The organism is Aquimarina ulvae, assembly GCF_053613295.3.
This window is the reverse complement of the sequence record NZ_JBSIBP030000001.1, coordinates 346,030-403,700: the sequence shown is the minus strand read 5'-3', so window position 1 is coordinate 403,700 and position 57,671 is coordinate 346,030. Positions and strand designations below refer to the sequence as shown.

At 34.0% G+C, this 57,671-nt stretch carries 48 protein-coding genes and 1 tRNA gene (2 of these 49 only partly in view); 29 read left to right on the top strand and 20 right to left on the bottom strand.

Translation table 11 applies throughout. The annotated features are described in order from the left end of the window. The 7 genes from ACWGOQ_RS01750 to ACWGOQ_RS01720 form a co-directional block, all read right to left on the bottom strand. Window positions 1-31, bottom strand: partial view of a phosphoethanolamine transferase domain-containing protein gene (locus ACWGOQ_RS01750; protein ID WP_452056831.1) — the 5' portion only. It extends 464 nt beyond the left edge of the window; the window shows 31 of its 495 coding nt (coding positions 1-31); it begins with the start codon at window positions 29-31; the stop codon falls past the left edge of the window. 112 nt (window positions 32-143) lie between these two features. After that, window positions 144-938, bottom strand: a complete 795-nt coding sequence (locus ACWGOQ_RS01745) for a MotA/TolQ/ExbB proton channel family protein (RefSeq protein ID WP_452056830.1) — start codon at window positions 936-938, stop codon at window positions 144-146. An 82-nt stretch (window positions 939-1,020) separates the two neighbouring features. Further along, window positions 1,021-1,108: transfer RNA gene (locus ACWGOQ_RS01740), tRNA-Ser, on the bottom strand. A gap of 69 nt (window positions 1,109-1,177) precedes the next feature. Beyond that, window positions 1,178-2,212 carry an asparaginase gene (locus ACWGOQ_RS01735; protein ID WP_452056829.1) on the bottom strand — a complete coding sequence of 345 codons (1,035 nt, stop codon included), beginning with the start codon at window positions 2,210-2,212 and terminating at the stop codon, window positions 1,178-1,180. A gap of 59 nt (window positions 2,213-2,271) precedes the next feature. Further along, window positions 2,272-3,060, bottom strand: a complete 789-nt coding sequence (locus tag ACWGOQ_RS01730) for a TatD family hydrolase (RefSeq protein WP_452056828.1) — start codon at window positions 3,058-3,060, stop codon at window positions 2,272-2,274. 497 nt (window positions 3,061-3,557) lie between these two features. Continuing rightward, the gene (locus ACWGOQ_RS01725) at window positions 3,558-4,295 is read right to left on the bottom strand and encodes a tetratricopeptide repeat protein (RefSeq protein ID WP_452056827.1); all 738 of its coding nucleotides are present in this window, start codon (window positions 4,293-4,295) and stop codon (window positions 3,558-3,560) included. Beyond that, on the bottom strand, window positions 4,292-4,879 hold the full coding sequence (locus tag ACWGOQ_RS01720) for an RNA polymerase sigma factor (protein WP_452056826.1): 588 nt from the start codon (window positions 4,877-4,879) through the stop codon (window positions 4,292-4,294). The genes ACWGOQ_RS01725 and ACWGOQ_RS01720 overlap by 4 nt, the downstream gene beginning before the upstream one ends. A gap of 132 nt (window positions 4,880-5,011) precedes the next feature. Between ACWGOQ_RS01720 and ACWGOQ_RS01715 the strand changes: the two genes are divergently transcribed. From ACWGOQ_RS01715 to ACWGOQ_RS01675, 9 genes are all read left to right on the top strand, one after another. Next, window positions 5,012-6,049: a hypothetical protein gene (locus ACWGOQ_RS01715; RefSeq protein ID WP_452056825.1), complete on the top strand. Its 1,038-nt coding sequence runs from the start codon at window positions 5,012-5,014 to the stop codon at window positions 6,047-6,049. Window positions 6,050-6,208: 159 nt separating this feature from the next. Continuing rightward, a complete protein-coding gene (locus ACWGOQ_RS01710; protein WP_452056824.1) occupies window positions 6,209-8,188 on the top strand; it encodes a DUF7849 domain-containing protein in 1,980 nt (659 codons plus the stop codon). After that, window positions 8,169-10,772: a CHAT domain-containing protein gene (locus ACWGOQ_RS01705; protein WP_452056823.1), complete on the top strand. Its 2,604-nt coding sequence runs from the start codon at window positions 8,169-8,171 to the stop codon at window positions 10,770-10,772. Before ACWGOQ_RS01710 ends, ACWGOQ_RS01705 begins: the two co-directional genes overlap by 20 nt. After that, window positions 10,769-11,206, top strand: coding sequence for a retropepsin-like aspartic protease (locus ACWGOQ_RS01700; RefSeq protein WP_452056822.1), 438 nt, complete (start codon window positions 10,769-10,771; stop codon window positions 11,204-11,206). Before ACWGOQ_RS01705 ends, ACWGOQ_RS01700 begins: the two co-directional genes overlap by 4 nt. Window positions 11,207-11,463: 257 nt before the next feature. Beyond that, window positions 11,464-12,426 (top strand): methionyl-tRNA formyltransferase, encoded by a 963-nt coding sequence (locus ACWGOQ_RS01695; RefSeq protein WP_452056821.1) that lies wholly within the window; start codon window positions 11,464-11,466, stop codon window positions 12,424-12,426. A gap of 52 nt (window positions 12,427-12,478) precedes the next feature. After that, a complete protein-coding gene (locus ACWGOQ_RS01690; protein WP_452056820.1) occupies window positions 12,479-13,033 on the top strand; it encodes a phage tail protein in 555 nt (184 codons plus the stop codon). Between the two features lie 35 nt (window positions 13,034-13,068). Continuing rightward, on the top strand, window positions 13,069-13,623 hold the full coding sequence (locus ACWGOQ_RS01685) for a phage tail protein (protein ID WP_452056819.1): 555 nt from the start codon (window positions 13,069-13,071) through the stop codon (window positions 13,621-13,623). Window positions 13,624-13,683: 60 nt separating this feature from the next. Then, entirely contained in the window at window positions 13,684-14,700 is a 1,017-nt protein-coding gene (locus tag ACWGOQ_RS01680) for an SAM-dependent methyltransferase (protein WP_452056818.1), read from the top strand. A 32-nt stretch (window positions 14,701-14,732) separates the two neighbouring features. Continuing rightward, complete coding sequence (locus ACWGOQ_RS01675; RefSeq protein ID WP_452056817.1) at window positions 14,733-17,591, top strand: T9SS type A sorting domain-containing protein; 2,859 nt, start codon at window positions 14,733-14,735, stop codon at window positions 17,589-17,591. A gap of 334 nt (window positions 17,592-17,925) precedes the next feature. On the opposite strand, the gene ACWGOQ_RS01670 is transcribed toward ACWGOQ_RS01675, so the two are convergent. After that, complete coding sequence (locus tag ACWGOQ_RS01670) at window positions 17,926-19,179, bottom strand: ABC transporter permease (RefSeq protein WP_452056816.1); 1,254 nt, start codon at window positions 19,177-19,179, stop codon at window positions 17,926-17,928. 138 nt (window positions 19,180-19,317) lie between these two features. On the opposite strand from ACWGOQ_RS01670, the gene purH reads away from it, so the two are divergent. From purH to rodA, 6 genes are all read left to right on the top strand, one after another. Continuing rightward, entirely contained in the window at window positions 19,318-20,850 is a 1,533-nt protein-coding gene (gene purH / locus ACWGOQ_RS01665; protein ID WP_452056815.1) for a bifunctional phosphoribosylaminoimidazolecarboxamide formyltransferase/IMP cyclohydrolase, read from the top strand. 43 nt (window positions 20,851-20,893) lie between these two features. Then, a complete protein-coding gene (locus tag ACWGOQ_RS01660; protein WP_452056814.1) occupies window positions 20,894-21,922 on the top strand; it encodes a rod shape-determining protein in 1,029 nt (342 codons plus the stop codon). Between the two features lie 97 nt (window positions 21,923-22,019). Further along, the gene (mreC, locus tag ACWGOQ_RS01655) at window positions 22,020-22,847 is read left to right on the top strand and encodes a rod shape-determining protein MreC (protein ID WP_452056813.1); all 828 of its coding nucleotides are present in this window, start codon (window positions 22,020-22,022) and stop codon (window positions 22,845-22,847) included. Next, window positions 22,840-23,346, top strand: coding sequence for a rod shape-determining protein MreD (locus ACWGOQ_RS01650; RefSeq protein ID WP_452056812.1), 507 nt, complete (start codon window positions 22,840-22,842; stop codon window positions 23,344-23,346). The genes mreC and ACWGOQ_RS01650 overlap by 8 nt, the downstream gene beginning before the upstream one ends. Further along, window positions 23,343-25,211, top strand: a complete 1,869-nt coding sequence (gene mrdA / locus ACWGOQ_RS01645; RefSeq protein ID WP_452056811.1) for a penicillin-binding protein 2 — start codon at window positions 23,343-23,345, stop codon at window positions 25,209-25,211. Before ACWGOQ_RS01650 ends, mrdA begins: the two co-directional genes overlap by 4 nt. After that, on the top strand, window positions 25,211-26,464 hold the full coding sequence (gene rodA, locus ACWGOQ_RS01640) for a rod shape-determining protein RodA (protein ID WP_452056810.1): 1,254 nt from the start codon (window positions 25,211-25,213) through the stop codon (window positions 26,462-26,464). Before mrdA ends, rodA begins: the two co-directional genes overlap by 1 nt. Window positions 26,465-26,468: 4 nt before the next feature. Here the strand turns inward: rodA and ACWGOQ_RS01635 are convergent, their stop codons facing one another. Next, window positions 26,469-27,269: a DNA/RNA non-specific endonuclease gene (locus ACWGOQ_RS01635; RefSeq protein WP_452056809.1), complete on the bottom strand. Its 801-nt coding sequence runs from the start codon at window positions 27,267-27,269 to the stop codon at window positions 26,469-26,471. Window positions 27,270-27,724: 455 nt separating this feature from the next. Here ACWGOQ_RS01635 and ACWGOQ_RS01630 point away from each other — a divergent pair, with 455 nt between their 5' ends. From ACWGOQ_RS01630 to ACWGOQ_RS01620, 3 genes are all read left to right on the top strand, one after another. Further along, a complete protein-coding gene (locus tag ACWGOQ_RS01630; protein WP_452056808.1) occupies window positions 27,725-29,320 on the top strand; it encodes a vitamin K epoxide reductase family protein in 1,596 nt (531 codons plus the stop codon). A 354-nt stretch (window positions 29,321-29,674) separates the two neighbouring features. Further along, a complete protein-coding gene (locus ACWGOQ_RS01625; protein WP_452056807.1) occupies window positions 29,675-29,869 on the top strand; it encodes a hypothetical protein in 195 nt (64 codons plus the stop codon). A 30-nt stretch (window positions 29,870-29,899) separates the two neighbouring features. Then, a complete protein-coding gene (locus tag ACWGOQ_RS01620) occupies window positions 29,900-30,079 on the top strand; it encodes a hypothetical protein (RefSeq protein WP_452056806.1) in 180 nt (59 codons plus the stop codon). Window positions 30,080-30,095: 16 nt separating this feature from the next. On the opposite strand, the gene ACWGOQ_RS01615 is transcribed toward ACWGOQ_RS01620, so the two are convergent. The 5 genes from ACWGOQ_RS01615 to ACWGOQ_RS01595 all read right to left on the bottom strand — a co-directional run bounded on the left by ACWGOQ_RS01615 (window position 30,096) and on the right by ACWGOQ_RS01595 (window position 39,165). Beyond that, window positions 30,096-32,570 (bottom strand): DUF2135 domain-containing protein, encoded by a 2,475-nt coding sequence (locus ACWGOQ_RS01615; protein ID WP_452056805.1) that lies wholly within the window; start codon window positions 32,568-32,570, stop codon window positions 30,096-30,098. A gap of 416 nt (window positions 32,571-32,986) precedes the next feature. Next, window positions 32,987-34,321, bottom strand: a complete 1,335-nt coding sequence (locus tag ACWGOQ_RS01610) for a DUF2135 domain-containing protein (protein ID WP_452056804.1) — start codon at window positions 34,319-34,321, stop codon at window positions 32,987-32,989. Window positions 34,322-34,351: 30 nt separating this feature from the next. After that, window positions 34,352-35,518, bottom strand: a complete 1,167-nt coding sequence (locus ACWGOQ_RS01605) for a peptidase associated/transthyretin-like domain-containing protein (RefSeq protein ID WP_452056803.1) — start codon at window positions 35,516-35,518, stop codon at window positions 34,352-34,354. Window positions 35,519-35,907: 389 nt separating this feature from the next. Beyond that, entirely contained in the window at window positions 35,908-37,020 is a 1,113-nt protein-coding gene (locus ACWGOQ_RS01600; RefSeq protein WP_452056802.1) for an ABC transporter permease, read from the bottom strand. Between the two features lie 9 nt (window positions 37,021-37,029). Beyond that, window positions 37,030-39,165 (bottom strand): carboxy terminal-processing peptidase, encoded by a 2,136-nt coding sequence (locus ACWGOQ_RS01595; protein WP_452056801.1) that lies wholly within the window; start codon window positions 39,163-39,165, stop codon window positions 37,030-37,032. A gap of 172 nt (window positions 39,166-39,337) precedes the next feature. Between ACWGOQ_RS01595 and surE the strand changes: the two genes are divergently transcribed. The 6 genes from surE to ACWGOQ_RS01565 all read left to right on the top strand — a co-directional run bounded on the left by surE (window position 39,338) and on the right by ACWGOQ_RS01565 (window position 45,083). Continuing rightward, on the top strand, window positions 39,338-40,120 hold the full coding sequence (gene surE, locus ACWGOQ_RS01590; protein ID WP_452056800.1) for a 5'/3'-nucleotidase SurE: 783 nt from the start codon (window positions 39,338-39,340) through the stop codon (window positions 40,118-40,120). Beyond that, window positions 40,113-40,394: a hypothetical protein gene (locus ACWGOQ_RS01585; RefSeq protein ID WP_452056799.1), complete on the top strand. Its 282-nt coding sequence runs from the start codon at window positions 40,113-40,115 to the stop codon at window positions 40,392-40,394. Before surE ends, ACWGOQ_RS01585 begins: the two co-directional genes overlap by 8 nt. Window positions 40,395-40,418: 24 nt before the next feature. Continuing rightward, window positions 40,419-41,531, top strand: a complete 1,113-nt coding sequence (gene lpxB / locus ACWGOQ_RS01580) for a lipid-A-disaccharide synthase (protein WP_452056798.1) — start codon at window positions 40,419-40,421, stop codon at window positions 41,529-41,531. Between the two features lie 17 nt (window positions 41,532-41,548). Further along, the gene (locus ACWGOQ_RS01575) at window positions 41,549-42,064 is read left to right on the top strand and encodes a C40 family peptidase (RefSeq protein ID WP_452056797.1); all 516 of its coding nucleotides are present in this window, start codon (window positions 41,549-41,551) and stop codon (window positions 42,062-42,064) included. A gap of 81 nt (window positions 42,065-42,145) precedes the next feature. Further along, window positions 42,146-42,706, top strand: coding sequence for a hypothetical protein (locus ACWGOQ_RS01570; protein ID WP_452056796.1), 561 nt, complete (start codon window positions 42,146-42,148; stop codon window positions 42,704-42,706). Window positions 42,707-43,037: 331 nt separating this feature from the next. Then, a complete protein-coding gene (locus tag ACWGOQ_RS01565) occupies window positions 43,038-45,083 on the top strand; it encodes a ComEC/Rec2 family competence protein (protein WP_452056795.1) in 2,046 nt (681 codons plus the stop codon). Between the two features lie 19 nt (window positions 45,084-45,102). Here ACWGOQ_RS01565 and ACWGOQ_RS01560 read toward each other — a convergent pair whose 3' ends face one another. From ACWGOQ_RS01560 to ACWGOQ_RS01540, 5 genes are all read right to left on the bottom strand, one after another. After that, window positions 45,103-46,380, bottom strand: coding sequence for a serine hydrolase domain-containing protein (locus ACWGOQ_RS01560; protein ID WP_452056794.1), 1,278 nt, complete (start codon window positions 46,378-46,380; stop codon window positions 45,103-45,105). Between the two features lie 252 nt (window positions 46,381-46,632). Further along, on the bottom strand, window positions 46,633-46,971 hold the full coding sequence (locus ACWGOQ_RS01555; RefSeq protein WP_452056793.1) for a hypothetical protein: 339 nt from the start codon (window positions 46,969-46,971) through the stop codon (window positions 46,633-46,635). 302 nt (window positions 46,972-47,273) lie between these two features. Further along, window positions 47,274-47,813, bottom strand: coding sequence for a thioredoxin family protein (locus ACWGOQ_RS01550; RefSeq protein WP_452056792.1), 540 nt, complete (start codon window positions 47,811-47,813; stop codon window positions 47,274-47,276). A gap of 102 nt (window positions 47,814-47,915) precedes the next feature. Then, complete coding sequence (locus ACWGOQ_RS01545) at window positions 47,916-49,505, bottom strand: peptide MFS transporter (protein WP_452056791.1); 1,590 nt, start codon at window positions 49,503-49,505, stop codon at window positions 47,916-47,918. A gap of 42 nt (window positions 49,506-49,547) precedes the next feature. Next, entirely contained in the window at window positions 49,548-51,719 is a 2,172-nt protein-coding gene (locus tag ACWGOQ_RS01540; RefSeq protein ID WP_452056790.1) for a S9 family peptidase, read from the bottom strand. Window positions 51,720-51,967: 248 nt separating this feature from the next. Between ACWGOQ_RS01540 and ACWGOQ_RS01535 the strand changes: the two genes are divergently transcribed. From ACWGOQ_RS01535 to ACWGOQ_RS01520, 4 genes are all read left to right on the top strand, one after another. After that, window positions 51,968-53,284 carry a hydroxymethylglutaryl-CoA reductase, degradative gene (locus ACWGOQ_RS01535; RefSeq protein WP_452056789.1) on the top strand — a complete coding sequence of 439 codons (1,317 nt, stop codon included), beginning with the start codon at window positions 51,968-51,970 and terminating at the stop codon, window positions 53,282-53,284. A gap of 11 nt (window positions 53,285-53,295) precedes the next feature. Beyond that, a complete protein-coding gene (locus tag ACWGOQ_RS01530; protein ID WP_452056788.1) occupies window positions 53,296-54,240 on the top strand; it encodes a GYDIA family GHMP kinase in 945 nt (314 codons plus the stop codon). A gap of 200 nt (window positions 54,241-54,440) precedes the next feature. After that, complete coding sequence (locus ACWGOQ_RS01525; protein WP_452056787.1) at window positions 54,441-54,662, top strand: hypothetical protein; 222 nt, start codon at window positions 54,441-54,443, stop codon at window positions 54,660-54,662. 298 nt (window positions 54,663-54,960) lie between these two features. After that, a complete protein-coding gene (locus ACWGOQ_RS01520; RefSeq protein ID WP_452056786.1) occupies window positions 54,961-55,119 on the top strand; it encodes a hypothetical protein in 159 nt (52 codons plus the stop codon). Between the two features lie 5 nt (window positions 55,120-55,124). Here the strand turns inward: ACWGOQ_RS01520 and ACWGOQ_RS01515 are convergent, their stop codons facing one another. Then, window positions 55,125-55,304: a hypothetical protein gene (locus tag ACWGOQ_RS01515; protein WP_452056785.1), complete on the bottom strand. Its 180-nt coding sequence runs from the start codon at window positions 55,302-55,304 to the stop codon at window positions 55,125-55,127. Window positions 55,305-55,808: 504 nt separating this feature from the next. Between ACWGOQ_RS01515 and ACWGOQ_RS01510 the strand changes: the two genes are divergently transcribed. Beyond that, window positions 55,809-57,671: the 5' portion of a glycoside hydrolase family 9 protein gene (locus tag ACWGOQ_RS01510; RefSeq protein WP_452056784.1), read on the top strand. It continues 648 nt past the right edge of the window; 1,863 of the gene's 2,511 nt are visible here — the first part of the coding sequence; its start codon is at window positions 55,809-55,811; its stop codon lies beyond the right edge, outside the window.

Below are 57,671 nucleotides of genomic sequence, written 5' to 3'. Positions count from 1 at the left end.
CAACGTATGATAAAATTTTTGAAATTTTCATGTGACTAATTTTTATTAGGTTGTTAACACAGTACAACCTGTATTTAATAATAAATGATTTTACTTTATTTATATAAGTTCTGCATCCATACGAAACTTATATTAAATCATTATTATTTTTTGTTTTTGTAAGCTACCAACATATCGATTAAAGTAATCGATGCATCTTCCATATCATTTACTATACTATCAATCTTAGCAATGATGTAATTATAAAAAACCTGTAATATAATTGCAACGATAAGTCCGAATACTGTAGTAAGAAGTGCTACTTTAATACCACCTGCTACAAGCGATGGCTGCATATCTCCTGCCGCTTCAATTTTATCAAATGCATCAATCATCCCGATTACCGTACCCATAAATCCAAGCATTGGTGCAAGTGCTATAAATAAAGATACCCAAGATACATTTTTCTCTAGCTGCCCCATCTGAACACCTCCGTAAGCAACTACTGCTTTTTCTGCGGCGTCAATACTTTCATCGGCTCTGTCGAGACCTTGATAGTATATAGAAGCAACTGGTCCTTTTGTATTTCTACAAACTTCTTTTGCAGCTTCAACTCCACCACTGTTTAAAGCATCTTCCACATTTTGTTGTAGTTTCTTACTATTTGTAGTAGATAAATTTAAAAAGATAATTCTTTCAATTGCTATCGCAAGACCAAGAATCAAACATAAAAGAACGATTCCCATAAAGCTAGGACCTCCTTCTATAAAACGTTTTTTCAGATTTTGGTGAAAGGATTCATCTGCTGCTGCAGGCTCATCTGCATCCTGAATAGTTGTTGTTATTGGAGCAATTAATAATTGCACGTTTGCCGTTAACTGGGCCGGAGCAGTGGCTGCTTGTAAATTTCCAAAAGCCATTACTGTTGCGATTGCCAGAATAGAAAATAGTCTTTTCATTGCGCTGATTCTTAATTTTAATTAGTTAAAGGGTTAAAGATAAAAAAATATTATAAAATCCATTAATAATTTAATAATAATGCAGAGAGGAAGGGATTCGAACCCTCGATACGCTTTTGACGTATACACACTTTCCAGGCGTGCGCCTTCGACCACTCGGCCACCTCTCTATTAAAATTTTTGCTCAAAAATGGTTGAGCAAATAACAAAAAAAATGTTAAGTACTAAAATTTGAGGCGTTAATTTTCTGACATTTCACCTCGCAACGAAGTTTCATAAATGGTTTTGAGGACATTAAGCGGTAATTTTTCTCCTAATAAATACATCAATTTAGCCACAGCTGCTTCTGTAGTGATGTCTTTTCCGGATATAACACCTGCTTTCTTTAGCGCAACACTAGTACTATATTTTCCCATTTCTACACTTCCGCCAGAACATTGTGTTACATTCACGATAGGTATTTCTTTTTTAATTTGATCAGAAATAATATCTACAAACCACTTTTTGGTGGTTGTATTACCAGATCCATAAGTTTCGATAATTACACCTTTTATAGTTTTTGAAGAAAAAATATTTCTTAAAATCATCTCATTAATACCAGGAAACATCTTAATAAGAACAATATTATTATCAAAATGTGTATGATAAACCATTTTCTTTCGGTGACGCACAGCATGTAAAAAAGATGTATTTACCTTAAGATGAACTCCGGATTCGACTAAAGTAGGATAATTTAATGATTGAAACGCCTTAAAATGCTCAGCATTGATCTTCGTAGTCCTATTTGCTCTAAGTAATTTATACTCAAAATATAAACCTACTTCTGTTACTACAGGCTTTCCTTTTTTTTGTAAAGCAGCTATCTGCACTGCAGTAATTAAATTCTCTTTAGCATCTGTTCGAAGATCACCAATTGGTAATTGTGATCCTGTGAATATAATTGGTTTTCCTAGATTTTCGAACATAAAACTTATAGCAGAAGCTGTGTAAGACATCGTATCACTACCATGTAATACTACAAAGCCGTCATAATTTTCATAATTACTATTTATAATACCTCCTAATTCTTTCCAACGCTCTACATCCATATCAGAAGAATCTATAGGCTCTTTAAAACTTGTCGTATCAATATTACAATCTAATTGTTTTAGCTCTGGAATTTGGAGCAATAATTGATTAAAATCAAAAGCAACTAAAGCTCCTGTTTCGAAATTTTTAACCATACCAATAGTACCTCCGGTATAAATCAATAAAATATTTGGTGAATTCTTCATCGCAAAACCTCCATTTGTTGGTCTGACAAATGAACAAAAATAAAATTAAAACACATTCACTATATACCGAATATATACTTGGAGTTTTTGGTTGTTATGCTTGCTATTTCTTCTGGTGACTTTTTATAAACATCACACAATTTTTCTAAAACTTGGACCAAATAAGAACTCTCATTTCGTTTACCGCGATAAGGAACTGGGGCTAGATACGGAGCATCTGTTTCTAAAACAATATGTTCTAAAGAAAATTCATTTAAGAATTTATCAATTTTCCCATTTTTAAAAGTCACAACACCTCCAATACCTAATTTCATGTTATATCCTATTGCTTTCTTAGCATCATCTACAGTTCCGGTAAAGCAATGAAATATGCCGAACAAATCCTCTCCTTTTTCAAGTTCCAAAACCTCGAATACTTCTTCAAAAGCGTCTCGGCAGTGTATCACGATAGGTAATTTATACTTTTTAGCCAGACGGATTTGATGTCTAAACGCTTGTTGTTGTTGTTTCAGGAATGTTTTATCCCAGTATAAGTCTACACCTATCTCCCCTACTGCATAAAACTTTTTATTACTATTTTGGTTAAAACGTTTTTCCAACTCTTCTTCTACATGCTGTAGCTCCTCTTTGTAACTTTCTTTTACGTGAGTGGGATGTAAACCCATCATCAAAAACACATTATCAGGGTATCTACTTTCAATATCATACATGGATTTCGTATATCCAGAATCAATTGCCGGAACAAAAAAACGCTCTATCCCATTGGCAATTGCCCGCTGCATCATTTCATCCTGATCTTCTGCAAAAGATTCGCTATAAATATGTGTATGTGTATCTGTTAGTATCATGCTGCAAAAATAGCCAAAATTTGCGCATAGAATTTAACCTTTTTTGGGATAATTAAGTTTGCAATATGAATCAGTAGTTTGCTAATTGACACTAATGATCCTTTTCACTGGAATAATTGTAGACTGTTTTTAGAATTACTGATTTATCAGTTATACCCCAAATGGTAGTTTCTACTTTTTTAGATCCCTTATCATCTGCAAAAACAATCTTAACCTTTAGGTGCCCTAAATTACCCAGGTTCAATCCTCTTGCCTATTTTTCATATCTATCTTGTTTGCGTTTTTGTCGCTTAACACCTTCTTTTTCGGAAAATGAGGTTTTTTCTATTTACTCCTTTTCTATTAATTGTATTTGATCGTTTATACCCATAATTTTGGCACATAAAACTATTAAGAAAGCATTACTATTCAGAGATTATAAGTTATTTATTACAACGCAGTTAATAAAGAAAATATTGTTAATTAAAAATATGACAATCAATTAATTATGAGTTTTTTTAAAGTTTTTTGAGTAATTTTTGTGCCTTCTTGTAATCCTCTGCCTCTGGTGGTAATGATCTTAATAATTCAGCACATTGCTCTTTATTTTTCTGCTTCAGTTGATTTAAGGCTTCAAACCAAACTGCCCTATATTTGTAAATAGATGTTCCTTCTCTAAGTTTTTTAAAAACCTCAGATGCCTTTTTGTGTTTATCTTGCTCGATTAATGTGATTCCTAAATAAAAAAGATATTCTGAATTATCCTTATTATCTTGCAGTAACTGTAGTAAATGTTGCTCGGCTTCACCATATTTCCCAGAATTAAAAGAGGTTTCAGCTTTCTTAAAAACCTCATCTTTGCTTCCTCTTTCGGTAATATATAATTCTGGGGTTGTCATAAAATCTCTATAGTCAGCACCATTTTTGGTGAACGTATAGACCCCTAAAATAATAGCAATACTTGCTGCAATGGCATACCCCCAAGAAGGTATTTTTATTATTTTGGTTTCTTTTTTAGCTGATTCTTTTTCAAAAAATGAATTCCCAATATTTTTTAAATTCTGTTCTAAATCAGATTGCTCCTTTTCTAAATTGAGACTAGAAGCAAGATGAGAGTTCCATTCTTTGTATATTCTAAACTCTTCTGCAACAGTCGCATCTTCCTCTAACATCAGGGATAGGGATTTTTCTTCTTCAGCAGAAAGTTCTTTACTAACTTTTCGTTCAAAAAGCTCATATTTTTCTTCTGGGGTCATAACAAGTTTCTTATTTGATTATACTTAGGAGAGTTCTGAACCATTTTTGTCAATTGACCAATACACAATGATTTTTTTTTACGGACATATCCATATGATTGTCCTAGTTTTGAAGCAACTTCTTCCATAGATTTTATAGTAAAACTAGCTTTTAGTAGCTCTTTGCACGCATTGCCTAACTGTTCAAACACTTCAGCAAAAAGTTTATTTTTAGCTTCAAAAATTAATGTTTCGTCTGCATAACGTTCGCTCTCATCATTTATAGATACAACCTCTTCATTAATTGTTACCTCTTTTGTGGTATTCTTTTTTAACTGATTAAGCCATTTTCTTTTACATAGTAAAAAGAAATACGCATCGAATGGGCAGGTAAGTATGAGTTCCTTTTCTTTTGCCTGTTTATAGATAGTAATCAATGTTTCCTGAATTATATCTTGTGCATTGGACTCATCCCCGCTATTCTTTTTTACATACCCTACAACTTTTGGTGCAAATTTCTTGTAGATCTCTTTAAGGAGTATACTGTCATTCTTTAAGAGAGCTTCAATATATTTCTGATCAGCATGTACTTCGTTATTTCCCATAAATGATTGGTCTGGACAACTAAATTAAAAAAGTTTTTAAGAAAAAGGGTAACAAAAAATTAGTGTTGTTGATATGAAGGTGTAAATAATAAAATTTAGAATGTCCACAACGGACAATTAAAATTAAAAAACATGAAAACAAATAGTACAACAATTACATTACTGAATAGTAGTAAGAATGTAAAACACCTAATGGTTCATTTTTTATTTTTAGGTTTTGCAATACTTTTTTTTGCAAGCTGTAGCAGCAATGATGATAATGATATTATTATTGAACAGGTTCTTGATGGGATAGCATTAGAAACCGAGATTCAAGAAAACCGAGAAGAAGCTTTACAAGCTTTCACATTAAATGACGGAACCGGAGAAGTATATGGAGAAGAGGGTACGATACTTTACTTTCCTCCAGGGAGCATTGTAGATCAAAATGGAGACCCGGTAACTGGTAATGTCAATATAGAACTTATAGAAATCTATGATAAAGCCAAGATGTTACTTACGAAAATGCCAACTAATGGAAAACGTCCCAACGGCGATGTCGAAACATTAGTATCTGCCGGTGAGTTTTTCATCAATGCTACACAAAATGGAGAACAATTAGCATTAGCTAACGCCTTCCAACTTTTTGCTCCTTCGGATGAGTTTGATGAAGATATGAGGTTATTTAATGGTCAGGATAATGATTGTGATGGTGATGATTTAGCATGTGATATTGTATGGGAAGAAGATGAACAAGGAGGTTTAGAGCCTATGCAAAGAGAAGGACCAAACGGAGAAGGAGTAAGCGGATACGGAGGTTTCCTGAGCAACTTTGGTTGGACAAATTTAGACCGTTGGTATAACTATGAAGGTCCTAAAACAATTTTGTATGTAGATGTTCCAGAAGGTTTTGACAACACAAACAGTAATGTGTATGTGTCTTATGACGGAGAACCTACAGCACTAGCATTATTAGATATTTACAATCCAGACACCGGTCTATTCTCTGAGCACTACGGATTGATTCCAATTGGATTAGAAGTGCATATCATTTTTGTATCTGTGCAAGATGATCAATATGTATATGCAATCCAGGGAACAACCATAGAAGAAGATCATGTAGAGGTAATTAGTGCTATTACAACTGGAACAGAAGCAGCTTTGGTTGCATTAATAAATGATCTCCCGTAAATAAACTTCACACTGAAATATGCATATTAGGTAATGGGGGTTACAGCAAATTTCAGCAAAAATTCCGGAGGGTTTACCTTCCGGAATTTTAATTCACTAAAGATTGAAATGCATACGACTTAACTTTTTGTTTATCTTTATTAACACTAACAACAAATCATGAATAGATTTTCGGCTTTACTGATACTTATTTTATTCCCTTTTTTCTGTACTGGACAAATAGAAACCAATGACACCATACCCAGAATAGCGCCGATATCCTATGAAATCCAAGGCAATCAAGTAGCATATGAAGCAGAAATGCCTCCTTTAAATCAAATTGCCGGTGCCCCTAAGGCTTTTTACACCTATTATTGGGAGTTTGGAGATGGAAATTATAGTTTTAAGAAAAAACCTGTACATACATATACTAAGAATAAAAGCTATGAAACCAAACTTTGGGCAACAAACAACTATGACAACGGAAAACCTCCTGCATCCAGACCAACATCTGTAACTATTAGTGATGTCTCTGATGAAGCCTCTGCAACAAACAACGTCATTTTTATAGAAGATGAAGTTTTAATCTTAAAAAGAAATCGTGAACCCGTTCCAGATCAGGAAATGGTGTTTATCACTAGCTACAAGAATACTAACAATTATGTCTCTAGCGGAAAGCTGTATTTATTCTATAATGACCAACAATTTAAAAATGATAACTTCACAATTGAAGATACCCGATTATATAACGGCGAAAGGATAACTCCCTTAGAAGTAATTTCCCTATTACAACCAGAGAATGATGACCATACTTTAGTAGCTTCTAACAGTTGTTCTTTCTACAAGACTAAAAGGCAGTTTGAACAAGACTCCACAAAAAGAAAAAACCTTCCGCTTACGTTAGAAGAATCAAAAGCTTTATACCGAAGTTATCAGATCATAGAATTTGACGATATGCAACCTGGAGAGGAACGTAATATATTCAGGACATTGAAAACCACTCCGGAAATGATCAAGGATACTAGTGCTATCGTAACATTAAGAAGTATCTACGTGCCTGATAATAATTTTGATAATCATACAGTAAAAGATACTGAGATGGAGATTGTAACTTCTCATGACCCAAACAAAATGTCTTCTAATGCATGGTTAATGAATTACCGCTTAGTAAGATTCAAGCGGTTAAAATTCAAAGTACGATTTCAAAATAATGGTGAAGGTCCTGCCAATACGATTAAATTGGAGGTGGATACTCCTGAAATGTTTGATCGATCTACTTTAAAAATTGATGGAATGTATCCAGAATGCCCGATATGTCCAAAAGAGCGAGAAGTAAATTACAGTTGCTTAGACACTATTCTGCAAAAAGATAAAATCATATTTCAATTTAACAGAATTTATCTTCCTGGAAGTGAACAAAAAAATGTGGAGGAAATTGATTCTACCAAAGGATTTGTGAGATACTCTATGAAATTTGGCAAAAACTTCCATAAAAAACAGACCCGAAGCAGAACTGCTATCTATTTTGATAAAAACGAACCGATTATTACCAATTATGCTACTACTCGTTTCTTACCCGGGATTTCGTTAGGCGCAAAAGCAGGTTATATTACAGTTCCAAAATTAGAGGACCAACAAGAATATTTTGTAGGAGCTACCGTATCACCTTTCAAATCATATAGGGGATATTATCAGGCAGAACTTTTCTTTTCTACTTCTTCTTTTGAGGAAACCAGAAATTTTGAATCTCGAAATATTAACCCAAACGGAGCAGTAGATTTGATTCGTTTTTCTGAAGTTAACAAATACGATAATATTAGGATATATGCCATACCGGGATCTTTTCGATATAACTTTACTAATTATTTTGCCGTGGGTACCGGTCTACAGTTACAATTAGATCTTACCAGTAGAAACGATCAAGAAACCACCGGAGAAGGTTTTTTTATAGATGCTGATGGAACTGAATTCCCTAATCCAGATTTAAGTACTTTTTCAGCTCAAGAAATAGATGACAGCTTTGCCAACTTACAAACTGGTGTTTTTATAGGCATGAATTTAGGTGCCGTTAGAATTGGACCAAGTATCGGGGTGCGGTACGTATATAACTTTGATGCTCCTAATTCTCAAATTCAGCTCTATGGGATTTGGAAGTTTTAAGTCAATTTTATTGTTATTTGGATTTCTGTGTTTGGTGCATCCGGTCTTGTTTTCGCAACAACAAGAAATGACTTCAGAGTACTTATACCATCAGCTAGACTATTTTTTAAAGGAACCAACGAACTCAAAACTACATCGATTAAGCAAACTCATCGCTTCTAAAGAGAATAGACTATTAACCAAAGAAGACAAACTAGCCTGGGTCATTGTCAACAGTAATATGGGCTATTACCATCATCAATTCGAGAATCTTCCTACAGCAATCATGTATTATGAAAAAGCTTGGAAAACATTTCATAAAAACAAGCTCGAAGACTACGATATTATCGAAAACTGCTTACAACCTTTAGGAAACCTCTATCTTAAAATTGGGGATCTCCAAAAAGCAGAAAACACGATTACCAATTATTTATATTTGGCAGAGCAATCACAAAATACTCTAAAAATACTTTCTGCAATCACCAATGTATCCATTGCGTATCATAACCAAGGTAAGTATCAAAAAGCAATCGAAATCCTTAAAAAAGGTGAGAGATTATCTCCAGAAAACCCACATATCCTCACTAATTTAGCCACCAACTACTTAGACTATGGGTTCACCGAAGAAGCAAAGAAGTATGCTTCCAAAGTAATTTCTACAGACCCTTCGCAGGTAAATGCTTATCAAATTTTAGCGGCAATCGCACTTAAAAACACAGATTTACAAAACGCACAACGTTATATCCAAAAAACCAAAAATCAATTATTAAAAAAACCAAATACCTCATCGCGTGATCTTGCAAAATGGCAATTGGCTTATATTGATATTTTACTTTCGAAATCAGCATACACTGAGGCACTTTTTAACTTAAAAGAAATATATGTGTCTTTACTACCTGGATATGTAATTGAAGCCCATATTCCTGAAAAAGAAATTCTTATTGCAGATAAAATTTTGCTCATGGCACTGGATACCCAAGCATACATCTATCAACAATTAGGCAAACCTACAGTTGCAATAAAAACCTATGAGGCGGCTTTTGAGGTAAACTCAAAATTAAATCAGGCATATCCATTGCAGGCGACAAAGATTATACAGCATAGTCAAAACCGAAATCGAACTGAAAGCTATATCGATTTATTATATACCTTATATAGTACAACGAAAGATCTTAAATATGTTAAAAAAGCATTTGAAGCTGCAGAAGCATCTAAAGCGCCTTTTGTAAACGAGGCATTCGTATCTAAACAAATCTTATCACAGTATAAAAACGATCCGTTGGTCATCAAAAATGAGCAACTCGCTAATAACTTAGCTATATATGACACCAATATCCTCAAAGAGCGACAAAAAGGGGATACCGCAGACATCTCGCAAATTCAACAATGGACTGCAGGCTATGGTAATACATCTATTGAATTAAAAGAATTAACCAAAGAATTACAGAAAAAATATCCAAATCTTCTTACAAGTCAGGATAAAATACCAGTTAAAGAACTTCAGGATACATTAAAACAAGATGACATCGTATTGATCGAGTACTTTTTCGGAAAGAATACCGTGTATCAGTTTATAATTGAAAACGATTCTATAGTGATCAAAGCACTAAAGAACATTGAACAAATAAGAGAATCGATCAAAAATTACATCAATTATTTTAATAGTGCTCAAGCGATCAACAACAATATAAAAGGTTTTTCTGAAAGTAGTTTCGACTTGTATCACCTTTTAGAGGTTCCTAAGGCTACAAAGATGATCATCATCCCAGACGGTCTTCTGTATTTTGTTCCTTTTGAAACATTATTGGCTAAAAAAAGTGATGCAATACGCTTTAAAAAGATGCCATTTTTAGTTAAATCAAGCATCGTCAATTATGAAATTTCTGCAGGAAAATATCTAAGAAATAATGACACTAATACCAAAGAAAATAAAATTTTAGGCGTATTTCCTGTTTTTGAAAGTACCAATTTAGAATTGCCCTTTTCCCTAGAAGAGCAAAAGTATATACAACAGGAGTATGATGGTGTATTCTTAGAAAAAGAAGAAGCCACATACGGTCATTTTCTTAAGGAAGCAAAAAATCATACGATTATACATCTATCGACTCACGCAGAAGCAGGTAGTTTTTCACGACCAGCTTCTATCCACTTCAGAGATCAAAATATTCTCGTAAATCAGTTATACGGGTTACAACTAGAAACAGAATTAGTTGTGCTAAGCGCTTGTGAAACAGGTATTGGAACTTTAGCAAAAGGAGAAGGACCACTTAGTATCGGCAGAGGGTTTCAATATGCCGGAGTAAAAAACGTGTTATTTTCTTTATGGAAAGTAAATGACAAAACTACTTCTCAACTGATGCAGCGTTTCTACCAAAATTTACATAAATCTAGTTCATACGTACACGGATTACATCAAGCGAAATTGGATTTTCTGGAAGCTAAAGAAATCCCAAATACTCAAAAATCACCTTACTACTGGGCTTCATTTGTATATTATGGAAGTTACCAACCTGTAACCGAAACAAAATTCAATTGGATACTGATTATCTTAGGATTCTTATTAATTATACTATTTTTGTTCGCGATCCGACAAAAATTAAAATGACTACACTTCGCCAATTTCTTATCAAGAAAGAATATCATCGTATCAAACTGGTTACTACTAAAACTAATCATTTCGAAGTCAGCGCTATCCTTAATGGTGTAGCGGGTAGTTTTATTGTTGATACAGGAGCTTCTAATTCGTGTGTTGGTTTTGATGCTGTTAAAAAATTTAATCTTTTAGCTCAGGATAGCGATGTAAGAGCTGCCGGTGCCGGAGCTACCGACATGCTGACTCAACTTTCTAAAAAAAACGTACTACAACTGGGCACATGGTCAAAAAAAAATGTTTCACTTGTTTTATTTGATCTAACCCATGTTAATACTGCGCTTATAGCACATCACGCAGAACCTGTAGACGGCATTATAGGTGCGGACATTTTAAAAAAAGGAAAAGCAATTATAGACTATGAACGAAAATGCCTTTATTTAAAATAACTATTTCGATAACACCGTATTCCTGAAAATAGCTTTTATTAAAACTATGCCTTACAACAAAATATTGGTAATTATCTATTGGGCACTCTAAATAAGCGATAACCTTTCATTAATTTTTAATGTGAAATTATTGCACTTTGACTTAGAATTCTTCAAAATTCACGTAGTTATACCTATTGATTTTACCATAAACTCCTCTTAGTTTTGAAAGAAACGAATTATTAAAAAAACACCTATTTTTTTATAAACTGAGACTCATGAAAATAATACTCATCGGAAGCTTTCCTGTTTGTATATCTGTATATCATTATCTGTCAAAAGCTAATTATTTGGATGGAGTATGCTTTCAAGAATCAGAAGTGCCTAATCCTAAAAACAATTTCTGGCACACTGCTGTCCAAAAAGAAGGTTTGAACACCTATATCATCAATAAACGAAACATCCACACGAACTTTAAATCTTGGTTGGAAGAAATGGCTCCTGATGTAGTGTTGGTTTGTGGTTTTTCTATAAAGATTCCCAAGCATGTATTATCGATACCAACTTATGGTTTTTTAAATATCCATTTTGGAAAGTTACCGGAGAACAGAGGGCCAGATCCGCTATTCTGGTCTATCAAACACGGAAAAAAGCAAACAGCTATTACCATTCACGAAATGGATGAAGAATGGGATACGGGTAAAATTCTGTTGGAACAACCGGTTCCTTTAATTCCTGGAGAAACCTTGGGAATGGCCAATTCTAAAATGAGTTACATGCTTACGGATCTTACTAAAAAAGCGATGGAGTTGGTAACAAAGGCACAAAATTTTAAATCACAGCCTACAAAAAAAGCAACATATTACAGAAAACCAAAAGACCAAGATACCACCATAAATTGGGAAACACAGACGGCAGATGAAATTGAACAATTGATTAATGCGTGCAATCCGAAATATAGTGGAGCGACCACCTACTATCAAGGATCTCCTTTAAAAATAGTAGAAGTTTCTCCAGTAGATAGTCAACCACTATTAGGGAAAACAGCTGGTGAAATTATACACGCACATCCGCAAGAAGGGTTGTATGTATATTGTAAACATGGTCAACTATTAAAAATAAATACTATTAGTTCTGACGCAGGAATTTTGTCTGGAACCAAATATGTGCATCTTGGTGTACGGCAAGGACATTGTTTTACTACTTGTCTACAGAATAAACAACAGACGGTCATATCATAATTGACCGATATTATTAAATAACTAATTTATTACTATCTAAAATCAACTCAATATGGAAGGAACAATAGGAGAAGTACGCATATTTGCGGGCAATTTTGCACCAAGAACTTGGGCATTTTGTGAAGGTCAATTGCTACCAATTTCACAAAATACCGCATTGTTTTCAATTATAGGAACCATCTATGGCGGTGATGGCAGAACTACATTTGCATTACCTGACCTTAGAGGACGTGTGTCGATTGGTCCCGGAACCGGACCTGGATTGAGCTCCTACCGCGAAGGACAAAGAGGAGGTATAGAAACAAATACATTAAACGTTACTCAAATACCATCTCATACCCACGCTAATGCATTAAAAGTAAGCTCAGCGGATTCTACCCAGAGTGTTGCAACTTCAGGGGCTTCCATAGCAACTCCAGGGGCCATATCTGGAAGAGCTTTTCAAGCAAGTCTTGGCTATAACGTTGCATCTCCGGATAGTACACTTAATCAACAATCTCTATCAATTGGAGATACTGGGGGAAATCAACCTGTAGACAATATGCAACCTTGGTTAGCGTGCTATTACATCATTTGTTTACAAGGAATTTTTCCTTCAAGAAACTAAAAAAACTATTAATAAAATCTTAAAATAAAAATACTATGGAAGGAACTATAGGGGAGGTCCGCATGTTTGCAGGTAATTTTGCGCCAAGAAACTGGGCATTATGTGAGGGACAACTATTGTCAATAAATTCAAATCAGGCATTATTTTCAATATTAGGAACCACTTACGGAGGGGATGGGCGAACTTCCTTTGCTTTGCCAGACCTAAGAGGCCGTGTACCTATTGGACCAGGACACGGGCCTGGGTTATCAGACAGAAGACTAGGCCAACGAAGTGGAACAGAATATAATATATTAAATATTACACAACTACCATCTCACAATCATTCAGGGTCAATAAAAGTAAATTCAACTGATGCAACACAATCTGCCGCCACAAACGGAGCATCTATTGCAACTCCGGGTGCCATATCTGGACGAGCCTTTGAGGGAACACTCGGTTATAATACTTCGACCCCTGATATTACACTTAATCAACAATCTGTTACTATTGGAAATACTGGCGGAAACCAATCTGTTAATAATATGCAGCCTTGGCTTTCGATATATTACATTATTTGTCTACAAGGCATATTCCCATCTAGAAATTAATTTTTTTAATTAAACACAAAAGAATTATTGAATAACTCTTTTGTGTTTAATTCTATAGCAATGACGAATAAGATTAAAGAGTTTCAGTATATAGGTAATCAGATACTTTCATCTATAAAAATAGATGAAGAATTGAACAGTATCTTATTACTAAATGAGTTTTACATTAAAAACTGGAAAAGGAACCATACTACAGAGGACATATATCTTAAAAATGGAATAGCGCTATCGCAAAAATATGCTGCAGATTGTATTAAAGATTACAAAAGAACTGCTCGTTTTTCGAAAGGAGTATATAGAGCAATTGTCTCCTTATTAAAAAAATACCCGAACGAGAGAATAAACATTCTTTATGCAGGTTGTGGTCCATACGCACCATTAATTTTACCTATTCTTCATCATTTTAAACCTGATCAAATTAGTATCACTTTAATTGATATAAACCAAGATTCGATTGATTCAATTAAAAAAATAATTGCTGATTTAGACTATGAGTCTTATTTTTCTAGCGTAACGGTTAAAGATGCAACTAAGTATAAACGTAGTTCACCAAACTCATTACATCTAATTATAACCGAGACCATGTTTAGAGCTCTAACCAGGGAGCCACAAGTTGCAATTACACAAAACTTAGCGCCTCAACTTGTTGAAAATGGTATTTTGATCCCTGAAGAAATTTATATTTATGTTGGATATTCTTCTTTTTCTGGAGAACCTAACTTACACCAATCGAAAAATGGATACATTATAAAAAAAGCATCTAATCAAAAGATACAAAGAGAAGAGTTCAAAACCTTATTCGTGGTTAACAAAGAAGAAAATAAAACTATAAAAAACTCTCACTCTTATTATTACGAAAGCGATTGGTACACAGTCCCTGAAAAAATCAAAAAAAATCCAGATATATGTATCTATACTAAGGTTAAGATTTTTGGCTCTCTAGAGTTACAAAATGAAGATTCTCTTATAACTAACCCACTTTGTGTAGGCTCATTGTATAATCTAAGGCAAAATTCAAAATTCAAAATTCAATATAACATTAAAGGAATCCCTGAATGGGAAATCTGCGAAAAATAGCGTATTTTAAACAAAAACTAAATTAATAAACCATGAAACAATCTTACTTTAAATTTTTACTTATAATAATAAGTGTCTTTTTAGGGGTCGAAGTACTTTATTCTCAAACTACAGAGGATTTTGAAACCGAGACCATTGGTACTACCTCATTTACAGATAATGGTCAAAATTTCACAATAGCTAATGGCTCTGGCGAAACTACCTATGATATAGAATTTGCTGGCAGTGCAGGTTGGAACGGATCTTCTGCCGATAACCAATTTATAGATAATTCTTCAGGTACACCCACTCAAAGTGACGGAAGTTCTTTTACCGTTACAACAACAGATGGAACAGATATTGACGTTAAAAGTCTTTATTTATTTATATCTACCAGAGCTTTAGCAAACCCAACGACTACGTTGACTATTACGGGAAGAGTAGATGGAGGTACAGTTTATACGATTACAAAAAACTCTGGGTTTTCTAATGTACAAACATTAACTCCCAATAACGGATTTACATTTATTGATTTTTCTGTCGAAGGAGGAGCTGACAACTCAAATACTGGTGTAGATGAAATAATTATTGCAACAACTAATAATGCCGATTATATTGCACTTGACGCATTTCGTTGGGATATTGCTCCAGTTTGCACTGAACCAGATGTACCCACAGTAACATTTACACCCGCTACGATATGTGATGGAGATAATGCTACTTTAACTATTAGTGGTAATCTCAACGATGCTACCCAATGGGCTATTTATACAGGTTCTTGTGGCGGATCCCAAATAGGGACTACAGCGACTTCTACTTTTGTTGTTACCCCTACAGCACCATCAACAACTTATTTTGTAAGAGGTGAAGGTGGCTGTATAACACCAAGTTCTTGCGGTACTGTAACCGTAAATGTAACCCCTAATGAAGATGCTTCATTTACTTATAGTGCAGCAGCTTATTGTGTAAATAATGCAGATCCAACACCTACGATTACTGGACTAGCAGGAGGAACTTTCTCCTCTGGTGCGGGGTTAAGCTTAAACGCATCCTCAGGACAAATTGATCTATCCGCATCGACTCCAGGAACATATACCGTTACTTATACTACATCAGGAACTTGTTCTAATAGCTCTAATGTTAGTGTAACTATCAATGCATCAGATGACGCGTCATTTAGCTATTCGGCATCCACGTATTGTGTGTCTGATAGTGATCCAACACCTACGATTACTGGGCTAGCAGGAGGAGCTTTCTCTTCTGGTGCGGGGTTAAGCTTAAACGCATCCTCAGGACAAATTGATCTATCCGCATCGACTCCAGGAACATATACCGTTACTTATACTACATCAGGAACTTGTCCTAATAGCTCTAATGTTAGTGTAACTATCAATGCATCAGATGACGCATCCTTTAGCTATTCGGCATCCTCTTATGAGACAGTTGATGCAGATCCAACACCTACCATAACTGGACTTTCAGGAGGAACGTTCACGGCTTCGCCTGCTGGATTAAGTATTAATAGTGGTACTGGAACGATTGATGTATCTGCATCCACACCGAATACATATACTGTAACGTATACCACAGCAGGCACTTGTCCTAATAGTTCTAATGCAAGTGTAGCCATAGTTGACCCAGCACCAACAGTAACCAGCGTTTCGGTTCCTGCAAATGCAACCTATGTAGCTGGACAAAATTTAGATTTTAACGTCGTTTTTGACGAAAACGTTAATGTTAATACTACTGGAGGAACTCCGCAGTTAGCCATTACTCTGGGTAGTACTATTCGTCAAGCAGTGTATATTATAGGAAGCGGAAATACACTTTTAGGGTTTAGATATGTTGTGCAAGCTGGAGATATAGATACCGATGGGATAACCGTGGGAACTCTTGATGCTAATGGAGGATCCATTCAGGATACTGCTGGTAACAATGCTGATCTTACACTTAACAATGTAGGGGACACATCAAATGTACTGGTAAATGGTACACCTTCTGTGATCACTAACGTTGCTGTACCAACTAATGGAACTTATGGAACAGGACAAAATCTGGATTTCAATATTACATTTGATAAAGCTGTCAACGTAAATACCACTGGAGGAACTCCACAATTAGCCATAACTGTGGGTAGTACTGTTCGTCAAGCTGTTTATGTAATTGGAAGTGGAAGTACTTCTATAGCATTTAGATATACCATTCAGGTTGGAGATGAAGATGCAGATGGGATTACCGTGGGAACTCTTGATACAAATGGAGGATCCATTCAGGGCGCTGGAGGAAGTGATGCCGATTTGACTCTTAATAATGTAGGGAATACATCAAATGTTTTCGTAGACGCTATTGCACCAACAGTAACAATAACCTCTACGGAAAGCCCCGGACCTACCGGCGCTAATCCAATTCCTGTAACCGTTACGTTTTCTGAAAGTGTTACTGGATTTGAAATAGGTGACCTTATCGTTTCTAATGGAATTCCAGGTAATTTTTTAGGATCAGGTGATACCTATACTGCGGATATTACACCATCTGGAGCCGGGCCTTTAACCATTACAGTAGATATTAATGCAGATGTTGCATTAGATGGCGGAGGTAATGGAAATATTGCAGCTACTCAATTTAGCATCGATTATGAAAATTTATTGAACATTAATGATGAAGAATTGGCAAGTGGTCTCACTATTTACCCTGTCCCATCTAGCAATACCATTAATATCTCTGGAGCAACAAGCTTAGCAATACAGCGCGCCCATATTTTTGATATACATGGAAAATTGATCATTTCTCAGAAACTAAACTCGAGTAGTATCCTAAATGCTATTGACATCACGTCAATTCGTTCTGGCTTATACCTAATGACTATATATTCTGAAACAGAATCAACTACTAAAAGAGTTATTAAACAATAAAACGCTACTAATTATATGAAAAAAGCTGAGATAAAAATCTCGGCTTTTTTTTCTAAAAATTTTTATATCTAAGACTACAATCAAATCTAATATAGCTAGAAGTATTAAAAAACACGACTACCTCACCTCCAGGTATATAAACAAGTATTTTTACCTATTTGGTTCATCCCTGATTCATAGTACTTTTAGATAATGATATTAGCAATAATGACCCCAAATAAAAAAAGAAATATACTAATGAAAGTAATTCCCCTTGTCGTGTTGATCATCATATTGATCGCATTAGGCATGAATATGTACTTATTATATAGGTTTGTATAATTTAGCGGCTTTTTTACATCCCAGTTCTAATGGCTTCAACAGGATCTAATCTTGCTGCCATCCAGGCTGGAAAAATACCAGCAATTAAACCGATCAAAGTAGACCAGAACATGCCCCAAAACATATTAGAGGTTGAAAGTACAAATTCAAAATCACCAGTTAATTGAGAAGCTCCTTTGGAAATTAACCACACCAACACTAAGCCTATTAATCCTCCAAAAACAGCAAGAATAACTGCTTCAAACAAAAATTGAAGTAATATAAATTTCCTTTTCGCTCCTAAAGCCTTTTGAATTCCAATTAAATTTGTTCGTTCTTTTACACTAACGAACATAATATTTGCTATTCCAAAACCTCCTACCAACAAAGAAAACATCCCTATAAAACCTCCAATTTTGGACATAGTTCCGGTAATATTGTCTATAAAATCAGTAAATCCCTGTAATTGATTTACGAAAAAATTATCAATTTCATCTGGTTTTAAACCTCTAAAAGATCGTATCTTTTGAGTTAAAAAAGCTACAAATTCAGGAACATCACTGCCTGATTCGGGTTTAATAATGATCATAGGAAATGTAGATTTATTATTATCCCCATAAAGTCTACGCACTATATTAACAGGCAAAATAGCAGCAGTATCTTTAGAATTTCCAAAAAGACCACTCCCCTCTTTCTTTAAAACACCGATAACTGTAAACTTTCTTCCGTACACACGGATTTTTTCCCCGATTGGATCGATTGATCCAAAAAGACTATTTGCTACTTCGTCGCCAATAACAATTACCGGCGCACCACCAACCGACTCCTGCTCGTTATAAAACCTTCCATTAACTATCTGTAGTTCCTCTATATCATAATAATCACTAGTAACCGGAACCATCTCCACATTACTAATACTTTTATCATTATACTTTAAGGTTTCTTGGCCAACGTTTAATAAAAAGCTGGCAGCTTTTATGTCTGGCATAGCTCTTTTTATATATTGATATTCTTCGAAAGTTACATCAGGAAACTGTTTTCTTTTCCAGTCCGGTACCTGAGTAGGACCAAAAGAAATCCGGGTAAGATATATGGTACTATTGTCCAGGGAGCTTATACTTCCTTTTATTTCTTTCTCCAAAGAATCGACAGCTGCAAGCACACCAATAATTGAGAAAATACCAATAGTAACTCCTAACAAAGAAAGAAAAGTTCTTAATTTATTGTTTCTAAGCGCATTAATTGCAAAATTAAAACTCTCTTTTAGTACTCTAAGATAGATAAGCATATACTATTTTTTGAACAATCTAAAGATAGGACGTTTTCCTTACTAATTTGTTACAAAATATCTAAAACAATTACATACAATGGGTTGTCTAATTGGCAACTAAATTGCTACTTTTGCGCTTTACTAACTAAAAATGTTATGAGCAATACAAAAACAGCTAAATCTGCATTAATTTCTGTGTTCAGTAAAGAAGGATTAGCACCTATCATAAAAAAATTAGAGGAACTTGGTATCACTATTTATTCGACAGGTGGTACTGAAAAATTTATCAAAGATCAAGGAGTCGATGTAATTCCTGTTGAAGATGTTACGTCATACCCTTCAATTCTTGGGGGAAGAGTAAAAACTCTTCATCCAAAGGTATTTGGCGGTATCCTAAATCGCCAAGACAACGACAGTGATGTTGCAGAGCTTGAGCAATATGAAATTCCACAGATTGACATTGTGATTGTAGACTTATATCCTTTTGAAAAGACCGTTGCCTCAGGAGCTTCCGAACAAGATATTATCGAAAAAATTGATATTGGGGGAATTTCTTTAATTAGAGCAGCTGCAAAGAATTTTGCTGATGTTACTTGTGTTGCTTCTGTTGACGACTACGCAGAATTTTTAGAAATTATAGCTGAAGGCAATGGAAGTATCTCTCTAGAAGATCGAAAACGTTTTGCTGCCAAAGCTTTTAATGTTTCCTCACACTACGACAGTGCAATTTTCAATTATTTTAATAGTGATCATGAAATTGCTTCACTTAAAATCAGTGAAACCAAAGGAAAAACATTACGTTATGGAGAAAACCCACACCAAAAAGGATTTTTCTTTGGAGATTTTGACGCCATGTTCGAAAAATTACATGGAAAAGAATTATCATACAACAATCTTCTTGATGTAGATGCTGCTGTAAACTTAATGAATGAATTTAAAGAAGAAGATCCAACATTTGCTATTCTAAAACACAATAATGCTTGTGGATTAGCACAACGTTCAACAATCCATCAAGCCTATATTGATGCACTGGCAGGCGATCCGGTTTCTGCTTTTGGAGGCATCCTAATTAGTAATACGGAAATCGATGCTCCTACTGCCGAAGAAATTCACAAACTATTCTGCGAAGTAGTCATTGCGCCTTCATACAATGATGAAGCCTTGGAAATATTAAAAGGAAAGAAAAACAGAATCATGTTAATTCAAAAAAATATTGAATTACCAAAAACGCAAGTTCGTTCTTGTCTTAACGGTGCATTAGTTCAGGATAAAGATATAAAGACTGATACTCAGGATGATTTAAACACGGTTACTAAAATTGCTCCAACCGACACGCAGATAGCTGATTTGTTATTTGCTTCCAAAATTTGCAAGCACACCAAATCTAATACGATCGTGTTTACTAAAGGAAAACAATTGTTAGCTAGCGGAACCGGGCAGACATCTAGAGTAGATGCTCTAAAACAATCCATAGAAAAAGCTGTGTCATTTAATTTTGACCTTAACGGTGCGGTGATGGCCAGTGATGCGTTCTTTCCATTTCCTGATTGTGTGGAGCTTGCGGACAATGCCGGAATCAAAGCGGTAATACAACCTGGCGGCTCTATAAAAGATCAATTAAGTATAGATTATTGTGATGCTAATGGAATTGCCATGGTAATGACAGGAACACGTCATTTTAAACATTAATTTTAGTACATTTACTCAATTCTAACCCTTTTTATTGTTTTATATGGGATTTTTCGACTTCTTTACTGAAGAAATTGCTATAGATTTAGGTACAGCGAACACCTTGGTTATTCATAATGACAAAGTGGTGGTAGACAGTCCATCTATCGTTGCTCGTGATATCGTCACTGGAAAAATAATTGCCGCTGGTAAAGAGGCTGCAATGATGCAAGGAAAAACGCATGAAAATATCAAAACTATCAGACCGCTTAAAGACGGAGTAATTGCAGATTTTGATGCTAGTGAAAAAATGATAAGTATGTTTATCAAAGATATTCCGGCACTGAAGAAAAAGATCTTTACTCCTGCGCTGCGTATGGTCATCTGTATCCCTTCAGGAATTACAGAAGTAGAAATGCGAGCAGTAAAAGAAAGCGCAGAACGTGTGAACGGTAAGGAAGTATACCTTATTCACGAACCTATGGCTGCCGCTATAGGTATAGGAGTCGACATTATGCAGCCAAAAGGAAACATGATTGTGGATATTGGTGGGGGAACTACAGAAATTGCTGTAATTGCCTTAGGAGGAATTGTATGTGATAAATCTGTAAAAATTGCAGGAGATGTTTTTACCAATGACATTATTTATTATATGCGTACTCAACATAATTTGTATGTTGGAGAGCGTACCGCTGAAAAGATTAAAATCCAGATCGGTGCTGCAACAGAAGATTTAGAATTGCCACCAGAAGAAATGAATGTTCAAGGGCGTGATCTTTTGACAGGAAAACCAAAACAAGTTCAGATTTCATTTCGTGAAATTGCAAAAGCATTAGACAAATCAATTCTTAGGATTGAAGATGCAGTAATGGAAACATTATCACAAACTCCACCAGAACTAGCTGCAGATATTTACAATACAGGTATTTACCTTGCAGGTGGAGGTTCTATGTTAAGAGGGCTTGATAAAAGGCTATCTCAAAAAACGGATTTACCCGTTTATATTGCTGAAGACCCATTGAGAGCAGTGGTAAGAGGAACAGGAATCACCCTGAAGAACTTGAATCGATACAAAAGTGTACTGATTAAGTAATTATTTTTTCAGAAACCATAAGTAGAATATACCTAAGATGTATTTTTTACGTTATTCTGCTTTGATTATTTTTTAGAATTTAGTACCCCCGTAAAACATGCAGCAGATCATTAATTTTTTACTACGCAATAAAAACTTTCTGCTGTTTCTGCTTCTATTATTTTTTTCACTCATATTAACTATACAATCTCATAGTTACCACAAAAGTAAATTCATAAGTTCCACAAATTTCTTAACTGGTGGAGTGTATAGTTGGAGATATGCTATAAGTAATTATTTTGGACTTAAAAATAAAAATAAACGGTTACTACAAGAAAATGAAGATCTTCGAAATCAGCTAAGCTGGTTGACGTCAGATACGATCACTACTAAGTTTATAGACACTACCTCATTTAATAAGCCATTTACTTATATAAAAGGAAATGTATTTAAAAATGACTATAGTAAAATGGACAATTACGTTTTGATCAACAAAGGAGAAAAAGATGGAATTAAGCCAGATATGGGAGTCATTACTGACAAAGGTATTGTAGGCATTGTCGAAAACACTTCTGCTAATTATAGTCGGGTTATCTCTATCTTAAACAGTAACTCTAAAATTAATGCAGGTTTAAAAAAGTCCAATCAATATGGGTCATTGGTTTGGAATGGCAAAGACCCTAATATTGTTCAACTGGAAACCGTTCCGAGACAAGCAATCTTAAAAAAAGGCGATACGATCATCACCAATGGTCGTTCTACTATATTTCCGCGTGGGATAGGTATTGGTACGATACTAAATTATAAACTAGATCAAAATCAGAGCTATTTTTTGATCGATGTGAAACTATTTAATGACATGACTGATATTGGATTCGTATATGTAATAAAAAGTAATGATGCTTCGGAAATTGAGTCTCTGGAAAACCCAAAAATAGATGAATAATAGTGTTCTACTATATATAGTTAGGTTCATAAGCTTGGTTTTGGTTCAGGTATTCATTCTCAACCATATTAATTTCTTAGGTGATTTGAACCCTTATATATATATCATTTTTATTTTATTGACCCCTATCAATATAAATAAAAGTTTATTTCTATTTCTTAGTTTTATTTTGGGATTGACCATAGATATATTTGGTGATTCAGGTGGTGTACACGCAACAGCATGTCTTGTAATTACATATTCGCGCTCCGTCGTTCTACGATCGGTTTTTGGTTTAAGTTATGAGTTTCAAACGGTAAAATTGAGCAAAGTGGGTTTTGGACAACTATTGGCATATGTTACTGTGATGGTTCTCATACATCATATAATACTTTTTTCCTTAGAAATATTTAACTTTTCTCATATACTATTAATTGCAAAAAAAGCGTTATTTTCTAGTCTATTCTCTATCATAGTGATTATGTTGGTTTTAGTATTGTTTAGAAGGAAAGATTCATGAGAAAACTACTACTTTATCTTATTATAATTAGCACTGGAATTGTATTTGTTTCCAGGCTTTTTTACTTACAAATATATGATACTTCTTACGCTGCTTTGTCAGAAGACAATGCTATCAAAGTATTATACGATTACCCTCAACGTGGAGCAATTTATGATAGAAATGGCAAGCTTTTAGTAACTAATCAACCGTCGTATGATGTCATGGTTATACCAAGAGAACTAAAACCATTTGACACTTTAGAATTTTGCTCCATCCTCAAAATAACCAAAGAAAAGCTTATCAGGCAATTAAGCAAAGCCAGAGTGTACTCTCCCAGAGTCCCCTCGGTAGTGATTCCTCAATTGACTAAGGATGAATACGCGTATCTACAAGAAAAAATGAGAAAATTTGATGGGTTTTATATTCAAAAACGTTCTCTAAGAGATTATCATACAGAAAATGCTGCGAACGTTCTTGGTTATATTGCAGAAGTAAATGATGGGTTAATTAAGAAAGATCCTTATTACCTTTCTGGAGACCTGATTGGTATGCAAGGTGTTGAAAAACAATATGAAAAGGAACTTAGAGGAATAAAAGGAATAAAGAGGATACAAAAAGATAGGTTTAATCGTGATATTGGTCCATATAAAGAGGGTAAATATGATACCCTACCAGTTAACGGAAAAGATCTTACCATTACTATAGATGAGGAATTACAAAATTATGGACAAAAGCTAATGGAGAATAAACGTGGTGGTATCGTAGCGATAGATCCTAGTACCGGAGAAATTCTTACGTTAATTACCGCTCCTAGCTATAAACCTGAATTATTGGTGGGGCGTAAAAGATCTCCTAACTACACTAAGTTACATTATGACTCTATTTCCAGGCCTTTATTTGATCGAGGGGTTAAAGGAGAATACCCACCTGGTTCTCCATTTAAAGCGATAACCGCACTAATTGGGTTACAAGAAGGAATTGTGGATACCAAAGAAACGTTCTCTTGTAATCATGGGTTTAGATATGGAAGAAAAGCTAAACTTCGTTGCCATGCTCACAGAAGTCCTCTTAGTATGATCCCAGGAATTGCACAATCTTGTAATGCATATTTTGCAAATGTATACCTTAGAAGTATCAATAAATATGATACTCCACAGGAAGGTATTGACAACTGGGAAAAACATGTAGAAAGTTTTGGATTAGGCAACTACTTGGGTAATGATTTATCAAGTGGAAGTAAGGGTCTAGTTCCTGATTCTAAATTTTATAATAAACAATATAACTATCCAAAATACAAGTGGTATGCGACCGCTACCATATCAAACGCAATTGGGCAAGGAGAAGTATTAGCTACCCCAATACAATTAGCCAATATGACTGCCGCCATTGCTAATAGAGGACATTTTTACACCCCACATATTATCAAAGCTATTGATGGTCAACCCATAGAAATAGAAGACTTCACAAAACCAAAATATACCACTATAAACAAAGAACATTTTGAACCAGTAGTTGAAGGAATGCATCAAGTATATGTGCAAGGTACTGCAGCTTCTCTACAAGTAGAAGGTATAGATATTTGTGGTAAAACAGGAACAGCAGAAAATTATACTGTAATCAATGGAGAGCGTATGCAACTAACAGATCACTCTGTATTTGTTGCATTTGCACCAAAAAATAATCCAAAAATAGCCATTACCGTATTTATTGAAAATGGATATTGGGGATCAAGATATGCTGGTAAAATAGCTAGTTTAATGATCGAAAAGCATATAAAAGGAACTATCACCAGAACTGATCTAGAGGATTGGATTTTAACTCATAGCCTAGAGGACGAATATGCAAAACCCTACAGTGGAGAACCATTTAAAATTAATCAATAATGGCTAAATCAACTATTGTTGCCATAGATTGGTTAACCGTTTTTTTATTTTTATTATTAGTTGGTTTTGGATGGGGCAATATATACTCGGCATCCTATAGTGATGAATCTTTCTCTTTAACCGATTTTTCACAACCTTATATTAAACAATTGTATTGGATAATTTTAAGCATTATTATTATTATCATTACTCAAGCTGTAGAGACCAAGTTTTATGAAAGATTTGCCGGGCTGATTTACGTTATCTCTCTAGTTTCGCTTCTTGGTCTTTTTATATTTGGCAAAAATATAAATGGTGCAACATCTTGGTATGCATTCGGCCCCGTTGGATTACAACCTTCAGAATTTGCAAAAGCTGCTACCGCATTAGCGCTAGCAAAATTTTTGAGTGACATGCAAACAAATATTAAGTTAGTTAATCATCAATTAAAAGCATTTTTGATTATAGTCCTACCCGCGTTGTTCATTGTTCCTCAACCTGATCCTGGAAGCGCACTGGTATATGCTGCTTTTTTCTTCCCACTATATAGAGAAGGGTTGGCAGCGACCTATTTGATCATTGGTGTTTCTGCTGCAGCACTTTTTATACTCACTTTATTGTTTACACCACTTTGGGTAGTTATTGGTATTGCAACGATGATGATTTTAACCCTTATTAAAACGAGAAAACAAAAACCAAAATACTTTAAATACGTACTCACCATCATAGTGATCACAGGGTTTTGCTTCTCAGTAAACTATATTTTTAATAATGTATTTGAACAACGGCACCGAGATCGTTTTAATATTGTTTTGGGAAAGGAAGTAGACTCCAAAGGTATTGGATATAACACCAATCAAAGTCAGATTGCTATTGGTAGCGGAGGTTGGACAGGAAAGGGATGGAAAGAAGGCACACAAACTAAAGGAGGGTTCGTTCCTGAACAACATACGGATTATATTTTTACAACTGTTGGAGAAGAATGGGGTTTTCTTGGAGCAACCGCAGTTGTTCTATTATTTGTTGCTTTGCTCATTAGACTACTATACTTAGCCGAAAGACAAAAGTCTCAATTTAGCAGAGTATATGGGTACAGTGTGGTAGGTATTCTATTTGTACATTTTGCAGTAAATGTAGGAATGGTAACAGGTTTATTACCAACCGTTGGAATTCCGCTGCCTTTCTTTAGTTATGGTGGATCTGGATTATGGGGATTCACACTGCTCCTTTTTATCTTTATTAAGCTTGATGCTAACAGAGTTAATGAGTGGTAAATATTTAAAATTTCCAATCACTTCTACGGGAGGAAGCTTCCAATTGATTCTCCAAATTATCCGGTAGTTTTTGGAAAAAATCTATTCCTGTCAATTCTTCAATAGTATCCGTAGTAACGATAAAATCTTCTAATGGTTGTCGAGTATCTTTATTAGGAATCAGAAACGCTATCATTTTTGAGTTTTTAGTGTGATAATCTAGAACTACTTTATAAAAATACTCTGGTACAGAAACCGCTTCATAACCAATGGTTTTAAGATCATCATTTAGTACCCCTCCGGTGATTACATAAACCCGGTTATATTTTCTAGCCCAAAAACGAACTTTTTGCTCTAAATCATTCCAAATACCAGCATTGAATTCATGATTTTGAGGAGAAACATTCGATGTAAGAAATGTTTCTTCAAAAGCATCATAGGTGAATTTTCTATCTGCTGCAGGACATAAATGACCTCTGTCATATCCCGAGTTTTTAAAGTTCCTCCAATCTGCCGACGATGAATTTACTTTCTTATCGACTTCAAAAAAGGGTCTCTTAAACTCATTCTTAGATAGATGTTCTTTTTTCAATTCATAAGCTACCCATTCAGGTTGTTCATGCTTTTCAGAATAGGATAATGCATAATTATTATGAGAGACTATAACACCCGTTGTTGATGTAGGGAGATAGAAAAAACTGTACTCTTTATGCTCAATATTCTCACGAGCACTGGTTTCATTGGTTTGGTCAATATACTTTTCAGCATAATAAAAACCAACTGTAACTATCAAAACCAATAGCGGGTATGTATACTTTCTTCTCAAACGTTCCTATTAAAATTTATTTTAAGCAATCCACAAAAATATCAAAATCAATTTATATTCAGATACTGTTCAGTCTTTAAAAGTTAATCAATAAATCAAGCGGATCCAATAATGATACAGGATATAAAACATATAGCAGATCAAAACTTTAACACAAGTTAAATAGTAGATTTTCAGAGTATTTTATAAAAACATAAAGAATTGATTTTCATAATACTAAAGCTATTAATTAACATAAATTAAAATTAAAATTACGGTAAATCCTTTTATATTTTATGTAATATACGCGTTGATGATACATTTTAAAATCTCTAAATTAGAGGGCTTTTAGATGAAATGAACATTTTAAAGTTCCTGACAAAAGATAAAAAAATTACACAAGTAGATCTGGGATAATCAACTTATACTATCTTTATCAGAAGAAAGCACACAAAACAAAACATCTTAGAGGATTCATGAAAAATAGTATTGAGAAAATTGTTGAAACTGTTCTTATACAAAATAGAATTAGTAACTACGATAAAAAAGATTTAGAATTACAATTACAAATACACCCTAATTATCCCAGCTTCCAATCTATTACTGATACATTGGATTATTTTAATATTGATAATATTGCTGTGGAAGTCCCTGTGGAAGCACTAGATCAACTTCCTAAAAGCTTTGTTTCTCTTGTAAAAAAAGACAATGCAGAAGAAATCGTTTCTGTTATCCATAAAAATGGAAGCATCGAGCTGAAACATACAGATCTGGATAATAAGAAATTTACCTATCAAGAATTCAAAAATATTTGGGTTCCTAAAGTAATTGCTGTAGAACATAATGCCGCTAATAGTACGATATTTTCAAAAGAATCGTTAGTTCACAAAATTCTCTTTGGAGCTCTACTGATTAGTGCTATTATAGCCTTATTATACAGACCGTTTGATCTATACCAAATACTATTTTTAGCATTATCAATATCAGGTATTGTCTTTAGTGTCTTTGCCGTTAGAGAAAGTTTGGGCATACAGTCTAATACGATGCATCAGTTTTGTACATCTGTTGGAAACTCTAATTGTGGAGATGTCATAAATAACAATACCGGAAAATTGTTCAAGAACTTTTCATTAGCTGATGCAAGTATTGCGTTCTTTGGTATCCTAACTATATACCAATTAATATATGGGTTTGCTAACACTCTATTATTACCCAGCCTTATTGGAGTTCCTTTCATACTATATTCTATATACTCCCAAGCATTTATTATAAAAAAATGGTGTGCCATTTGTATTGCTATTAGCACCATATCAATTGGTTTGATCGTTATTGCCTTGCTTGGACTCTCTTTTAATTTTTCATTGGCTTCAGTAGCCGCCTTTGTAATGGTCTCTGCCTTGGCTACCCTTGGTTATATGCAGGTTAAACAAAATATGGTAGCGAATCAAGAGTATAAAAATGATAATATAAAACTGAATCATTTTAAGAGGGATGGACAGATATTTGAACATTTATTAAGTATATCTGACAAAATCGAAGATAATCGTTCTATTTCTGACGAAATTGTTTTGGGTAATCCTAACGCTTCATTCAAAATCATTAGCCTAACAAATCCAATGTGTGGTTACTGTAAAGGTGCTTTTGAGGCCTATACTCGAGTCTTAAGAACAATGAACGAACAGCTACAGGTTATTATACGCTTAAAGGTATCTCTGGACGACCTGGATAACCAGGCGACACAGATTAGTCTCCGATTAATGGAAATCTATCACACTACTGGATCAGACGGTTTTATAAATGCATATACAGATTGGTTTACTGATAGAACATTTACTCATTGGATCAAAAAATATGGAGCTCCAAAAAACAGTGGACACCATATTGAGGTTCTTAAGAATCAATCTGCTTGGGCAGAAAAGAATAACTTATTCTATACCCCGGCATCTCTTATAAACACCTCTATATACCCTAAAAAGTATAGTTATGATGAATTTTTTCATTTCACCAGTATGATGATTGAAAATCAGGATGAGCAGAATTATGAAGTAGAAGAAAAACCAGTAGGCGTATAATTAAAAGACAATTTAAAATAAATCAAAATCATATGTTATCAACATGATGCAACAAAATATATCAGCAACTGAACAAAAGCTAATAAAATCACTTTAAAAATACTTTTGTTCTTCTTGAAGGCATACTATATGGGTGTCATAATCATCGTAGCACATCTATATAGTAACAGGCAAAAATTCTAATTGATGTTCTGGAATTTTAATACTAGAAGATTTTTCTGGAACTTACAATAGACTCTTCCTTTTAGAAGAGCTCTTTTTCTTCACACACTCACTCAGAGATTTCCCCGGATGTCTATAAACTTTCGGGGAATATTTTAACTCTAAAAAAACCTCAATTATGTTAAAAACATTTTGAACCTAGACAACAGTCAAAAGTTAAGTAAAGCACAACAAAAATTAGTATCTGGAGGTTATATCCCTACTTTAGAGCAGTTTTGTTGTGGTTCTCGTTGGCAGGGGTGGCGGATACAGCAGTATCCATTCTTAGGAAACGATCCATACTACAAATGTACCGACGATGTATGTAATAATGGTGGAGCCTGGTAAAACAATGATTCACTCTTAAAACCTGTAATTATGAACCAAATTAAAAAGATTGTTGGTGCTAAAACCCTTTCCAAAGAACAGCAGCAAGATCTCCACGGAGGTGCGTACGTTTTTTCTAACAAAAGCAATCGTAGACGGCGCTGTGACCCAGCCCTAAGCTGTTGTTATCACAATGGATACAATTGGGTGCAAGGACACCCTTGTTTCTAAGCACGACTAAAAAAATTTAATCTAACTGTAAGCTTGCAATAGAAATATTAGTATCAAACGTCTTTTTTAATTCAATAATTTTCACCTGTCTACTTTCTTCTGGCATCCCATAATTTTTATACAACGTACACTTAATAAATTGTGGAATATTATGATTCTCTTCTCCAACTTTATGTCCTTTTATATTCACCAACCACAACCCTGGATCACTTTGCTCCAAAACAAATTCTTTGGTGTTATATCCTTGTATGCGTTCCTTTTGTAACTCCTTTGCTTCAGCTGCTACAGTATGTTTCCAAATAAAATATTTTTTGTTTGGATTTACGAATTGAATCTCAAACTCGCTTTGTGGATCATTCCACTCAAAAACGATTCTTCCATCCAAATCTTGAGCTTTATTGTAAAACGATGGATGCAGATCTCTATAGTCTACATCTATCTTATGTTTGGTAACCAAATATTTGACTTCTGTAACTGCAATCTCTAACACAGAATCCCCAAAAACTACTCCTGGAATTTTGTTATCTAATATTAACTTGTATATTGAAAACGCTTCCTTGTACTTCCCGGTAGAGACGTAACTTTGTGCAAGGTCCATATAAGATTGTGATCTGCCTGGTTCCAATTCTCCTATTCTTTCATAAATTCTATGCGCTTTATCAAACTTATTTCTTTCTTCATATATAAAAGCCAGACTTCTTAGGGCTTTTGGATTATTGTATGCTATCTCAGTTCCTGCACCTAAAATTTCGTACGCATACTTTTCATCCCACTGTAAGAAATAGATAAATGCCTCCCTATAAAAATTGACATTCACCAGATTCATCTCCAATTCTCTTAAATAAATAGTCTTGGCCATATCAAAAGAAGAAGCGTTTTTTAAATTCGATGCTGTTGTTTCAAAATAGAAAGATTCTTGATATCGTTTTGCTAAACCATCATAATTATTACCTTTTACTAATAAAGAATTTGCTTTTTCTTTTCTTTTTAAATATTCCAGATTTAACATTGCAGTTTTAGTAGTTACCAATATAACTCCGTTTCTTCCATAAGTTCCGTATCTAGCTGCACCCGCAAGACCATTAACCACTGTTACATTCGCTACATTATTAGGATCTAATACATCTGTATCCCCAATAAATGGGACTCCATCTACAACTATTGCTCTCGAATTAGAAATAAGAAAGCTTGATGATCCACGTACCCCAGGAAATCTTCCGGCAATAAGCCCAGTAAATGTAGATGCAAATTTATTCAGTTGGTCTCTATCTCTAGAAAATGTGCCATATCCTAAACTTCTTTTTTTCTTAAACCCAAACGGAGTATTTATCATCTCATGATCTTCTTCATCTTCTACCTCAGAGTTAATAACAACTTCTGATAACTGAGCATATTTAGGCTTTAGAGATATTTTGACACCTTGTTGGTTATCAAACTGAATATCCTTTGGTTTGGTAACTAATGATCTAAACTCTACTATATCTCCTTCCACTCCAGTTAGAGCAAACGACCCATCTGCTTTTGTATAGGTATAACCTAACCGTCCTTTGATTCTCACTTCACAGCCCTGTATTGGCTTCCCTTTTGATAATACAACACCAGTGATGTTAGGTTTATTTGTAGGGCTCTTTTTTATAATTTTCGCATCATCTGCCTTTAATATATCCATTGAAAAACCTATAGCGCTATAAGGTAGCTTCTGCCAACTGTCCTGACTTGTTGTTTTTATAAAAGATATTCCTAAGTCATCAGACATCTTTAGTTGTAACTGATTCGCACCAGCCCCATGAATTTGGATTAACTCAACGCCAACGATAACCTGTTTATGAGCAACAATGTTTTGAGAGCTTAGGTCTATTATTTCCTTACCTTGTTTTCTTTTTACTGTATGGTAAAAAGAATTTGCCAACTTTTTTCCTGGAGTAATTTTTAATCCAACATCATAGATATTGATTCTTACCAATGTACTATCAGCATTATGATTAGCTATTGTAAACGTTAACTGTTCCAAGTGAGCCGTCTGAGTTGACAGATCAATCAAGCTAGCAATTTCTGAACCTTTCATGTCTTTTTCTGACCAGCCCATGGTAACCTTAGAATCAGCCGCTAATCCAACCCTATCCTTAATTAAACCTTTTTTACTTTGATTTTTCGAATTTTCTGGATCACCCGGAAGCTTTGATAAGTAAAGGATCTTTGTCTTATCTAAAATCGGCTTCAAATTTGAATATGCAATACGTAAAGGATAATAACCTTCCGCTGTGATCTGCAAAGTATCCTTATCGGTAACTCGTTTTTCTAAAAATGAAAATTCAAAATATCCTTCTTGATCTGTAACCGTTCCTAATCCCCTATCTATAAAACCAACATTGGCATATGCGATTGGTTGACGAGTACTCCGATCAACAGCAAATGAACTTAGTTGAATACTAGATTGACTAAATACGTTTCCTGAACAAATAATTGTAATTGCTAATAGTATTTTTTTCATACCCCCATTGTTAAATATTAGTAATAATGATTTATGATTAAAGTCTACATACTTGATCTAATCAGTTTCTATAAATTTACTATCACTAATAACAACAAGAAGCTATTTTGAGAAATCAAAATGTATTATTATCAGAATTATACCATTCAATAATAGCTTAAGCAACTGTAAACAAATAAAAGACAATAGAGACACAACAATAATTGTTCCCCTTCTCACCCATAAACTTTACTATATGTTATTAAAGATAAACGTTAACTCACTCAACAAGAGTTAATTAGTTGTTAATCAATGTTTTTTATTAAAAAATTACCCTTCTATAAAAACTGATTAGAACCAATACCTAAAATGTTAAAATCATCTTTCGTGTGTTGAAGTAGGACTTACTAAATCCATTTTTAGAAAAATTTTGGGTATTATTTAAGTATAATTTGTCCTATTGATGTGTTCTTATCGATAATTTTATCTAATTCAACGATTCTAATTTTTTTAGTTTCATTAGGCATCCCATAATTCTCATATAATATAAACTTAACATATTGCGGCAGTTTATTATTTCTTTCTGTTACAGTGTAACTCTTAATATTAATTAACCACTTGCCGACTTTAGCCTCATCGAGAACAAAGTGCTTTGTGTTAAATCCTTGGATAGCCTCTCTTTTTATTTGCTCTGGTTGTGTTTCTGGTGTATGTGACCAAGTAAAATATTTATTGTCAGGACCTACAAATTGAAGTTCAAATTTACTTTGCGGATCATTCCATTCACATACTATTCTTCCATCCAGATGTAATGCTTTGTTGTAAAAAGAAGCATGTAAATCTCTATAGTCGACCTGATTTTTATAGTTAGTCACTAAGTGTTTTAGTTCTGTAACAACAATCTCAATAATTTCTTCACCAAAAACAACACCTGGTATTTTATTGTCTAAAATAAGCTTAAATAAAGAAAATGCCTTCTCATATTTTTGTCTGGAAACGTAGTTCTGAGCTATATCCAGATAGGTCTGTGACCGTTGAGGCTCCAACTCTCCTATTCTCTGATAAACCTTGTAAGCTTTTTCAAATTTATTATTCTCCTCATAAATAAAAGCCAAACTTCTTAATGCTTTTGGACTATCATTAGCGATAGCTACAGCAGATTCTAAAATTGTAAATGCATACTCTTCATCTTTCGTTAGAAAAAAATTAAAAGCATCTAAATAGTAATTAATATTATATACGTTATCTTTCTGATTAGTCAAGTAACGCTCCTTCATTTCAGCTAAGGAATAAGAATTTACAGTCGTAAATACTGAGTTCTTAAACGTACTATTTTCATTGTAAGTAATAGCAGAACCATCATAATCATTTCCTTTTACCAATAGATTATTTTTAGGTGTTTTTTCATCGTTAGATACGTTTTGGGTATTTTTTGTTTTGATTAAGATCACACCATTCCTTCCTAATGTACCAAATCTTGTAGCACCCGCCAATCCTGGTATTACTGTAATATCAGTGACCAAGTTCACATCTAGATTGTTAGGAATGGTTGTTAAAGCAATACCATCTACCACAAATAATGGAGTTCCAGATCCTACAAACGTACTATTGCCTCTCATCTTGTATTGCTCCCCACCTGGAGGTCCGTAAACAATTATACTCGGAAACCTTCCCTTGATTAACTCTCCTAAAGTTGTTGCCGATCTACCTAATTCGTCTTTAGATTTTGTATATAATGCATAGCCCAATTGTTCTTTTTTCAGTTCTCCCACAGCAGTGTTAACTTTCTCCGCTGAGGTATTTCATTTTTCCGTTTTTATTACTACTTCTCCTAATTCATCATATTTCGGTTTTAAAAACACCTTCATATCATCATCACTTTCAATAAGCACATCTTTTGGCTCATTTACTAAAGAACGAAACTGTAATATATCGCCTTCTCCGGCTAATATGCTGAATGATCCATTGGCTTTGGTATATGTATATCGTAATTTATCTTTTACACTTACTTCACAACCCTGAACTGGTTTATCCGAAGCTGTAACCATACCGGTAATCCAATTTCCTTCTTTTGTCTGTTTTTGAGTCATCGCTACCTCCGAAGATTGCAGAACGTTTACTAAAAAACCTAAGGAGGTATATGGTAGCTCTTGCCAACTATCTTGACTTGTTGATTTGACAAACGAAGTTCCTTTGTTATCAGAAAGTCCTATTTGTAAATGGCCAGCATATTCTCCATAACTTTCCAACAATTCTATACCAACTATAAAATCTTCATCTATTTTTATATCTTCATTAGCAAGATCTATAATTTCCTCACCATTTTTTTTTGTAATTGTTTGGTATATGGATGTTGCTACTTTATTTCCCGGGGTGTTTCTTGTTGAGACATCATAAATATTGATTCTGATTTTTGTACTATCAGCTTTATGTTCTAAAACTGTAAACCGTAAATTATCCAGATACGTTTCCAGAGAAGAAACAGATACTAAACTTGCTAATTCTGCACCTTTCATAGTCCCTTCTAACCAACCTGTCTTAATGGAAGATATCCCTGCAGCACCTATTTGATGCTGTACAAGATTTTTTCTTTCTACGCTGTTCTCAGTTTTGATATCATTAGGAAGTGGAGATAAGAAAAGTACTTGCGTTTTTTCCAGCACAGACTTTAGATTAGAAAACGCTATTCGCAAAGGATAATACCCTTGCATAGTAAGTTGTAGCGTATCTTCTTTGGTAATTCGTTTTTCTAAAAAAGAAAGTTCAAAATATCCTTCTCGATCACTAACGGTCCCTACACCTCTATCGGTAAAGCCAATGTTCGCATAAGCAATAGGCTGTCTGGTCATTCGATCTGCAACTACTGCTCTTAATTCTATTGCAGACTGGCTATATATATTGCTACAAAATAATAGTGCTGTTATGAGGAAACATTTAATAATCAAAACAGATATAATTTGATTTTTCAAGAGAAAAATTTAATGTTTAACAATATGAATATAAAAAACCCATTAAATGTAACATAATTCAATGAGTTTTAAGCTTAGTGAAATACTAAAAATTACAAATTAATTACTTCCTGATGGAAGACATTCCCAGGTAGTTGTACATCCGGAGTATCCACACCAAACTTCTCGGCAAGCTGTATCACATGTCAGTTCGCAGGCTTTTTGACTAGTACCTCCTCTAAACTTAGATTTTTCAGCTCGACTGAAGGTTTGAACTCCTTTAATTTTTAAAATTTGTAGTAACTTAGTTTTAAGATTTAAATTAATAATATTAAAGTACCGAAAAATGTAAAATTCCCCGTTAAGCTCGAGTTAATTAACAAAAAACAATGAATACTCTACAAATTTTATCACCCTTTAACATCCAATGCATCTCGCAGTGCATTACCTATTAACATAAAAGCCATCACAAGGCTCATGATCCCCAAACCGGGTATAATTGCCAGATATGCTTTTCCTAGAATGATATACGAGTAATGATCTTTAATCATAGCGCCCCAGCTAGCCATTGGTGGTTGTGCCCCGATTCCTAAAAAACTCAGTCCACTTTCTATTAAAATAGCTGCTGCAAAATTTGCAGCAGAGATTACAATTACCGGTGCCAAACTGTTAGGTAATATATGTTTCGTTATGATCCTATAATGATTAAAACCAAGTGCTTTTGCCGCTGTCACGTATTGCATTTGTTTGATACTTAATACCTGACCTCTAACAACTCTTGCTACTTCTACCCACATCGTTAATCCAACGGCAATAAAGACCTGCCAGAAACCCTTACCCAAAGCTAACGTTATTGCAATTACTAAAAGTAAGGTAGGTATAGACCAAGTTACATTAATTAGCCACATAATGAACACATCCACTTTTCCTCCAAAATACCCTGCAATCGCTCCTAAAGATATACCTAGTAATAAAGAGATAAACACCGCAACAAAACCAATCGAAAACGAAATGCGAATTCCAATTAGCATTCTGCTTAACATATCTCTACCGTACTTATCAGTTCCTAGAATAAAAGTCCGATCTTCGATAAATTCTTGCTCTATTTCCACTTTTGTAAGGTCAACAGGAAAACTAGCTAACTCAATTCTTTTAGAAATTCCTGCCAGCTCTCCTTCGGTATATGGTGTGACTTCTAGAAAGGTTTCCTTAAAACTGTACCCCTCTATTGGAATCTCTGTATCCATGTTTTTTACTCCAAAGAACATCCTGCCGAGATTGGATTGATCTGATTTAATTTTAGAAGGTATTGTTAAGATTTTTACAGAAAACCCAGGGCTTTTAGAATGAATAGACAAATGCATCTGATTGGCATTCTTAGAACTATCAGGCGCTACTATATATGCAACAACAGCTATTAATGCACAAACAACAATAAACCAAAAACTAAAAACGCCCCAAAAATTTTTCTTAAATCTTTGGAGCGCTAGTTTTGATAATGAATTTGATTGTATATTTTGCATTAAAGCAAATTAGTTCTTTAGTGTCAGTGAGTTTTTAGATCTACGTATATTGTTGATTTTCATATCTTCCAAAACGCTAAGCGCCTCTTCTACATATACATCTTTACTTAAACTCTGATGCCATCTACTTCTTTTTTCTTCGAGTATTGAATCTTTTTTCATAAGATCTTTTTCATATGGTAGTGATTCAAAAGTCAAATTAGTCTTGTAATCATTCAGGCGCTCAAAACGTTCTGCTTGTTTTTCATTCAACTCTATATTCGATTTATATGCATTATAATTAAGCGAATATTCATTTACATCTCTCTTTTCTCTGACCCATTTTGCATTTTCTTCAATGAGCTTCAATTGTTCATTAGTAGCCATACGGGATTTACTTTTATTAATCGTTTGATCAAAATCTATGTAGCCATCCCATAATGTATAATCAGCCGCTGCAATCTTATCCCAAGGTAATGGATTCTCTTGGTCTTTTTCACCAATATCGATGTAACTGTATCGATCCGGCACCACAACATCACTCTTTACTCCTTCTAGTTGTGTAGAACCGCCATTTACACGGTAGAACTTCTGGGTGGTTAATTTTAAAGCTCCTAAATCGCCAAAATCATTGCTTCGCATCCATCTATTAAGATCCATTACATTTTGTACAGTTCCTTTTCCATATGTTTGCTTACTTCCTATTATGATAGCTCTCTTATAATCCTGCATAGCAGCAGCTAATATCTCTGACGCTGAAGCTGAAAGTTCATTAACCAAAATAACCAATGGTCCATCCCACAAAATATTTCGGTCTTTATCACTTAACACTTCTGGCGATTCTCCTTTGGTTCTTACCTGAACGATTGGTCCTTTATCTATAAAAAGTCCTGCAATATCAACAACCGTCTGCAAAGAACCTCCTCCATTATCTCTCAAATCTATTACCAGACCTTGCATATCCTGTTCTTTCAGGCGTATAATTTCTTGTTTTACATCCTTTGCTGCATTGCGTTGGTTGTAATCCTGCATATTAAAATAAAACTTTGGCAAATTTATGATTCCATAGTTCTTATCATTCTTTTTAACTAGAGAAGACTTCGCATAAGTTTCTTCCAGCTCCACTACATCCCTAACAATATCGACATTCTCTATAGTTCCATCGACTTTTTTAACCGTCAGTGTAACTTTGGTTCCTTTAGGGCCTTTGATAAGACTAACGGCATCATCCAATCTCATTCCCACAATGCTGACAGGTTCAATCTCATCTTCTTGCTTAACCCTCATAATCAGGTCTCCAACTTCTACTTTATTTCCTCTCCAGGCTGGACCTCCTGATATAATTTCAACAATTTTTACATTGTCATTTTTTTTCTGTAATCTAGCTCCTATTCCTTCTAATTTACCAGACATGGCAATATCAAAACGATCTTTATCTTGTGGAGCAAAATAGTATGTATGCGGGTCAAATTCTTCTACTATAGAATTAATGTAAATTGAAAACCAATCCTTTCTTTCTAAATCATCTGCAAACTCAAAATATTCTTTCAAAGACGTTTTTGTTAATTCACGTGATTCCTCTTCTAGAATGACAGCTGATTTTCTTTGAAAATCTTTGTTTTTTGTAATAGAATCAACTTGCTCATCTACCTTATCATAATAACTTGCTAACGCATTAAATTTAAGTTGTAATCTCCAACGATTTTTCAATTCCTTTTTATTACTGGCATACGCTAACTTATCATAATCGGTATTGATAGACTCTTCTTTTTCAAAATTAAAGGGTTGTTCTAATATTTCTTTATATAAAGATCTTGCTTGAGTCATTCTTTGTTGCAATCTCTCATAAGTAAGATTAAAGAAATCAATTTCTTTATCCCTGATCTGGTCATCAATTAAGTTTTCAAACTTTTTAAATTCTTCAATATCACTTTTGTAAAAATATCTTTTTAACGGGTCTAGTGCATCGATATAATCCACAAAAACGTTTTTGGAGAAATCATCATTAATATTCTTCGCATCATAATGCCCTTTACTTAGCACATAACTAATTAAGTCTATTAGTATGCGATCTTTGTCAGGATCATTTTCAATTTTTGTTGTAAAGCTGCAGGAAGCAGCGGATACAATTACGGTAAGCATTAATACCAAAAAACTCTTTTTCATACGCTCATATTTAATTTAGGGGTGTCCTTGGCAAAATACATTAAAAATCGTGCCAAGAACAGGTAATATTACTAAATTTTTCTTAAAAGAACTAATAATGTACAGCACTGATTTAGAATAATCTATTTAGAATAAAAAAAATGTATTTTTACCATTGAAAAAAAACAATCCTATGCCACAAAAAAAACCGCTGATTTTAGTAACCAATGATGATGGTATTACTGCTCCTGGAATAAGAATGCTGGTTCGAATTATGAATGAAATAGGCGAGGTTTATGTTGTGGCACCAGATAGCCCCCAAAGTGCTATGGGTCACGCAATCACAATCAATAATACCTTATATTGCGATCCAATTACAATTGATGAAAATGCTCCTCAAAAAGAATATAGTTGTTCTGGAACTCCGGTAGATTGTGTCAAAATGGCAACTAGACAAATATTACAGCGAAAACCTGATTTATGTGTCAGCGGAATTAATCATGGCTCTAATTCTGCTATAAATGTTATCTATTCCGGAACAATGAGTGCAGCTGTAGAAGCAGGTATTGAAGGAATTCCTGCGATAGGATTTTCTTTATTAGACTATAGTATGAATGCTAATTTTGAACCGTGTAAAAAGTATGTAAAAACAATCGTTGAAAATGTACTTGCTAATGGACTACCAAAGGGAGTAGTGCTTAATGTTAATATTCCTAAACTAGCTGAACAAGATATAAAAGGTATCAAAATCTGTCGACAAGCAAATGCGCACTGGGTAGAAGAATTCGACAAACGAACCAATCCTATGGGAAGGGATTATTACTGGCTTTCTGGCAAATTTATTAACGAAGATAAAGGTGAGGATACGGATGAGTGGGCTTTGCAAAATGGATATGTTTCTATTGTTCCTACTCAATTTGATCTTACAGCACATCATTTTATACAAGAACTAAACAATTGGTCGTTACATGATTAAAAAAGAAATTATTATTGGTTTTTTTACAGGAATAGTAGCTAACAGTATTGGTGTTATTTTATATATATTACTATTTTCTAAAACAAGTATCAAAGAAACCTTAAAAACTGCACAACAAAATAACTTTTTGGGAAGTCTAATCGCATTAGGGGCAATTCTTAATCTGATAATTTTCTTTCTATTTTTAAAACAGAATAAGCCCTACAGAGCACGTGGCGTGCTTCTTGCTACTCTTATTGCGGCAGTAGGTATAGCAATTAGTAAATTTAGTTAACAATATGGAGAAAGTATATCTAAGATGAAATATTATCTTATAGCTGGAGAAGCATCAGGCGATTTACACGGTGCAAACTTAATGAAATCGATTCTTAAAGAAGATCCCAAGGCAGAATTCAGGTTCTGGGGAGGAGATTTAATGCAACAAGTTGGAGGATCGATGGTTAAACACTATAAAGAACTTGCATTTATGGGCTTTATAGAGGTTCTTTTTAATTTATTTACGATACTTAAAAACATACAACTCTGTAAAAAAGACATCATAAATAATCGTCCAGATGTAATTGTATTTATTGATTATCCTGGGTTTAACCTTCGCATTGCGAAATGGGCAAAAGAAAAAGGGTTTCCTACTCATTATTACATTTCTCCACAAATATGGGCGTGGAAAGAAGGAAGAATTAAAAGCATCAAAAAATGTATTGATGCTATGTATGTAATCCTTCCATTCGAAAAACCATTTTATGAAGAGAAACACAATTTTCCTGTTAATTTTGTAGGTCATCCATTGATAGATGCAATTGCCAATCATCTGCAGATTTTGCCTGAAAAATTTAAGACTAAACACCATCTTGATGATAGACCGATTATAGCGATACTCCCAGGAAGTAGAAAGCAGGAAATCAAAAAAATGCTCGAGGTTATGCTTAGTGTAGTAGATGAATTTCCGGGTTATCAATTTATCATTGCCGGTGCTCCAAGTCAAGATCCTGAATTCTACACTCCATTTATAAAGAAAGATGGTGTGCATCTAGTGATGAACCAAACCTATGATTTACTAAGTTTGAGTAATGCTGCACTGGTCACATCTGGGACAGCAACGCTAGAAACTGCTTTATTTAAAATTCCAGAAGTTGTTTGCTATAAAGGAAGTTCAATTTCGTATCAGATTGCTAAAAGAGTGATCAATCTGGAGTATATCTCCTTAGTAAATTTAATTATGGATAAACCAGTGGTGACGGAGTTAATACAAGGAGATTTTAACACTAAAAAACTCAAAGAAGAACTTACAAAGATCTTGGATGACTACCAGAGAGCCGTTATGTTTTTAGATTATTATGATCTTGAAAAAAAACTAGGTGGTAAAGGAGCCAGTGATAAAACTGCAAACCTAATTGTAGAAACTATTAAGTAAAACATACCCAAATGACGATGAATAGGCTATTTTATATTTTACTTGTACTCAGTATTGTGTTTTCTTCCTGTGGAGGAGGAAAAAAAAGCAGTGCTGTTACCGCTACAAAGACAAGAAAGACAACAAAGACAAAAGTAGCAGCTACTCCTAAACAAAAGATCAAAAGCATTATAAACTACGCTAAAGCCTTTGAAGGTACCCGATACAAATATGGCGGCACTACCAAAAAAGGCATGGACTGTTCTGGTTTAATATACACATCTTTTAAAAAAGGAGCTGTTGTACTTCCTAGGACGTCTAGGGCAATGGCAACTCAAGGAAATAAAATTTCTTTAAAAAAAGTAGCTATTGGTGATCTACTATTTTTTAAGACGAACAAAAACAAAAACACCATCAATCATGTCGGATTAGTCGTTGCAACTGGAAAAAGAATTGAATTTATCCACGCCTCTACCTCAAAAGGGGTAACCATATCTAGCCTGAATGAAAGGTATTGGAATAAATGTTTTGCACAAGTAAGGAGAATTTTGTAATTAAAAAACACCTCTTTTGTCTTCTTTTTTTATTTTATTCTCTGAAATTCATTAATTTAGTTGTTCAAACTCGTTATTTAAATGGAATACTCTTTAGACCCTTTAGAAGTAAAAAAAGTAATTGATGCAAAAGTCAATGGAAAAGAATATGATGAACAACAGTTTATTTATTACCACCTAAATAGAAATCTGTTTAATGTAAAAAAGGAAGTCACGACACTCACTCATTTTATGAGTAATAAATTCAGGGATAACAAAGGCTTTATCTGGGAAGAAGCTTCTAGATTCAAAAACTGGTTCCATACACCTAAATCAAGATATTTTGGAAGCCTTCTAGGTATGCAACCTTACAGTAGAAAATTCTTGCGTCTGGATAAAGAAACAGGTCTTGACGGTGAGTTTGAGATGATTATACGCCATGATGGTAAAAGAATAGATGCATTGACTCACGAAGGATATCAGGAGACCTATAATTTTGGCCCGACGTCAAATATGAGTTTACATAAACTTCTGGATGTTGATCCACACGGTCCAAATCCTGATTATGAAGTAAAAATAGATACTGGAAGTGTTATTATACATGATAGAATCAATGAGCATTCCGGTACTAGATCAAGAAGAAGAAATCGAATTAGAAAATAAATGATTCTAAATGAAATCTCTGACTTTCCTTTTTAGATAAATCGATGCTTACATCACTTTTATTTTTTTCAGTACAATTACCCCAGTAAACTACTGATTCTTGTTATTTTACCAGTTTTTTATAGTGAGCACTTCGGTCATATTAAAAATTCAACAAGAATATTTACAATAGTCTTGCTATAAAATTTTACCGCTTTTCCAGAGGTATCGAATCCGTTAGCCTATTTTATAACTTATATAAAGAGAATTAGATAGGTAACAAATGTCCTTCATTAGACACGATTAATTATAGGGTTTTAAAACACCCAATTAATTAATCATTTCGAAGTCTGTGCACAAATTACTTAATACGCCGTTTCTTATTCTGGTCTCTTCTTTAATTATTGGTATTATTATTGGCTATTATATTGCTATTAATTGGAATTTTATATTTATTCTTCAAACTATATCAGTAGTCGGTTTAGCTGCTTCCTGGTGGTATGCTAAAAAAATATTCCATAGCGCGATTTGGTTTAGCTTGTTGGTTCTAGTGAATTTCATGTTTTTTGGAATTATCTTAGTTCATATTCATTCTCCAAAAAACAACTCAGATCATTATACTCATTTTTCAGATAAATTTCTAGAAAATCCAGTAACCATTAATTTTTGTATTAAAGAACGTTTAAAACCAACAAACTATTACGAAAAGTATATCATCACATTAAAATCAATTGAAAATAAAAAGATTACCGGAAGTTTATTACTACAATTACCTAAAGACAGTAGTCAAACTCCATTAGTTACCGGAGCAACGTTTATCTGTTATTCACAAATCAAGTCCATCCCTAAACCACTAAATCCACATCAATTTGATTATGCGTCTTATTTGGCTCAGCAATATATATTTCATAAAACAACAACTGAATTCGGCAAATTAGTCCCGACCAATTCTCCAGAATTTTCTATCGCCCGCCTAGCTGCTCTTATAAGAACAGACATCAATCGAAAACTGAAACACTATAATTTTAGTAAAAAACAATTATCTATAATAAATGCACTACTTCTAGGGCAAAGACAAGATATAAACCGTAATACTCTTATGGACTACAGGGATGCAGGAGCCGTTCATATACTAGCAGTTTCTGGACTGCACATTGGTATATTATTAATGTTACTAAACATTATCCTAAAGCCTTTGGACTATTTTAGAAAAAATGGTAAAATCACTAAAACAATTCTTATCGTTTTATTCTTATGGTGTTTTGCAGTTATTGCAGGTTTATCACCTTCTGTTCTTAGAGCTGTAACCATGTTTTCCTTTATTGCAATAGGGCTACATATTCGTTCTAAAACCAGTATCTACAATGCCTTGATAGTTTCTATGTTCGTTCTGCTTTGTTTTCGACCAATGCTGTTGTTTTCAGTTGGATTTCAATTAAGTTATTTAGCGGTATTTGCAATTGTATGGATACAACCCTCCTTGGTAAAGATAATAAGGCCCCGGTTTTATATTGGAAAAATACTATGGGAAACTTTTACCGTTACCATTGCAGCTCAGCTTGGTTTATTACCGTTAACATTATTTTACTTTCATCAGTTTCCACTTCTATTTTTTGTATCAAATCTATTAATCATCCCAGTATTAGGTATTATTTTAGGGTTTGGAATATTGGTTATTGTGTTATCCCAAATTCAATTACTACCTAACTGGGTAGCAACTACCTTTGGAAAGTGTATAGATGCCATAAATTTTATTGTACACTGGGTTTCAAAACACGATACTTTTTTTCTAACCGAAATTTCATTTTCGTGGAGAATGCTTATCCTTGGGTATTTTGTTATAATTTCTCTCGTATTATTTTTGAAAAAACGAACTGTTCTAAAAATGTACTTGATCGCTATCAGTAGTATGGTTCTGTTGTCTAATTTGATCTATGAAAAAATAGAAAATACTGAAAAAGAAGCGCTTATAATTTTTCATAATCAGCGCAATACAACCATAGGTATTCAACAAAACCAATTTCTTAACATCTATAGCAAAGATTCTATCACTGCATATACTAAAAATTATTTGTTGCAGGGTTATCTCATAGCAAATAATGCGCAATACACCGCTAACCAAAAACTAAATAATGTCTATAGATATAAAGATAAAAGCATTCTAGTTATAGATAGTACTGGTGTATATGATCTTAAAGAATTATATCCTGACATTATTATTTTAACCAATTCTCCAAAAATTCATGTAAATAGGATGATAGAAAGGCTAAAACCAAAACAAATTATTGCAGACGGAAGTAATTACAAAAGCTATCTTGATCGATGGGAGTTAACGTGTAACGAAAAAAAAGTCCCTTTTCATCGTACGGATAAAAAGGGGGCATATGTTCTTAAATAAATATAAAACACAATATATCCTAAAAATCAGACACCTCTGCAAGCAACTCTTCTTCAGGCATTTCCATTACTTCTTTTACAATTTTATAAATATCAGGAATAACTGTTCTTGCCAATCTCGTAGGGCTATTAAATAATATGGTAATCCCGAGATCTTCCTGTGGGAATATAGCAATTTCGCTTCGGTAACTATTAACGTGACCTCCGTGATGAATCATTCTATTTGTTTCTCCGGTAGCCGAGTTCTTGAAATCATGAATACGCCATCCGTGTGCATAATGAGATTTTTGGTGTCCGTTCCATCTCTGGTAATACTTACTTTTACCTGGAAGATTAATTACTGGATCAAAAACATTTTTCAAACCATCTGAGCTCATCACATTAGGATTATGACCTAACAGAAATCGCATCCACTTTGCCATATCAGTTACACTAGCATTTACTCCTCCAGCTGGTATTGCATTATAATATTTTTGATTAATCTTTAGAGACCTCCAACGTCTTCCATATTTTCTATGGGGCATCGCCACATTAGCAGATGTTTTTAAAGAGTTGTAATCGGTAGAAGCTGTAGTCATGTTAAGAGGTTCAAAAATCTTTTCAGCAATTACTTCATTATATGTTTTTCCAGTCACTTTTTCGATCATTTTACCACTAAGTGCAAATACCGCATTCTGATAGCTATATATCCTACCTGGTCTGTCTATAGTGGAAATACTTTTAAACTGGCCTGCAATGGTATTTAAATCTATCCCATCTTCTACCAGATTCGTAAAACTATGATAAGGCAGTCCTGATGAATGTGATAATATATGGGAAAGCGTAACACTATCCGTCCATTTTTTACTTGCCAATTGGAACGTGGGAACATATTCATTTACCTTATCTTCCCAGTTAAGCAATCCTTCTTCTACATACATTCCGGACAGCACACCCGCAAAACCTTTAGAAACCGATCCTATTCTAAAAATAGTTTCTTCATTTATGGTGTCATTCAACGAAGCATTTCTTTTTCCAAAACCTCCTAAATAAATAACAGAGTCACATTTTACAACACTAACTCCTGCTCCTACTATTTTATGCTGCTTTACCGCTTTATCGAAGTAAGATTCGATTGCTTCTACCAATAGTTCTTTTTGCATATCCGAAATTGGATTCTTAAAAAAATCCGCGTTAGTCTGTACTTTAGCTAATGGCTCAACAGAATTGAAGGATTTAATTTTATTTGCAGAAATAAGTGGGAAAAGCAACGCAATTAATAACAACATTGAAGGGGCAAGGATAAGGCGTTTTTTCATAATAGGTTAAGCTCAGATAAAATATTTAAAACTATAAAACTTTGGGAGGGTTTTACATACTTTTATGTAACGATTTGGTTTATCAATTATTTTAATTTTAACCAAATATAACGATTATGTGCAAATATCATCGCTGAAATGCGATTTTTTATGAAATTTAACGTTTTTTACCTCTAAAACCGTTTTTCTAATAGCCAAATAGTAAGAAAAAACTTTCTTTTGTTGCTATTTTTAGGGATTCTTTAGGATCATTTATGCTAATCTAATATCTTCTTTAAAAAGTAAGTGAATATATTCTGCGTGGATATCAGCATTATGTTTGCTCTCCACACAATGAAATAATAAATGAATTAATCCATAATCTCCTAGGCAATCCCGATATGCATCGTGATCTTTATTCTTGACCCAAAGAATAAAACTACATAAATGGCCGATCTCTCCAATTTTTTCAGGGTTTTTTAAGCATTTTCTAAACTCATTTAAATCCATCAGTGCATACTCTTCATACTTTTGTTTACAAAAGTTATAATCGAATGTATGCTTATAGGATCTAAGCTTTCTATTCTGTATTTCATACTTAATACCACTCATAAGGTATATTCTTCTTAGGTATTGCCATTTTGCCTATTGCCTTGTTATACTCCATTGAGAGCAAAACACTGCCCAAATTTATCTTTTTAAGATTCTTTCAAGAAGTTTAACAAAGCGCTGCTATTTGGAATTTTTCCAAAACAAAGATACGAAATATGGAAATATTCCAAATGCTTTTATTCCACATTTGTTTTATGGAATTTCCACCGCTGATAAGACACTTCATATTATATCTTATAAAAAATCCCTTTTACCAAATTGATAAAAGGGATTACTTCTATGATGTATTCGAAATATCTTATTTAGTTATTAAACGTACTTACAAATGATTGTTCATATTGTTGCCAAGCCTCTGCACTAGTTAGTTCTTTGTAGTCATTAGTATGAATCATTTTCAAATAAATCTCCAATTGCTGCGGTGTTTTATACCCTACTACCGGAGCAATTAAATTACCTTTTTCGTCGAAGAAAACTATACTGGGATATCCGCTAATTTTTAAAGCATTCGCAAAAAAATGTTGGCTATTCCTTCCTTTTTTATCCGGATTGTAGTTAGGATTGGTGTAAGTAAAATTGTTATAACGAACTTCTTCGGTTCCTTCTCCATTAAACTTAACCGCGTAGTAATTAGCGTTTACATACGCCACAACATCTTTATTATGAAATGTTTTTTTATCCAATAATTTACAAGGACCACACCATTTGGTATACACATCCATAAAAATCTTCTTAGGTGTTTTCTTCTGTGCTTCCAGTGCCTCATTCATCGACATCCATTTGATTTCTTGAGCTTGGGTAGACAGCACGAATACCAATCCAATTAGAAAAAGTAGGTTTTTCATCTGTTTAAAATTTGTATTTATATATTAGTCGAAACAAAAACTGTTCCTTATTAAAAAACTTCATTCGTTTTTGGGTAAACGGATGAAGTAGTGTTTTTAGTATTAGCGAATTCCGTGCATCATTCTCAATAAAGTTTTATTAAGAATCAACATGACCACTCCTGCTAATGCCGGAATTATAGTAAACATTAAGAAGAAAACACTCATTCCATATTTTTCTACTATAGGATCTATAAAGCTACCTGTTACTCCGGCAGTTAAATTCGCTATAAAATTAGCTACAAACCAAATACCAAACATTAATCCGACAAATTTGACTGGAGCTAACTTACTAACATAGGACAAACCAACTGGAGATATACAAAGCTCTCCTAATGTATGGAACAAATATGCTAATATTAGAAAAATCATACTAACCGATGCCGTTTTAGCTCCTAATGGGATTCCCATAGAGCCGAATGCTAATATTCCAAAACCTAATCCAAGCAAAATAAGTCCTATCGCGAACTTAACTGGTCCAGTTGGATTGAATTTACTTTGCCATATTTTAGAAAAAAGTGGTGCAAAAGCAATAATAAAAAATGAATTCAAAATACCAAACCAAGAGGCGGCTACTTCTGCTTTATCATCAGCGAACTCTCGTTGCAACATCCAGATAACAATTCCCCATATAATCACAAAACTAGTACCTAACAAAATATTCGACAAAGAGTATTTTCCAAATGTTTGTTTAAATAACATTATTAAAACCCAAGTAATTATTAGCATAGGAACCACTGTTAATAAGGTATTAGATATCTTAAATATCATCGCCCCATTGCCCTCAAGAACTCTATCTGTATAATCTGAAGCAAAAATGGTCATAGATCCCCCAGCCTGTTCAAAAGCCCACCAGAAAAATATTACAAAGAATGAGAAAACCCCAATCACAATTAATCGATCTCTTGTAACTTTTGACTTTTTAGATTCATCAATCACATCTTCAATTGTATCTTGTGCATCTTCAATTGAATCTTCTATGACCTCATCAAGGTCTTCCATTTTCTTTGGTGAAAGTCCAATATTAGCAAAGATTTTTTGAGCGAAATAAAATTGAAGCATTCCAAAGAACATAAATATCCCAGCTAGTCCAAAACCATAGTGCCATCCTACTTTCTCTCCAATATATCCACAAAGGAGAATTCCTAAAAAAGCTCCAGCATTAATTCCCATGTAAAATATCGTATAACCTGCATCTTTTTCTTTTCCTTGTGTTTTATACAACTGACCGACCATAGAGGAAATATTTGGCTTAAAAAGACCATTTCCTATAATTAGTAATCCTAACCCTATAAAAAAGAAAAAATCTGCAGTAACTTCAAAAGCCATTGACGCATGGCCTAGGGTCATTAATAGTGCACCTAACACCACCGCATTTCTATAGCCCATTATTTTATCAGCTATCAAGCCACCTAAAATTGGAGTAATATATACCAATCCAGTATACCATCCGTAAAGTAATAAAGCCTCATCTCGCTCCCATCCCCAGCCTCCATCTATAATAGATGCTACAAGAAACAGAACCAATAAAGCTCGCATTCCATAGTACGAAAAACGTTCCCACATCTCGGTAAAGAAAAGAACAAAAAGCCCTGAAGGATGTCCTAAAACGGTTCGTTGGTTTATTTCTGAACCTCCAAATTTAAATTCCATATTCAATTATTAAGTTAGTAAAATTTATAAGTTGTTTAGTTTTTATAAGTTTTCTTTAATAAAATCAGTCATTTTACCATATAAATGTAATCGGGTGTTACCGCCATAAATTCCGTGATTTTTATCAGGATAGATTGCCCAATCAAATTGTTTATTTTTCTGTACAAGCGCTTCAATCAGTCTCATAGTATTCTGTACATGTACATTATCATCTGCACTACCGTGTACCAATAAAAATTCTCCTTTTAATCCATCCACAAAATTGATCGGAGAGTTGTCATCATATCCTTTTGCATTTTCCTGTGGAGTCATTAAATAACGTTCTGTATAAATAGTATCATAGAACCTCCAACTTGTTACTGGAGCCACTGCAATCCCCATTTTAAAGGTATCCGGAGCCTTAAACAGACAATTACTGGACATAAATCCTCCATAACTCCATCCCCAAATTCCGATTCTAGAAGCATCGATATAGGCTAATGCCCCCAACTGTTTTGCAGCGGCAATCTGATCTTGAACTTCAAGATTTCCTAAGTCATTTTGAGTAACCTTCTTAAATTTTGCTCCTTTAAAACCAGTACCTCTCCCATCCACACAAACAACGATATATCCTTGCTGTGCTAACATCATATACCAATAGTCATTGCTGCTGTTCCAGGAATTACTTACAGATTGAGATCCGGGACCTGAATACTGATACATAAGCAATGGATACTTTTTAGCAGGGTCAAAATCTTTTGGCTTGATTGTCCACATATTTAAGGTCTCACCATTGATCTCAATAGTAGAAAACTCCTTTGAACTTACATTATATTGTGCCAGTTTATCCTTTAGTGCCTGATTGTTCTTAATCTCTCTAATAACCTCTCCAGTCGCAGCACTATTTAACGTAAACTCATAAGGTGTTGTTACATTAGAAAAATAATTAATGTATTGGCTAAAATCTGAACTAAAATCTGCATCATTTGTACCTTCTTTAGTGCTTAACCTCTTTTTGTTTTTCCCATCCAACCCGATAGAATAAATATCCCTATTGATATTTTTGTTTTCTACACTTTGATAGAATATAGTTTTGCTTTTAGGGTCATATCCATAATAATTGGTTACTTCCCAGGAACCTGTAGTCACCTGATTGATCAACTCTCCCGTTTCTTTATAATGATAAATATGGTTAAATCCGTCTTTTTCACTAGTCCAAATAAAACTATTATCCTCTAAAAAAGTAAGATTATTTGTAATATCAATATAAGCTTCGTCTTTTTCATTGAGGACAACTTTTGGTGTTTTTGTTTTGGCATCCACAAAAATTAAATCCAGATTATTTTGATGTCTGTTTAGCACTTGAACACTCAAAATATCTGGATTAGCTGACCATTTTATTCTTGGAATATAGAAGTCCTTATACTCACCAAGTTTAATCTTATCTAAGGACATACTCGACAGGTCTGCTATATGCAATGATACTTCTGCATTTTTTTCTCCGGCTTTAGGATATTTAAACACATCTTGTTTTTGATATAGTTCAATTCCATACACATCCATGGAAAACTCTGGAACTTCTTTTTCATCAAATCGTATAAAAGCTACTTTGTTACTATCTGCACTCCAATCAAAGGCTCTCACAAAAGCAAATTCTTCTTCATACACCCAATCCGTAATACCGTTAATAATCTCATTTTTCTTTCCATCATCTGTAAGTTGAATTTCTTCTCCGGTAACAAAGTTCAATACGTAAATATTGTTATCAAATACGTATGCCAATTTATTCCCGTCTGGAGACAATGCTGGTGATTGTATTTTCTGATCACTAATTTTAAAACTGCTATTAGAGGGAACATCAAATATATGATAAACCCCTCTCGAAGAACGGCGATAAATTTGTTCTATTTCGCTAGCAAGTAATATTCTTTTTTCATCTTTACTGAATTCGTATCCCTGAAAAAACTTCAGGTCATCTATAAAAGATGAATTGATCAATGTTTTTGCCTTTTCCCCAGTTGCATAATCATATACCTCTATCGATGTTTCTCCAGAAGTATTATCTCTTTCTAAAACAGAATATTGTGTGCCATTATTCATAGAATGCAACGATTGTAATCTTTCTGTCCTAAATGCTCCTCCCCATATTTCTTCAAGAGTAAAAGCTTTGTCCTGAGCTACACTCAGAAAGCTTATAAATAATGTAATTCCAAAAAACAATCTGGTAAATCTCATATTTTACTTTTATAAAATTTGTTAACGCCAAGAATACTAAAAAATCCGTGAAAAATACAACAATTGAAGTTAAATACAATAAAAAGCAATATGAGAAAGCAATATTTATTAGCATATCATCAATGAAATATTAAGAAATGATTCCATAATTTTCTCCTAAAAACACAAAAAGTGTTTGAAAGAATTATCAAACATCGGTCAGTACCAAACAGAATAGTATATTTGAACCTTGATAGTAAAAAAATTATATGACTCCAGTTGTTTCTGGCTTTTCTAAGCTTTCTAAATCTGATAAAATAAAATGGTTAGTTAAACATCACTTTAATAATGATCAAAATACGGTTGATCTCCTTAAGACATATTGGAACTCTGATCAGAAGCTTCAGCAGTTGCACGATGAGTTTACAGAAAACACCATCTCTAACTATTATCTTCCGTTCTCTGTGGCTCCCAATTTTCTTATTAATGATGAAAGGTACACCATACCAATGGCTATAGAAGAAAGTTCTGTGGTTGCTGCCGCCAGTAAGGCTGCAAAGTTCTGGCAAAAAAGAGGAGGGTTTAAAGCTGAAGTTTTATCCACCGTGAAAGTCGGGCAAGTACATTTTACGTTTAATGGAGATATAGAAAAATTAAAATCATTTTTTAGAGGTATCAAAACCCAACTCATCGCTTCAGCATCACATATTACTAAAAACATGGAAAAGCGTGGTGGTGGTATTATTGACATAGCGTTGCGGGATAAATCTTCGGAAATTGAAAATTACTACCAGCTTCATTGTACTTTTGGCACTGCAGATGCTATGGGAGCGAATTTTATCAATTCTTGTTTAGAACAATTTGCAGGTTTTTTAACCAAAGCTGCTCTTGAGCATGATGAGTTTACCGAAACAGAACAACACATAGAAATCATTATGAGTATTCTCTCTAACTATGTTCCTAACTGTCTCGTTAAGGCCTCTGTTTCGTGTTCTGTTAATGATTTGCCGGAGATTGGAAAACTTTCTGCTCTCCGATATGCCGAAAAGTTTGTACGCGCTGTTCAGATCGCAAAAATAGAACCTTTTCGAGCTGTTACACATAACAAAGGTATTATGAATGGTATTGATGCTGTTGTACTGGCAACCGGAAATGACTTTAGAGCGATCGAAGCTGGTGCACACGCATATGCTTCTAAGGATGGATCATATACCAGTCTTACCGATGCCAAAATTGAAAATAATGTTTTTTATTTCTCCATCCAAATACCGTTAGCTCTTGGAACTGTAGGAGGCTTGACTTCGCTTCATCCTTTGGTGAAATTAGCTTTACACCTTTTAGGGAATCCAAATGCAAAAAAACTTATGGAAATTACAGCGGTAGCAGGTCTTGCTCAAAACTTTGGGGCAATCAACTCGCTAATTACTACAGGAATACAGCAAGGACATATGAAAATGCATTTAATGAACATCCTCAATCAATTTCGGGCGACCAATGAAGAAAAGGATCAACTTGTTGAATATTTTAAAACCAATACCGTTACACATAGTGATGTTGTACAACAAATTGAAAAACTGAGACGTTAATTAATTAATTAATGAAAAAATCATTTTACAGCCACGGTAAACTTCTTCTTACTTCAGAATATCTTGTACTTGATGGTATCAAGGCACTTGCCTTGCCAACAAAAAAAGGGCAATGGTTATCTGTTGAAGAAAATAATTTAGATACCCTTATCTGGAAAAGCTTAGATCACGATGGCCAATGTTGGTTTGAAACTGAAATTAAACTCCCTTTAGACACTTTTGAAGGTGACGATATATCTAAAACATCTATCTTAACGGACGAAGAAGGATTGGGGATTACTGAAACACTTCTGGAAATATTGAAAGTTGCACAAGAGTTAAACCCAAAATTTCTTTCTTCCAAAATGGGATACACTATCGAAACCAAATTAGAATTTGACAGAGAATGGGGATTAGGCTCCTCTTCTACTCTTATCAATAACATAGCTCAATGGGCTGGAGTAGATGCTTTTGTATTACTTACAAAGAGTTTTGGAGGAAGTGGTTACGATATAGCGAGTGCTCAACACAAAACCCCTATACTGTACACCAGAAAAGAAGAAAGACCTATTGTCAAAGAAGCACATTTCAATCCTATTTTTAAGGATCAGCTATTTTTTATCTATTTAAATCAAAAACAAGACAGCAAACAATCTATTAAACGATATCAATCATTGCCTCTGAAAGATTTTGATAATGCTTCAAAAATAATAGGTCAAATAACCGAAGCTGTATTAAACTGTGCTGCATTATCAGAATTCTGTGATCTCATCAATCATCATGAAGAAGTAATTTCTAGAATTATTAAAACACCAACTGTAAAATCGAAACTATTTCCTGATTATGCTGGAAGTATAAAAAGTCTTGGTGGCTGGGGTGGTGATTTTGTTTTAGCAACAGGTACTATGGCTGATATGGAATATTTTAGAACTAAAGGTTATCATACAATCATTCCTTATAATGAAATGGTCCTATAAAACCAGCTTCAGAAACTTTTTTTATCTTTTAAAAGATTTTCAGGTTTACCCTAACCTCTTATTGCATACTAATAGAAGATTACCCTCCTATGTTAATACTTCACAAGTATTAATCTTAAAATCTAAAAAATTGTGTATTTTATTAATTCAACGTGGGCGTTTAAGCCTATTGACTTATCTGATTCTTTATCAGACGATTATTGGTCTGGCGCATTCGAAAATCAACTAGCAATACCAATAGAAAAGCCAATACTGCAGCAAGCTACTACATACCTGATCAAAATGCCCCTTTTGGAGTTAAACTCAATATCATTGGTAATAGAATTCAGATTCAATCTTTATATGATACTTCAGTAAGAAAATATAAAGTACTGCATCGAGAAGGTAAAAGTGGCACCTTTAATCCTATTGCGAGCGCCTAGACAATCTATGTTTGAAACGGTTCTGATTATATTTTAAGATCCTATACTATAGATGCTCATGATTTCTATTATATGCCATATTCAGAATCCGATTATTTAATAGACGATTTTTTACTACTATTCGATGCTACCAACCTAAAACCGGATTTCATCAGTTCAAAATGAGTTTTATACATATAGCAATATAAAAGTTTCTGCGCCAGCACAAACACTTACACTATATATTAATAACAACATTCCCGAAGTTAACCTTAATAATATAAAAAATAATGGTACTAATAGTAAAGCCTGTGAAATCGTGAATCCTAATCATGCTTTTGGCAGCATTACATTTGACTATAAAGCAATTGATTATGAGGGCAACCTAAAAGATTATAGTCTAAGAGCATTGTGGGCAGATATTAAAAGTGCATTATTTGATTCTAAAACACACAGTACATCATTAGGTATTTCTTAATTAGGTCAAAAGAACATCATCACTCCTACATCGAGAGTTTGGATACCATCTGTTCTATGTGCGTATACATTTAAAGTAACCGCTTCTGCAAGAACCCAAACGGATATGGTTTTGTAGGACACAATGCCGCCAGGAAATCCGTTACAATTCTTAAGTAAACTTTTAATCTCAATAGAAAGGTTCAAAACATATCGTTTGTGAGCCTTTTATAATTTCATTCCCAACACTTGAAGTATATAAAAAATCTATATTAAACATTTCTTTCAGGAAAAGTTAAATTTATTTTGATATTAATTAAATTTGCATTTAAAATACTGATTATTAACTATTTATTTTTTACCAAATGAGTAATAAAACAAAATGACAATACACTGTATAGGCTATGTTAAGATATTGGTATGAACACTATACTATAATTCTTATGTAGGTTTATCACCTCGTTTGATATAGATATTTTTAATTATGTTAATAAAATAAAGCTGAAAATTTAAAGCATTCGTACTCTAAAAAAAGAAGAAAACAAGTTAAAGAAAACTATTTACTTAAAATTAATCATACACTTTTCGTGATTTTTTAAATTTTGTATAGTAGTTAATTCAATAGCGGCTTAATTTTCACTTTTAAAGTATATTAAATATTGCACGTTAAAAACGTAAAAACTACTCTCGAAATTTAAAAATATTGGCCCCATGAAAAGAAGAATTCTATTTACTACTGTCTTATTATTGTTTATAGTTCCTTTGGCTAAAAGCCAAATTCTCTATAGTGACAACTTTGATGAAGGCATACTTACAGCGGAATCAACTTCTGCTTACACAGCTTCCTTATCAAACAACAATTTACTAATCGAAGCCAATGGCACTGCAGGAGCGTTTAGCCCTTTTACTTATACATTACACAATAATGGTTCTGATATTTCTGTAGATATATCAAGCCAAATCAAACTCTTTATCAAAGTAAAAGGTACTTCAAATCCTGGTTTGAGAATCGACATTCAAGATGAAGATGGGTTTGTAACTAATTTAAGTCCACAATCTCTGAGGATAGATAATGAGGCTACTATTTACGAACTTGATTATTCTTCTAATTTACAAGACGGAGGTTATGGAGGTTCTGATTGCACACAAGCTACTGCTCCCTGTCCTGTAGACCCTGCTAAAATAGCATTTATCCAATTTTTTATGAATGCTGCCCAAGGAGGGTACTCTGGGAACATTGAAATCGACTGGATTTCTTTTGGAGAACCTTTGGAAACACCTCCGCCACCCTCTGAATTCGATGTTCGTTATAATCAGGTAGCGTATCTGATAGGTAGAAATAAAACGATTAGTGTTGCTGCTCAAGGTAGTTTTAGTAATCAAGCTTATGCAATTCTGGATGATTCTGATACTATTGTACTATCAGGAACCACAGGTACCTCTTCTCTATGGAGTGATTCTGGAGAACATATTGCTAACATAGATATTTCGTCGTTAGATACTGCAGGTTCTTATCGTTTTCAAATTGACTCAGAAGAAATTACTTTTAATATAAGCTCAGACGGGTATGCTGAGCTTAGGGAAGAAGCCTTTAAATATTACTATTATAATCGTTCTTCTACTTCTTTAGAAGCGGCACACGCAGGCGTGTATGCAAGGCAGGCAGGAACTCCTGATGATGTGGTTCTAGTTCATTCGTCTGCGGCGACATCCGAAAGACCTACGGGAACAATCATCTCTGCATCGAAAGGCTGGTATGATGCCGGTGATTATAATAAGTATATAGTAAACAGTGGAATTAGTACATATACCCTATTAGCTGCTTTTGAACATTATAAAAGCGAGTGGGAAAACTTACAGTATGATATTCCAGAACAAGGTGGAGATCTTCCAGATATTTTAGATGAAGTTTTATGGAACTTAGACTGGATGCTTGATATGCAAGACCCTAACGATGGTGGGGTTTATCATAAATTGACTGCTAAAAATTTCTCTGGTAGAATTATGCCAGCCGCATATAATTTAGATCGATATGTAGTACAAAAATCAACAGCGGCTGCTTTGAATTTTGCGGCAGTTACTGCGGTGGCTTCCAGAATATTTTCTGATTATGAAAATGTCAGACCAGGATTTAGTACTCAGTTAGAGCAAGCCGCTAAAGATGCGTATTCATGGGCAAAAGCAAATCCTACGGTATATTATCAACAACCTTCGGATATAGCAACAGGTGTGTATGGAGATAATAATGTGACTGATGAGTTTCAATGGGCAGCAGTTGAATTATTTATTACAACCGATGAAAATACTTATAGAGATGATATCGATGTGAATTCCATTGGAGGCGGAACTCCAGGCTGGCCCTACAGTGATCCTTTAGCGCTAATATCCATAGCAAACTATACGACCAGTTTATCAAGTTCTATCAATGTAACTACGGCTAACAATACATTATTAGGTACAGCAGATGAATTAAAAAATCGTGTAAATTCCTCCCCAATGAAGATTACAATGTCTTCCAATGATTTTGTATGGGGAAGCAACGGAAGTGTAGGCAATCAATTGATATTACTTATA

Coding starts and splice junctions, on each gene's coding strand:
- ACWGOQ_RS01745 (WP_452056830.1), bottom strand. CDS start 938: ATGAAAAGACTATTTTCTATTCTGGCAATCGCAACAGTAATGGCTTTT.
- ACWGOQ_RS01735 (WP_452056829.1), bottom strand. CDS start 2,212: ATGAAGAATTCACCAAATATTTTATTGATTTATACCGGAGGTACTATT.
- ACWGOQ_RS01730 (WP_452056828.1), bottom strand. CDS start 3,060: ATGATACTAACAGATACACATACACATATTTATAGCGAATCTTTTGCA.
- ACWGOQ_RS01725 (WP_452056827.1), bottom strand. CDS start 4,295: ATGACCCCAGAAGAAAAATATGAGCTTTTTGAACGAAAAGTTAGTAAA.
- ACWGOQ_RS01720 (WP_452056826.1), bottom strand. CDS start 4,879: ATGGGAAATAACGAAGTACATGCTGATCAGAAATATATTGAAGCTCTC.
- ACWGOQ_RS01715 (WP_452056825.1), top strand. CDS start 5,012: ATGAAAACAAATAGTACAACAATTACATTACTGAATAGTAGTAAGAAT.
- ACWGOQ_RS01710 (WP_452056824.1), top strand. CDS start 6,209: ATGAATAGATTTTCGGCTTTACTGATACTTATTTTATTCCCTTTTTTC.
- ACWGOQ_RS01705 (WP_452056823.1), top strand. CDS start 8,169: ATGGGATTTGGAAGTTTTAAGTCAATTTTATTGTTATTTGGATTTCTG.
- ACWGOQ_RS01700 (WP_452056822.1), top strand. CDS start 10,769: ATGACTACACTTCGCCAATTTCTTATCAAGAAAGAATATCATCGTATC.
- ACWGOQ_RS01695 (WP_452056821.1), top strand. CDS start 11,464: ATGAAAATAATACTCATCGGAAGCTTTCCTGTTTGTATATCTGTATAT.
- ACWGOQ_RS01690 (WP_452056820.1), top strand. CDS start 12,479: ATGGAAGGAACAATAGGAGAAGTACGCATATTTGCGGGCAATTTTGCA.
- ACWGOQ_RS01685 (WP_452056819.1), top strand. CDS start 13,069: ATGGAAGGAACTATAGGGGAGGTCCGCATGTTTGCAGGTAATTTTGCG.
- ACWGOQ_RS01680 (WP_452056818.1), top strand. CDS start 13,684: ATGACGAATAAGATTAAAGAGTTTCAGTATATAGGTAATCAGATACTT.
- ACWGOQ_RS01675 (WP_452056817.1), top strand. CDS start 14,733: ATGAAACAATCTTACTTTAAATTTTTACTTATAATAATAAGTGTCTTT.
- ACWGOQ_RS01670 (WP_452056816.1), bottom strand. CDS start 19,179: ATGCTTATCTATCTTAGAGTACTAAAAGAGAGTTTTAATTTTGCAATT.
- purH (WP_452056815.1), top strand. CDS start 19,318: ATGAGCAATACAAAAACAGCTAAATCTGCATTAATTTCTGTGTTCAGT.
- ACWGOQ_RS01660 (WP_452056814.1), top strand. CDS start 20,894: ATGGGATTTTTCGACTTCTTTACTGAAGAAATTGCTATAGATTTAGGT.
- mreC (WP_452056813.1), top strand. CDS start 22,020: ATGCAGCAGATCATTAATTTTTTACTACGCAATAAAAACTTTCTGCTG.
- ACWGOQ_RS01650 (WP_452056812.1), top strand. CDS start 22,840: ATGAATAATAGTGTTCTACTATATATAGTTAGGTTCATAAGCTTGGTT.
- mrdA (WP_452056811.1), top strand. CDS start 23,343: ATGAGAAAACTACTACTTTATCTTATTATAATTAGCACTGGAATTGTA.
- rodA (WP_452056810.1), top strand. CDS start 25,211: ATGGCTAAATCAACTATTGTTGCCATAGATTGGTTAACCGTTTTTTTA.
- ACWGOQ_RS01630 (WP_452056808.1), top strand. CDS start 27,725: ATGAAAAATAGTATTGAGAAAATTGTTGAAACTGTTCTTATACAAAAT.
- ACWGOQ_RS01620 (WP_452056806.1), top strand. CDS start 29,900: ATGAACCAAATTAAAAAGATTGTTGGTGCTAAAACCCTTTCCAAAGAA.
- ACWGOQ_RS01615 (WP_452056805.1), bottom strand. CDS start 32,570: ATGAAAAAAATACTATTAGCAATTACAATTATTTGTTCAGGAAACGTA.
- ACWGOQ_RS01600 (WP_452056802.1), bottom strand. CDS start 37,020: ATGCAAAATATACAATCAAATTCATTATCAAAACTAGCGCTCCAAAGA.
- ACWGOQ_RS01595 (WP_452056801.1), bottom strand. CDS start 39,165: ATGAAAAAGAGTTTTTTGGTATTAATGCTTACCGTAATTGTATCCGCT.
- surE (WP_452056800.1), top strand. CDS start 39,338: ATGCCACAAAAAAAACCGCTGATTTTAGTAACCAATGATGATGGTATT.
- ACWGOQ_RS01585 (WP_452056799.1), top strand. CDS start 40,113: ATGATTAAAAAAGAAATTATTATTGGTTTTTTTACAGGAATAGTAGCT.
- lpxB (WP_452056798.1), top strand. CDS start 40,419: ATGAAATATTATCTTATAGCTGGAGAAGCATCAGGCGATTTACACGGT.
- ACWGOQ_RS01575 (WP_452056797.1), top strand. CDS start 41,549: ATGAATAGGCTATTTTATATTTTACTTGTACTCAGTATTGTGTTTTCT.
- ACWGOQ_RS01570 (WP_452056796.1), top strand. CDS start 42,146: ATGGAATACTCTTTAGACCCTTTAGAAGTAAAAAAAGTAATTGATGCA.
- ACWGOQ_RS01560 (WP_452056794.1), bottom strand. CDS start 46,380: ATGAAAAAACGCCTTATCCTTGCCCCTTCAATGTTGTTATTAATTGCG.
- ACWGOQ_RS01555 (WP_452056793.1), bottom strand. CDS start 46,971: ATGAGTGGTATTAAGTATGAAATACAGAATAGAAAGCTTAGATCCTAT.
- ACWGOQ_RS01550 (WP_452056792.1), bottom strand. CDS start 47,813: ATGAAAAACCTACTTTTTCTAATTGGATTGGTATTCGTGCTGTCTACC.
- ACWGOQ_RS01545 (WP_452056791.1), bottom strand. CDS start 49,505: ATGGAATTTAAATTTGGAGGTTCAGAAATAAACCAACGAACCGTTTTA.
- ACWGOQ_RS01540 (WP_452056790.1), bottom strand. CDS start 51,719: ATGAGATTTACCAGATTGTTTTTTGGAATTACATTATTTATAAGCTTT.
- ACWGOQ_RS01535 (WP_452056789.1), top strand. CDS start 51,968: ATGACTCCAGTTGTTTCTGGCTTTTCTAAGCTTTCTAAATCTGATAAA.
- ACWGOQ_RS01530 (WP_452056788.1), top strand. CDS start 53,296: ATGAAAAAATCATTTTACAGCCACGGTAAACTTCTTCTTACTTCAGAA.